We start from the raw sequence: 57,671 nt of genomic DNA, 5'->3' as shown, positions 1-57,671 counted from the left end.
GCATATCAGCAGGTCAGACCGCGATATCCCCAAGCCTTACTAGATCAGGTAATGGAGATTGCCCAGCTTTCATCGTCATCCAGGCTGTTAGAAATTGGTTGTGGACCTGCGATCGCAACCCCTGCCTTTGCCCAAATTGGCTGCTCCATTACGGGTATAGAGCCCAACCCAGACTTTTTTCGGTTAGCTCAACAGACTTGTCAGCCTTACACCAATGTGGCGCTACACCCTTGCTTATTTGAAGAATGGACGCCGGAACCAGAACCATTTGATGCGATACTGGCAGCCAGCTCGTTTCATTGGGTAACCCCCGACATCGGTTATCCCAAAGCGGCGGCAGCGTTACGGCCAAAGGGACATCTGATTTTGCTGTGGAATAAAGAACTTCAGCCCTCAGCCGACATCTTCTCCCAGCTTTCCCCCCTGTATAAACGATATGCTCCCACCCTCAACCGCGCCTACGAAAACCAGGCAACGCAAATCGCGATCCTGAAGGATTTAGGACAGATGGTCGTTGAGTCGGGTCACTTCAGGGCGCTTGAGGCTGGATGGCAAGTCGTTAACGTCAGCTATTCCATCGATCAGTACCTGCTGTTGCTCACTACCTATTCGCCCTATTTGAAACTAGAGGCTCAGCAACGACAGAACTTATTCCAGGGGTTGCGTCAGAGCTTAGAAAGCAGCGGTGATACGGTGGCGCTGTCCTACATTTCAGCCTTTCATATTGTCCAACCCTGTTAACACGTTATGGGACGACCGAAGAAAGAACATTCCCTGTCTCGCCAAGACGTGATTGCAGCAGCTATTGCCGGTATTGACCAAGACGGTGCAGCAGCCCTCGGGGTCAGTCGCGTGGCCCGTCGATTGGGCATTAAACCCCCGGCGATTTACAAGCATCTAGAGAATGGTGCCGCCTTACAGCGGGCTACCGCCATCACCCTCTGGGAACGATATCTGACCGAATGCCAACAGACGCTGGCTGATCGCCCCATAACAACGGATTTATTGAAGCAGCTCGGGCACTTTACCCGCAACTTTGCCAAAACCTACCCTGGTCGGTATCAAGTGATGATGCAAGTTCAACTGCAACCTCAGGATCCAGAACCCTCCGTGATCATCCACAAGCTTTTGGCCTTTCTGCGCCAAGCCCTTAGTGACTATACCCTTACGGACACTCAACTGATTGATGTGATGCGTATGGTGAATGCCGCAATTTATGGTTTTATTGCCATTGAACAAGCGGGATTGATGACGATAGAGCGCTCTCCAGACGAGAGTTATGAAGTGATGTTAGCGGGATTGCTAAGTGCGATCGCAACGATTTCTAAGAACAGTGAGTAAGCTCTCACCATTAGTCTTCACATAAAGGGGTACCATCACTCGATGCATCTGTGGCCGTTCCAATCCGCAAGCGATGTCCATCAGGATCTGCGATATTCATTTCTCTTATCCCCCAAGCAAAATTGGTGGGTACTTGTCGAATATTGATCGCCCTATCTTTATATATTTCGTACAGAGCATTGACATCATCAACAAAGATTGACATCCATACCCCAGGCGAACCCTGAGCCCCTTGACATAGAAAGAGACGAACACTGTCTCTCGATACTGAAACGATAAATATAAGGGGCCTCTACCGCAGTGGAATGACCGTAAGAAGGAATCAGGTGTAAGTCAATCGCTAATTAGTGACGATGGTTGAATACTTTGGATGGCAATTGGCAGTGCAGTACCGCGTATAGTTATGTTGCGGCAGGCCGTCGAGAGAGCAGCCCCCACCCTAAGCTTATCAATCCCAGACCGAAGATAACAGCTCCGGCTTTTGCAAAGAAGATCAAGCCAAAACCACTGAGTCCCACACCAAAAATAAGCGCTCCCACAATCGTCAATCTTCCAACCCAAGCTGGAATGCAACGAGTGCGATACAGTTCAAAGCTCAAAATTATGTAGCCGAGAATGGTCAATAGTCCAACAGCTGGCAACGCGAAGGCAGCCGAAGGCATAGTGTTGCCTGCACCATACTTTTCAAGCACAGCAGGAAAGTCTATCACCAGTGTTGGAAAAATAAACGTTTCTGCATAGTCCAGCCCACCAGTCAAAAATAAACCAACAACACCAAGGCAAGCACCAAAAACGCCAAGAGCACTGCTAGTGGGGTTGCCTAAATATCGAGCCAATGCTGAGAAAACACTAAATATCCCACAGAGCAGAGATAGTAAAAAGGCACCATGAATCATGACCCAGAAAGGACTCGACACGACCTCAAGGGTGAAGGGTTTTTCAGGATGTAGTCCATAAGAAAATATCAACAGGAGTCCCGCAGGTATGAATAGAAAATTACCCAGATTAATAAAAGCGGGTTCCTTCTTAACCTGATTAATGGGAGTGATAGGAGTTTGAGTGTCAAAGGTCATCGGAGGTATTCCTTTTGGAGAATTGAGGCATCATCATTAACTAGAAAAATTTAGCTAGCGTTCTCAGGGGAAAATAAATCAAATAGATAAAAATTTTTGCAAGCCAGGATTATACGTTGATGTGAGTTTATCCATCAAAGAACCTATTTTTAAATCAAAAAATATTCTATTTTTGCAGTTTAATTAACAGCACTATGCAAGTAAATAGTATTAGCCAGCAAATTACATTTTATAACTCTTCTCTTATAAAAAAACATTCTTAATATTAGCTTTTTAAACGTGCCAGCAAAAAAAATATCTCAACCTTTTGCAGAAAATAAAATCCTTAGCTATGTCCATAACACTAAGGAATTCAATAGTTTCATCAATTTATGCTCTTTAAGTTATAGCTCTTGCTATATAGAGATTTTAAGCTAGTTATATCTAAAATTTCCTGAGGTATGCTTAAGGTGACAGATATTTTTCTTTAATTCATTTCCTGAAGATATTTCAGGTAGATGATCTAAGCTAGGCTTCTTCAATATTTAGCTAGAGGATAATAGACCTATTTGGAGCATGATTAAAAACAGGTAAAAACGTTAATATACCGTCTTTTAAACAACACTCTTTAGGCAGAAATTTATATCAGTGTTTGGAAGGGGGGAAGTCCGATTCTACTGTTCGAGCCACTTTTGTTACCTTCGGAAAAAGTAGCTGTATTCAGCAGACATCCATAAACAAAAGTCAGCTTCATCCAGAAAATATAAGTCAATCCTTCCGGAAGTAGCAGCCCATCGCAACATTTCTAGATCGACTTGATGGATAGCGCCACTTTTTGCGAGCATTTCTCTGAGATACCCCGAACTTAAGGTGACTTGGCATTCATCGGCAAGCCTTTGAGCAATCACACATCGGGGTTCACTCAAGCGCAACTCACCGGATGATAAATCCATCCGGTGATAGAGGTAGCAATGCCTCGAACGATATAAATGGCTAAGCGGGTACGGCTAACAGTTGATCTGCTTGCTTAACGGTTTCGAAGAAAAAGGCGGCATTTTCCTCTGGCGTGGTGGGCAGAATGCCATGACCGAGGTTCATAATGTGACCTTTGTTGCCGGCCTTGCGAATCGTGTCTAGGATGCGATCGCGAATAAAATCCTTCGACCCAAACAGCACACCCGGATCCATATTCCCCTGCACGTTCATATTTGGCCCTAAACGCTTGCGGGCATCGGCCATATCGACCGTCCAATCCACACTGATAATATCGGCACCAGACTGGGCCATCCGCTCTAGCAAGCCAGCACTACCGCTCGCCAAAAGAATCAGTGGCGTATCTGGATGGCTTTCCTTTACCTGACGAAAGACTCGCTGCTGGTAAGGAAGGGCAAAGGCTTCAAAGTCGATGGGACTGAGTTGACCCGCCCAAGAGTCGAACATTTGCACCACCTGAGCACCGCAATCAATTTGGTAGCGCATATAGGTTGCGATCGCATCGGCGATCTTCTCCAAAAAGGCATGCAGAATAGACGGATCATCAAAGGCCATGCCCTTAATAATGGAGTAATGCTTAGAGCCTTTCCCCTCAATGGCGTAGGCGGCTAAGGTCCAGGGAGCACCCACAAACCCTAACACCGTCGATTGATTACCCACTTCTTGGCGCAGGGCCGTTAAAATTTGGCGAATAAACGGTAGGGACTCCTCCGGTTCCAAAGCATGGAGATCATTGACCTGTTCCAGAGTTCGAATCGGCTCTTCAATAATCGGTCCCTTACCTTCGGCAATATCCATCTTGATGCCAATGCCCGGTAATGGGGTGACGATATCTGAGAAGAGAATCACACCGTCCGGCTGAAAAGCACGCCAGGGCTGTAGGGAAATCTCAATTGCCACTTCAGGAATCTCGGAGCGCTCTCGAAAAGAAGGATACTTTTCCCGTAAATCTCGATAGGCCTTCATATATCGACCCGCCTGTCGCATCATCCATACCGGGGGGCGATCCAGCACTTCCCCACGGGCAGCCCGCAAAAGACGTGGGACATCTTGGGTAGATCCAGCCATCTGTACGTTTTACTCCTAACTTGGTCAAAGATAAGGGGGCGAATTACATCCACCACTCAATCCGAAAGCAGTGCATACCGTTTCAACCTGCTTGCTGGATCTAGTTTAGGATTAATTGGCTACATTTTTGGATTTGAGTGGCGGTAACCAAAAAAGTCAACCCGGTAATCCGAAATGGTTACACCCACCTGCGCTTCAATTTGAGCAATCAGTTCCGATGGTAATTCAACCTGAATGTCAATGATTTGATCGGTGTCTAAGCAATTCATGTGACTGTGGGAATGGCTTAAATTGCCGTATAAGCGCCCATCCGATCGCTCCACACATTCAATAATCCCCTGTTGAGAGAGCGCCTCCAAATTCTGGTAAACCGAGGTATGGCCAATGTCTTTCCCCGCCTGATTGAGCCGATCATAGATTTGTCGGGCCGATAGATGTTCTTCCACTTGCCAAAGCAGCTCCAAAATAGATCGCCGTTGCCGACTTAGACGCATGCCCAAGGATTGGCATTGGTCAATGGCATCTTCTAAGGAAGTGATTGGTTTGGCGGTGGTCTCAGGCTCAACATCAGACACGCGTTACACCCCAACACTAAACAACGATTTCGAGCTTTAATGGGTCAAGGAAAACCTAATTTGAATTCAAATCGTTAAGACAGAGTTGAATATCATCTACGTTTGACAACCCGTCATACTCAACCTCAGCTCAATAGCGCAAGCAGGACTGAGCTGCATTGCTATTCTCTACCTATCATACCTAAACCCGAACCGATTCCGCTTTATTGCCGTTCCCGCCCTTCCAAGTTGCTCCCGATTATGACTGAAACAATTGTCCTCAACGCCTCCCATATTGACCGCTTAGACTTATCCCCCATTCGTCCCCTCTTGGAGACTTGGCTTGCCGATGATATTTTGGCCCATGAGCAAGCACTCACCTTTCAAATCGACTATCCCCAACCCCCTGTTGCCCAACAAGAATGGTCTGAGATCCCAGAAGTGCGCTTGTGGTTTATTCGCCTAGACAGTCTCTATCCTTGGTTACCATTACTGCTGGATTGGCGATCGGGAGAACTGGTCCGCTATGTTGCCATGCTGGTGCCCCACCAATTCAGTGAACGAGAAGGCATTCTCTTCAATCCCCAAGCCTTGGATATTTTGATCATGCACAAGGTCTTTGTGATCACCCGCTGGCTGCGCGCCTTGGGGAATAACAGTAATGTCAAAGTGATCCAGATGGCGGAAATGTTTGGCTATGAGCTAGACAACAGTATTTTTGACCTGATTCAAGCACATCCTGACTAAAAGATAGTCCTATCTAGCACAAACTCATTTGCTATATTTTAGGCATCAATATCTATCGCGAGCACGCCTTCGGAACACATCGGTGGGGTATATAGTTGGTGGATGAGAAACAGAGTGACGAGACAGTCCTTGAACCCGTTGCAAAGGTAATAGAGTACGCAATCAATCATCTATCAGAAAAAGAGTTAATTGGGCTCAATCGAAGAATACGGCTCTTTCGAGTTTGTATGAGTATCCTTTTTGCCTCGACTGTGATGATTTACTCAACCCTCTATGGTGAATCTGACTCATCTATCACGGATAATATTATTTATATCAGCACATCTAGCGAGACAAGCTGGCATCTTTACCAAATATTCGTTCTTTTTGCTGTATTAATGCCTATATCTATCATTTACTTTTTATCACGGGCTATTTCTTCTATCAGTTTGTCAACAACAATCAGTCGCAAAGTTCAAGCTGAGGTTTATCCGTTTTGGGTGGAATTCTTAATCGTTTTACTACCGTTCACTCTTACTTGTGTTTTTTGGGCAACCTTTGGCTTCGACATCCGCTAGTGCTTCCATGTGCTGATACAGTTCACAGATATGAGGTTAAACGGTTATGAAAAGAACTTTGTTGGGGAAAAAATTACTTCCACAAAATCAATAAGGTAAAGATAGTTGGTAGATGAGAAAAAAAGTGACGATACAGCTCTTGAGCCAGTTGCCAATACGATAGAGTGCGCAATCAATTATCTATCAAAGAAAGAGTTAATTGAGCTGAATCGAAGAATACGGCTCTTTCGAGTTTGTATCAGTATCCTTTATGCCTCGATTTCTCTGCTTACAGCCCTTTACCATAAACCTGGCTCATACACTGAGTATGTTATTCATATCAGCGCATCTAGCGAAATTCCCTGGCATATCTTTCAAAAATTAGTGCTTTTTACAGTTTTAGTGCCTCTAGCTATAATTTACTGGTTATCGTTGGGCATTACCTTTGGCAATGTCGTAACAACAATCAGTCGCAAAGCTGAAACAAGGATCTATCCAGGTTGGGTGGAGATATTAGTCATTTTCTTACCTATGCTTCTCACGATTACGTTTTTGGGAGGCTTTGGCTTCGACATCCTCTAGCGATTCCATGACCCTAGGGAATTTAATTTACACTCACTGCTAGAGAACTTTGAGCCAATTACTGAATTAGCAGGATGGGGTTGAAGGACTTTATGATAAGAAGATCTAGACGGATCTCCAGGGGGCGATCTCAGATTGTATGGAGTCCGTTCGGTATAGATGAGTCCCTTTGGAAATACTATTAAAGTACTTACGCCCCTGCTTGAGTTTATATGTACGACGATATCCCAGAAGCCAATCGGCAGAGAGTTCCTGCCACTTCACCCGCTCGCTCCAACTCCACCCTTCTGATCGGCATCGGCGGTGGAATCGGACTTTTAGCGCTGGTCTCTGGCGCCTTGTTGGCCATGGGCGTTTTTAAGACCCAGCCGTCCCAAAGCAAAGCCGAAACTGAGGCATTGCCGAATAACACCTCTGCGGACGCGTCCAATACCGATACTCAAGCTTCACCGGATACCACCCTAGGACATTTTGCCTACAAAGTGGCTCCTGAGACTGAGTTGCAATCGATTACTGCAGATGGCCGAATTCGACTCCGAAATGCTGCGGCTCAAGCCTACCAAAAAATGTCTAAGGCAGCCGAGCAGGATGGCATCCAATTATTGCCACTGTCTGGATTCCGCACGGTAGATGATCAAAATCATTTGTTCTTTAAGGTGAAGGAAGAGCGGGCTCAAGGGGCACAGCAGCGGGCCAAAGTCAGTGCGCCTCCTGGACGGAGCGAACATCACACGGGCTATGCCATGGATATCGGCGATGCCACTCAATCAGCGACCCATTTGAGTGTGGACTTTGAGCAGACTCGGGCCTTCAAGTGGCTGCAAAAAAATGCACCCCGCTATAGCTTTGAGTTATCCTTCCCAAAAGGGAACGTCCAAGGGGTGAGTTATGAACCCTGGCATTGGCGCTATGTCGGTGACAGCGACAGCTTGGAGACGTTCTACAATGCCCGCAACTTGAAATCCTAATCCTGATGAATCAAACCCCTCTCAATGCGATCGCACTTTTCGTTGCCCTGCTTAGCGGTTCGATTCTGGTGGGTCCCATACTAAACATCGCCCCAGAAATTCCCTTTGCCTTAGCCGCTATGATTCTGGCGTTAGTGGTGGCTGACACCTTTGGGTTTCAAGGCAAAGGCATGACGCTGTTCTTAGATGGGTTTGCCCGGTTGTCTCCCCAATATCGCCAGCGGGTGATTCACCATGAAGCCGGACATTTTTTAACCGCTTATTTACTGGACCTGCCGATTACGGGCTATACCCTAACAGCCTGGGAAGCGCTGCAACAGGGGGGCGGACAAGGGGGCGTTTGTATTGAAACCCCGGTCGATTTTTCTGAGACGAGTGCTGCAGAACAGGTCGAACGCTATTGCACGGTTTGGATGGCGGGGGGCGTTGCTGAAACGTTTATCTACTCAGAAGCAGAAGGCGGCAAAGACGATCTGCGGCAACTTCGACGCACTCTAAACCGACTCCATATGAATGTAAAAATTCATGAGCGCCAAGCAGGGAACCGGGCTCGACTGATGATTCGCTCCAATTGGGATGCTTACGAAGCCCTAGTTCAGGCCATGACTGACCGCAAGTCGGTGGCGGAATGCTGCCAAATTCTGGAGCAGCACTCCGCGGTTGCAGCCTAATGTCTAGGCCATCGGCCCGTGTTGAAGCGGTTCAGGCTCCCATTATTCCCATTATTGGCGATCTGATTCGCCAGCATCCTGGCACCCTATCCCTCGGCCAGGGAGTGGTGTCCTATGGTCCTCCCCCAGAAGCCTTAGCGCAGGTGGCGACCTTCCACCAAAATCCAGGGGTACATCTCTATCAGTCAGTGCAGGGGATTCCGTCGTTGGTGGATGCGATCGCACAAAAGCTAGAAGCCGAAAATCAATTGCCCTTAGCCAGCCAGGACCAAATTATGGTGACGGCGGGGGGCAATATGGCGTTTATGAATGCCGTCCTCGCCATCCTTGATCCAGGGGATGAGGTCATTCTGCAAACTCCCTACTATTTCAACCATGAGATGGCAATTCGGCTGGCCAATGGTCGGCCTGTCTGTGTCCCCACCGATCAGCAGTATCAACTCCAGCTCGATCAAATAGAAGCGGCGATTACGGAGCGGACGCGAGCCATCGTCACGGTTTCTCCCAATAATCCATCGGGAGCGGTGTATTCGGCGGACGATTTGCAGGCGGTCAATCAATTATGTGTGGAACATGACCTGTATCACATTAGTGATGAAACCTATGAGTATTTCACCTATGACGGGGTAGAGCATATTTCCCCGGGGCATTTTGACACCCAACAAACCCATACGATTTCTATATTTACCCTCTCGAAGGCCTATGGATTTGCCAGTTGGCGAATCGGCTATATGGTGATTCCTTCACATCTGCAAGAGTCACTTCAGAAAATTCAGGATACGTTGCTGATTTGCCCACCAGTGGTGTCTCAGTATGCAGCAGTTGGTGCATTGCAAGTGGGGAGAAGGTATTGTCATCAGCATTTGGCGACCCTGACAGACAAACGAAATCTGGTACAGGAGGCACTTCTGCCGCTTGAGAAGGTGTTTGCACCTACCAGTTCGGGAGCGTTTTATGTATTGATCAAGGTGGATTCTGACTTACCCGATCGAGTTTTGGTAGAGCAGTTGATTCGGGAATATGGGGTGGCGGTTATTCCAGGTAGCGCCTTTGGGATGGAGTCGGGTTGTTATCTGCGGATTGCTTATGGCGCTTTGGATAAAGCGACCCTGACTGAAGGATTGAACCGATTGGTCAAGGGGTTGAGTGGAATCGGCGCCAATTAAAACCTAATGCTCTGAAACGTTGCAATAGCCACTGTCAAACGGATGGGTTAGAAGGCAATACTCGCTAAGATAGAAACACCTTCAGCAGCTTGCAAATCATCCTATGAATTCCACTCACCTACTCACTCGCATTACCCAAGTATCGGGTCAGTGTGGGGGGCGTCCTTGCATCAGAGGAATGCGGATTAGAGTCTCCGACATATTGGAAATGTTGGCAGAGAATGTCACAACTGCTGAAATTTTGGAAGACTTTCCTGATTTGGAGATGGCAGATATCCAAGCCTGTTTACTGTTTGCAGCACGACGGACTGACGTTCCCCAACTAACCGCATGAAGATTTGGGTAGATGCTCAACTTCCACCCTCTTTAGCTGAGTGGTTGTCAGCGACCTTTGACGATGTAGAAGCTGCAGCTCTGCGAGATTTATCCCTAAGAGATGCTCAAGATATTGAAATTTTTGAAGCAGCACGGGCTAAAAATGCAGTAATTATGACGAAGGATAGCGATTTTATTGATTTAGTCGATCGCTTGGGAACACCTCCTCAAGTCATATGGTTAACCTGTGGAAATGTCACAAATCGAAGTTTACGACAATTGCTAACGGCTGCTTTACCAAATGCTTTAGAACAGCTACAAAAAGGGGAAAATATCGTAGAAATCAGTAAAATATCCGAGGTTACTTGGGACGGCTGAATTTCAAGGTAATTCCGCCCGTATTCCCCAGCTTACCGCCATTACCCACTAGACTCAGCTGTCCTTCCGCATTGATTTCAACTTTCAGCTCCACTTCCTCCAGCTGCATCTGCGTTTGAATTTCTGATTGGATAAATTGCTCATCCACCACCTGCATCATGTTATTCATCTGTTTCCTGAGCAAGGCCACATCTACTGGTACTCGCTTACGGGTAATCGACAATAGTTTTTCTGTTGCCCTGTCTACCCCATCACGAAAGGTCGGTCCGGTATAACCAGAATCACGACTGCCAGGTTCCACAGCCGCTTCAGCTTCTGCGACCACCCAGAGTTCAATTGTGTCAGACATATTCTTGACCACTCGCTTAACCGTCAGAGACGACATTTCTTCCAGTTTGAACCCATAACCAAACGCACAACCACCGGAGAATTTTGGGGCATTTTTTAGGATAACCCCTCCCACACTGCCAATCATCGACCACCCTTCAACATCAGCACCTGGCACTCCCATCCTTTGCAGGAATTCCAGAACCAATTCGCTGATATGAATTTTATTTCTTAGTAAGAGTCAATGCTCCCTTCGCTAATCTGACCTTCGTTAAATTGTTTATTCAGAACCATAGGGCCAACATCATCCCCAGTGAAGCTTTTGGCAAGGCAGCCAATCCACATAGCCTACGACATTTTAGTAGAAAAGCGCTATATCAGCTCATTTAGGGGATTGAAGGAGAATTAGGCCAGAACTATACCCAATAAATCTGTTCTTCAGGGAATATAGCTATCTCTTACTTAGAAAATATTCGTCAAAGCTTAAAGCTAGACCAATATAAAAAATAGCAGAAGAATTTAGCTATTTTATTCCAGAAAATATTATAAAAGAGCGCATTTTTCTCATCTCACACACAGAATTTTGCAAATATTTTCAATAAGGGAATAATATCCTATCCCAATATTTGTATTTAAAGCTACAACGCGGCTATCTCCCTAAACTCTACAGTTACTGGCATCTTTAAGATGTCTGTTCCCCAATCATGCCTGATGAAACAATCCTTTGCTGGGCAAGAAAATTCTCCTTCATAGCTTCAATCATCAACACGAGCCTCCTCCACACTAAAAATCTTATATATTTTAGTTTTTTGCCACAAAAAACATCTATTTCGTGTTTTTGTGGTAGAAGATCATGTCATAAATCGAGTTGTCAGCAACCGTGCTCAGCGCTGTTGAGTCCCTTCAGAAATCGATTTTCCTATCCCGCTCGCACTAGGAACAGCACGCTTTTCCTCCCCCGTAGATGCTTTTCAAAGGGAATTCTCAGTGCCGCAGTCATTACTGGACTATCGTTAGGAAGCGGATTCAATCTGACTCAACCCGGTGCTCACATCCCTACACCGCTCCCCGTAGGAGGTGTTTTGCCCAAATCGACAACTACATTGCTCGATATATTGCTGAACCAGATCGGGCGTAAGCAATGGTTCGATAATCGAGGTGGCTCTCATCCGCTTTCTAATTTCCCCAGTTCTGCCTTGCAGGGGTTTTGCCATCCGCTCAAAGGGAAGGGCTTCTTAAGTCAAGGACCCCGAGGTATCACTCACAGAGGGCGCATGGAATATGCCTATGACTTTGGTGTGCCCATCGGTATGCCCGTCTATGCCATGCAGAGTGGCAAAGTCATTGGTCTTCGCGATGCTTACCCTGACAAAGGGGGTAAAAAGCAGAATGCCGATAAGTTCAACTTTATTTGGCTAGAACACGACAATGGGGTTCGATCGGCTTATATCCATTTGCAGCAGAATTTTAGGCGGAGAATCCCGCTGAGGGTAAATGATCGAGTGAAAGCAGGACAGCTGATTGGTTATAGCGGTAATTCTGGCTGGAGTACAGCCCCACACTTACATGTCGAAGTTCATAGCAGTAGTGGTTCTGCCTTCGGTCAAACTCTACCCTTTGTGATCGCCGCTAAATGTGATTCAAAATCGATTGCTAAGGCTGATTAATTTTAAGAGTCTGATTGATAAACCGTTGGCCTGATTTGAGGTTTAGGCTGAGGCTGTAAGCTGCGCAAGTATAAACGACCAACGGTCAACACAAAGATGCCATAGGACAGAGCTTGAACCAGATAAATATGATCGCGATAGCCAAAGAGCGCTTTAAGGATCAGGCCTGGAAATTGATGATCAGATAAGAAGTGGCTAGTGTCCCACAGTTGTGGCCCCAAGAGACAAGAGTCTTGGGCAAAACACAAACGAGTAGGAGTTGTTGCGATGTGCTCCCAGGCCAAAACTGCAGCATCCATATTTTTGCAAACGGATACCACCAATCCAGAGACAATCAGCAGCAAGAAAATCCCCATCACCTGAAAGAAGCGGCGGATATTGATTTTGACGCCAAACTTAAAGAGACCAAACCCGATACCTGTGGCTGCGAGTAAGCCTGCGATCGCACCCACACTCCCGGCAGCGCCCTGCTGGAGATTCGTGAAAATAAACAGAACCGTCTCAAACCCTTCTCGTAAGACCGCAATCAACACCAACGTAAACACTCCCCACCCCACAGAACGTCCCTCTTTTTGTAAGGTGGCGATTAAAGACCCTTCTATTTCAGTCTTCAGAGAACGGGCCTGTTGGGTCATCCAGATCAGCATCCAGCTCAACATACCAATGGCCGTCAAGCACAGTCCACTCTTAAGTAGGGGTTCAAGGACAGGGGCAAAGTCGGCATGAGTGAGAGTCAGCCGATTGAGCGTCCAATTGAGGGAAACACCAATTAAGGCACTGCCCAACAAGCCAGCCAGAATCCCCAGATAAACCCAAGGATTGAGATAACTTCGCTGAGATTTCTGTAAACAGGCAAGGACAATGCCAACGACAAGGGCTGCTTCTACCCCTTCTCGTAGAGTGATCACAAAGGTGGGCAAGGCTGCTGAAAAATCCATAACCATCAGTAGATAAGCAAGAACTTTATTGAGAAATAATCTTAATAAACTTTAGTGTATCAAACAGTTCAACGAACTGTTCATTCAATCATCGGCAGGACACGCTATCAGTCCCTGGAACAGGCACATCCCAACCATTGCGGGAATAGCCCCACAACTGGCCTGCAAGTCGTCCAGGGTTCAACGAAGTGGGTTAGAGAATCCTTCCATTGCATCTTAGACTGATAGGTCGCCGTGTCGATAGAATCAATTGTGCTTAGATCATCAATGGTTATGTCCTAGTTTTTCCCTAATGCCAACCCTTCATCCCTTTGGAATTCGCCATCATGGACCTGGTTCAGCCCGGAGCTTGCGCCAGAACTTAGAACGTCTGAAACCCGATCTGATCTTAGTGGAGGGGCCGCCGGATGCGGCTGGCGTGATTGAGCAGATCGTTAACCCGAAGATGAATCCCCCTGTCGCCATCTTGATCTATGCGCCAGAGCAACCTCAACAGGCCGTTTATTATCCCTTTGCAGTCTTTTCTCCCGAATGGCAGGCCCTAGACTATGGCCTCCAACACCAAATTCCGGTGCAGTGGATGGATTTGCCCCAGACCCATCAGTTAGCCCTGCGTCAGCAACAGAACGAATCGCCACCTGAAGCAGACAGCGATGCAAGTGTTGATGTGTCTCCAGCTTCTCTGCCAGAGATCCGACATGACCCACTGTTTTGGCTCGCCCAAGCGGCTGGCTATAACGATAGCGAACGCTGGTGGGAGCGAATGGTGGAGCAGCGATCGGAAACGACGGATTTGTTTCCCGCCATTGTTGAAGCAATGACGGCGCTGCGATTGGAGATGGAACAGGACCACCCACCCGATTTAAAGACTGATCGGGACTACCGAGAAGCCCTGCGAGAAGCCTATATGCGGCAAACGATCCGCAAGGCCAAAAAAGCGGGGTATGAAAAAATTGCGATTGTCTGTGGCGCTTGGCATACTCCTGCTTTAGCAGAACCCTTCCCACCAGCTAAGCAGGATACGGCCTTGCTCAAGGGCTTACCCAAACTGAAGGTGACTGCAACCTGGATTCCTTGGACTTACGAGCGGCTAGCCAATCGCAGCGGCTATGGGGCGGGGATTGCCTCACCGGGTTGGTATCACCATTTATGGACAGCATCGGATCAGCCCACCGTCCGCTGGCTGACCCATGTGGCCCGACTGCTGCGGCAGGCGGATATTGATGCATCCTCTGCCAGCGTGATTGAAGCAGTGCGACTGGCCACTTCCTTAGCGGCGCTGCGGGACTGCCCAACACCGGGATTGCCGGAACTGAATGAAGCCGCCCAGACGGTGCTCTGCTTTGGCGAGGAACTGCTGTTGCAGTTGATCCATGAGCGATTGATTATTAGCGATCGCATGGGTCAAGTCCCGGACGATACGCCGATGGTGCCCTTGCAAGTGGATTTACAGCGTTGGCAGAAGAAGCTGCGCCTTAAACCGCAGGTGACATCCAAAGAGCTGGCGCTGGATTTGCGGAAGCCGAATGATTTGTTGCGATCGCATCTCTTACATCGTCTCAATTTATTAGGGATTCCCTGGGGCCGCTCTACCTACAGTCGGGGGAAGGGGACCTTTAAAGAGGCTTGGACCTTGGAGTGGCAGCCTGAGTTTGAAATTGCCCTGATTGAAGCGGGCCAATGGGGCAATACGATTGAAGCAGCTACCACTGCCTATACCTGTGATCTGGCCGAAAATGCAGCCCATCTGCCTGAGCTAACAGAGCTGTTGGACAAAGTGCTGCTGGCTGATCTTCCCGAGGCCATTGCCAAACTGATGACTCGCTTGCAGGCGGAAGCGGCGGTCGCTAGTGATGTGGTGCATCTGATGTCGGCCTTACCGCCCTTAGCCCAAATCCTCCGGTATCGGGATGTGCGCCAAACGGATACCGCAGTGGTCACCCATGTGGTCGATGGCTTAGTTACGCGCATCTGTATTGGCTTACCGGGGGCTTGCGCGTCTTTAGATGATGAAGCGGCGGCCATGATCGACAAGCAAATTATGGCAACCCATAGTGCCATTAATTTGCTCCAAAATCAGGAGCATCAACAGATGTGGTGGATGGTGCTGAAACAGCTGGTGAATCGCGAGAGCCTGCATGGATTGCTGGGCGGTCGCTGCTGTCGGCTACTGCTAGATGGAGGTCAGTTTGAGCCGTCAAGAGCGGCACAACAGTTAGGCTTAGCTTTATCCTTAGCAACAGAACCCACCCAAGCGGCGGCTTGGATTGAAGGTTTCCTCAAGGGCAGTGGCCTGTTGCTGCTCCACGATCAGGATATTTGGCAGGTCCTCAATCAGTGGGTGTGTGAACTGGCACCGGATACCTTTGTGACGCTATTACCGTTGTTGCGGCGAACCTTCTCGACGTTTCCGGCAGCTGAACGACGGCAGATGGGCGAACGAGTGACGCAAGGGACGGTGGGCACTGGATTACAGGGCTGGGAATCGGAGGTATTGGATTGCGATCGCGCCGAAAAAGTCTTACCCCTCGTAGCCCAACTGCTTGGCATGTCGGTGTAATGAATGCTCAGAACTTGAGTCCAGTCAGAAAATCCCTTTTTGATGGCAACTATCACGATGAGAATTCTGTATCCTTGCAACCCCCTTGAACCCAAAGAACCCGATCAGCCGTTTACGGATGAATTTGTGGCCGTTCAAAAATTGGGAATCCCTGCTTCTCTGTTTGCCTATGATGATTTGAGTTTTGGCGACTTTAAACCTCGACCCCATATTCAGTCAGGTGAAACAGTTTTATATCGCGGCTGGATGTTTAATATCATCGCTTATCAGGAATTTACCGACTTTATCCGCAAGAAAGGAGGGATTCCCGTCACTTCACCCGCAGACTATACCCTTTGCCACCATCTCAATCAGTGGTATTCAGCCTGTGCCGAACTCACTCCTGAAACCGTGTTTCTGGAAAAAGGCTCCAACTATCTGGAACAAATCTCAAATTTGAACTGGGATGCTTACTTTATCAAAGACTTTGTGAAGTCCAATACCGATGCTCAAGGGTCCATTGCCAATACTCCAGAACAAGCGGTAAAAATTATCAACCTGATTGAACAGTATCGGGGCGAACTGGAAGGAGGGGTTGCTGTCCGCAGAGTAGAGCAATTTCAACCTCAATCAGAACTGAGGTATTTTGTGATAAACGGCAATGCCTATTCCCCTAATGCTGAGATTCCTACCATCGTTAAAACAGTCACTCAACGCATTGAAGCTCCCTTTTACTCCATTGATATTGCCAAAACTACAGAAGGGATAGAGCGAATTGTTGAATTAGGCGATGGTCAGGTATCAGAGCGAAAAACTTGGTCCCTGGATCGTTTTGTGAGTATGTTGGTGCAGCAATAACCTTCTAAAGGCGATCACATCAACCAACTAGTAAATAGGTAGGCTGCGGCACAGTCTGCTTAGCATCACACTCTAACTCTTGATGTTGCAGCCAGTTGGTTTGTAGTTTAGCAGTGGCCTCAAGCGTGGGTAGCGGCGGACTAATCAAGAAACCTTGAACCATTTCACACTTTAGCGATTTCAATAGATCTAACTGCTCAGGTGTATCTACTCCTTCGGCAATTACGCTCAGATTCAATCCTCTACCCAGAGCCAAAACGGCATTAATGACCTCTAGCTCTCTGGCATCTGCAGTTAAGCGTTTAATAAATGACTGATCGATTTTGAGAATATCTAAGGGAAGTTGAGTGAGATAGTTGAGGGATGAGAAACCAGTCCCAAAATCATCCATCGCAATCCGAATTCCCATACCTTGAAGCTGTCGCAGAACCGATTGAGCCAGGGAAATATTTTTAATCGTAATGCTCTCCGTAATCTCTAGTTCTAAATATTTAGGATCCAGTTGGGTTTGTTGCAAAACTTGGGCAATCGTTTCCACCAGAGTCGGGTCATAAAATTGACGCGCTGATAAATTTACGGAGATAGACAGCGGCATCCCCGTAATCTGCTGCCATTCCACCACTTGTTTGCAGGCAACTTCGAGTACCCACTTGCCAATATGAATGATGAGATCAGACTCTTCAGCCAAAGGAATAAACGTGGCCGGAGACACCAATCCTTGTTCAGGGTGTTGCCAGCGAATCAGGGCTTCTAAGCCTGTGATTTCACCTGTTTGTAAATTGATTTGAGGCTGATAGTACAGTAATAGCTCATTTCGCTCTAGCGCATGGCGGAGACTATTTTGCAGGGCAAACAGTTCTGTTGCCTTGGAGTTCATGCCTGCATCATAGACTCTAAAAATACCTCGGCCTTGTTCCTTGCACTGATAAAGCGCAACATCGGCATTTTGCAATAACCCCTCTGAGTTTTGACCATCGTCCGGGAAGCAGGCAATCCCAATACTGGCATTGACATAGATTTCGTGGTGATCGATTTCGACCACTTCCTTAAAGGCATTCAAAATGCGCTGGGCAGTACCCGTAGCATCTTCAATATTTCTGACCGTAGAGAGCAGCAACGTAAACTCATCTCCTCCCCATCGAGCAACGGTATCTCCTCCACGAAGGCAACTTTGCAACCGATTCGCCACTTCCTTGAGTAATTCATCTCCAACCGAATGGCCCAAGGTATCGTTTATGGTTTTGAACCGATCCAAATCCATAAACATCACGGCCAAGTGGGTGTGATTGCGGTGGGCTTCTGCCAAGGCTTGATCTAAGCGTTCTGCAAATAGGACGCGGTTAGGTAATCCCGTCAGTGCATCATGAAAGGCTTGTTGATGAATAATCTCGTCTTTATCTTGACGTTCTAAAGCGGCACTGACACTGGCAGCCATCGTCCGTAAGATCGCTTCTTCTTGATCGGACCATTGGTAATGGTCACTGCAATCATGGAGTTCAATAAACCCCCAAAAATTATTATTAACAATGATGGGAACGGCCAGAACGGATTGCACACCCTCTTGTTCCAGTACCGTCTGTTCAGCAGTCGGAAAATCACGGGTCAAGCCGCTGATGGCAGTGCCACCCGCTAAGGTGGTATACCACCGTTGAAGATGGGGATTGCTATAGAGTTGACTCTGCCGATGTTCAAAGTGGCGAACGGAATCAATGGCTGTTCCCGTCCACTCGTACCGAAGGGTCGTTGCTAAGCGGTGAGTTGCTGCATGAACATGATTCTCGCTAATGCAAATTCGATCCACACCTGCGGTGGTGCCAAATCGATCCAAGGCGGCATCAATGGCTTCTTCGTAACTAATGTTGGCGAGCAGGTGGGTAGTGGCTTCTGCCACACTTTGGAGCAAGCGATCGCGTTTAAATAACTCAGCTTCTACTTTTTTGCGTTCAGTGATATCAGATAGGCAGCAGCGAATCAGATCATTCTCAGAGATAAAATGAATGGACTGCTCATAGACCTGATAGGCGACAGTCACTTCCCGGCTCAGAACTTTCTGATTGGAGGATTGGGTTAAGCTGATCAGTCCCTGTATCGTAGGATGCTGAACACCCAAAAGGGGTAAATCAGGGAAGGCGCTATAGGCCGCTGGATTAATATAGGTCAGATCCCCTTTAAGATTGATCTCAAACATGGGGCTGGGCAGAATTTCTGGGAATGACGCCAACCTGACGAGGGACGTTGCCCCAAAACTGGGGGCATCCCCTTTCTCATGGACAACGGTTTCCCGAGGATTAATATCGTGGGTAACCGCCTCTTCAAAATTAAAGTTCTGACAGAAATTCTCAAATTCAGAATCAGAAAGCGCGCCTAAGATTAAATACTTGGCCGTCATTTGACGACCAAATACGATTTGGTCTCCATGCTTGAGCTTGGTTGACATGCATTTCTCACCATTGACAGCTGTGCCATTGGTGCTGGGTTCTCCCTGCAAATTACCGTCAATCAGCATAAACCCATAGCTATTGGGATCCGCATCGGTGACTCGCAAGAACAGCGCGTGCTGACGAGAGATCCCTTTGGAGCGGACCACAATGGAGTTGGTCACATCTCGACCCAAGAAATAGGAGGACTCTTCCAAAGGAACCAAACGGAAGCCGTCCAAATCTTCAAGGATCAGCAGATGTCTAATTTTTCTTTGCGGGTCAATGATGTCTGAAGACACGGAACATGCAGTCGCGACGTTACAATGTTCGTCCAAGTTCAGGTCGATCGACATCAGTAAAACTATTGATTTTCTGGGGTGATCAGCTTTTTATAGCAAGATATCTAGATATTTCCACGGCGATCCAAAAGAAAAAGGATCTTTATTAATAAATATTCTTACCATTATTTTTCACAGATGCAATACAACTGGTAAGCATCATCAAAGGGATGCTCATGTGATAAATGATACGTTTCGCATCAGTAGCTGACCAATGAGCTTATTTACGGGTAGTCCGTTGGGTCCGCTCCTTAGCAATGGTCGTTGCGAATTTTTCCGCTGGGAAAAATAGTTTGGCAATAGCGGCTATTACTGACATCGACACCACTCATATCAGCCCTCCGTAAGTTGGCCCCCTGCAGATTGGCTGCGCTCAGATCCACCCCGCTTAGATCAGCATTCTGAAGGTCTGCATCTGTCAGATTGGCTTCACTTAAATCCACTCCACTCAAATCGGCATCCTGGAGATTGGCCTTTGTGAGATTAGCAGCGCTTAAATCCACCCCGCTCAAATCCGCCTTGTGTAGATCGATTTGGCTCAGGTTGGCCTCACTCAGATCCGCCCCACTTAAATCGGCTTGGCTGAGGTTGGCCTCACTCAGATCACAACTACAAAGTTCGGCTCCACTGAAATCGGCTTGGCTCAGATCAAGCTGATGGAGGTCCGTGGCCGTTAAGTCTGCACCAGCAAATCGACGTTCTCCGGCTGCATAGCGACGACTTAATTCTTCACGACTGAGCTTCATAGATCTTCTGGCGTTGCTGATGATTCAACCATAGCTCAATTGCCTAGACTAGGAACCAGCTATCCCCGTCAGGCAGGTATAAAGATTGTGCGGTTAAACTTCTGGAATATCTTATTTGGGTCTTTTAGCTGGCCCAGACTGATTCTGTCCCCCTTATTGATATATGTGGGCTTTGCGCTGTATATCTTTTTTAGGGCAGACAGCATGATTTTTCTACCTCAACCCACAAGTTATCAAGATACAGATGAGATTCTCAAGCTCCCTATCACCCATAAGGAGAAGATCTCAGCCCTGTATTTACCCAATCCTCAAGCCACCTTGACGCTGCTCTATATCCACGGCAATGCCGAAGATTTAGGGGATATTCGGCCTCGGTTAGAGCAGCTACAGCAATCAGGGCTCAATGTGTTTGCTTATGATTACAGAGGGTATGGCACCAGTGATGGTCATCCCAGCGAACAAAATGCCTATCAGGATGCTCAGCAAGCCTACTCCTACCTAACCCAAACGTTGGGGGTGCGACCCAATCGGTTGCTTGTGCATGGTCGTTCTCTAGGGGGTGGATCGGCAGTATATTTGGCAGCACGGTATCCAGTAGCAGGGATAATTTTGGAAAGCACATTTACCTCAACGTTTCGGGTGGTGGTTCCTTTTCCCCTTTTACCCTTTGATAAGTTCACAAATTTGGACAGACTAAAGCAGGTAAAAGTGCCTGTGTTAGTGATGCATGGCGAACAGGATCAGGTAATTCCGATTGAGCATGGTCGTCGGCTATTTGAGGCGGTTTCTGGCCCTAAGCGATCCTTGTGGGTGGCAGGGGCGGGTCACAATAACTTTCCTCAGGTCGCAGGTGAACCGTATTTTCAAGCATTAAAGGAGTTTCAAAGGCTCGTTCTGGAATGAATAACAGCGCAGCATAACGAAAACTTAGGTTTCTCCATCACTTTGGCGTCAATGCTCGGGGGCTGATCGGTTGGTTTCAGGGGAAAAAAATGAGGCCGACTGACGGGGTATCTCGGGGACTCCAAATAGGAAAAAAGCCTGAGAAAGCGTCTGTTTGATGATACGGTGGGGAATCTCTAATCAGATAAGAAGATTGGTTTCAAATCCCTTTACCCCATAGAGAGAAGGAAATACGAATTGTGCAACAGCAAAGAATTCTGTGGGTACAAGTCTTTGCCCTAGCCCTAGTTCAAGGGGCGATTGTATTGATGTGGGTAATCTACAACCTTTACCTAGGAAAACTGTTGGGTGAGTTTGGATATACCCCTGTATTTGTCACGGGTATCTTACTGCTGGAAAACGGTCTGGCGATACTGATGGAACCTCTGATGGGAAACTATTCTGATCGCGCCCAACGCTGGTTAGGAAGCCGATTTCCGTTTATTGCAGCAGGGGTAATTTTGGCATCGGGATTACTAATGGCGACGGCGATGCTGGTCACCTTTGGTCAGCCGGAGGGAATTTTTCGCTGGCTCTTACCGATATTACTGGTGGCTTGGGCCATTTCCATGACGCTGTTTCGCAGTCCAGCTCTGTCCTTGCTCAGTCGATATGCCTTTGGCAGTGGCCTACCGCAGGCCGCAAGTATATTAACCGTGATGGGGGCGATTGCGGGGGCGATGGGGCCTTTGGCCAATAAATATATTCTGGATTTGGGACCAGGGATTGCCTTTGGCCTAGCGTCACTTATTTTGCTAGGGGCTGCGGCCATTCTCAGGTCTGTCAATAGAGAGGTGCAGATGCCCCATCAACCCTCTGGCGTTGGGGCTCGTCCATCCATCAGAAATTTAGCCCTGGTATTTACGGTAGGATGGGGCACCTCGTTGGGGTTTCGGTTATTGATGACGACGTTTCCCAAAATCCTCAAAACCGTCCCCGGTCTGAATGTAGGCCTGACCATGGGCATGATCTTTATTGCCTTGGGGATAACCGCCATTCCAGCAGGAACGGTGGCTCGTAAACTGGGGAATCGCCAAGCCATTCTGTTGGGGTTAGTGGGATTAGCCATCACGTTAGTCGTTATGAATGGGGTAGGCCAGACTTGGGCAGCAGTGGGCGTAGCGATAGCCATTGGGACCTGTTTGAGTTTGGTGAATAATGGCACTTTGCCCTTTGCTCTATCGATGGTGCCTGCCCAGAAAGCGGGTTTGGGAACCGGGATGTTTTTTAGTGGTGGAGCATTGTCTGCCAGTTTATTTGGGGCTTTTTTCAAACAGCCGGATGCGTTGTCCCCCTTGGTGATGACGACTGTCGCGATTGTTAGTTTTGTAGTAGCGATGGTTGCGATCGCATCTAGCAAGAACCCCTCTCTACCATCGACATAAATTGGGGCCTGAATTTTCAGGTTCAATCACCCGAAAATCCAGCAAATACATTTCCCAGTTGCGGCTGGGTGTTTGCCATTCCGAATCCTGAACAATGTTAGGGCTATCGTAGGTTTGCCCTTGATATTCAAAGACCACAGGCACGGTCTGTCCCGCTTGCGTCCAGTCGTAAATCATTTTCTTAAACTCAACAACGGGAAGGGCGTTCCCCTCCAACTCGGCATTTTTAGGATCGATGTCAATCACTTCATCGGGCAAGTCCAGCACCCAAACCACATCTTCCTGATAGCCCCAGCGTTTAAGAGGGTTATTGCTCAGTAGTAAATGATTGGAGCGAGCCCCTTCGGTACGGAGATTGCTAAACATGGAGAAGGTCCCGGCGGTGCGAAGACCGAAATAGGGCATCAGGCCAAAACAGCACAGACCGATTAAAAATACCCCCATAAATTTAGGCATAGATGAGGTTAATATAGGAAGTCCCTGCCAATCGGGTCTATTTTTAGGTAGAAAGAGCTGGGTGAGAATCGGCCAGAGGAAGATGACTGAAGCAAGATTGAAGATGGCCCCGGCGGTGACTTTGATATCGAAATCTAAATAGGCGAGGTAATACAGAGCGGAGAATAGACCTACCATCACATTAATACCAAAGTACAGGTGTGCCCGGTGAATCTGCCGTCCCCCTAGCGAGATCTCGGCTTGTTGTTGCCAGTGCTGTAGGGTGCGATCGGGAATAAAGGTAAAGAGTAAGCTTCCTGCCAGGGCACTAAAATCAACAAAGCCAATCATAGCGATAAAAGCATGCATCAGCCAGGATAGCAGCAAGATGGGAGCCTGCAATCTGGGCACAAACAGCCAGATACTGCCCAATAATTCCCAAGCTAGGACAAAGTAAATATTGACTTGCAAAATGATTTCGGGGAGCAGGACATAATCTCGATCCGCAAATCCGAAATAATAGAGCAGGATGCCGCCACAGGTGAGTAAGGCGAGCAGCAGAATTTTGGGGAATTTCGAGAATTTGAGTCTGGGACGGATTAGTCCTTGCCAGAGTCCCAAGAGGGCCAGGGCAATCACAATTAGCATGACTGGAATGCCCAGGAGATTGGATTGAACCATATCCAGAATCCGATACAGCATCATGCTGGAGCAGGAGACTTGGGGATTGAGAAAGTCGGTATTGAGTTTATGAAATCCAGCCCAGAAGTAGACGCCGAGTAGGGAGGCTCTAAGGACGGGGCGGATCATGGCGTAGTAGCGATCAGCGTTGACCTGTTTGAACCAGGCATAGACCATTCCCGCCATCAGCACAAGGTTGAGGTAAATCAGGAAGTTGACGTGGTTGGCAACGTCGGGAAAGCGAAAAATCAGGAAGTAGGCGGTGGAGAGGACCAGGAAGATAAAAAATTTGAGCCGGGTTATTCGGGTAAAGACGAAGACGGTGATTAATGCCAAAAAGGCGAGGGCAAAGCCGGGGGCTTTCCACTTTTCCTGCATTTCTAGCAGGAAGGCAGTCATGTAGAGGAGGGTGAAGATGGAGAACGGACTCATCGGTTGATTTGTTGACGACTGTGTTCCCCCTTGATAGCGCTACCAGCTATTGCGGCTGAGCGGATGCCATCTTTCCAAAATAAACTGGATTGTCCTGAGTAAGTTGTAGTGTTGGGTTGCTTGAGTGTTCCAGGACTAAGTTCTGAGATGGTTACAATATCAGTGATTGCAGTATTGGAATGATTGTTTCAAAAAGAACGCAATTTTTTTTTAATCTAGTTAATCAACAGCTATTCAAAGTTCAATTGTTTGAAGCATCGTCACACGACCACTCATCGCCAACACAACGCTGATTACGACGTTCAGCTGTTTCTGGGTTGTTTGGCTGATGTAGAGTTGCAGGCAATCTAAAAGCGGTAGGATCTCAAACATGGGCTTTAGCAATACTGCATTAGGAGTAATTCCAAGTGTCCTACTAAAGCCCTCTTGACTAACTACCTAGGAGTCATATCCTTGGTTGGCGAAGGTATTGATCATATAGGCAGTTAAGTGTTTTCGCCTGACGGTGAGTGGCGGTTAATGTTCTCCTCAAAAGGGCAATTCATCGGGACTCTAGCGAAGGGTTAGTTAGCTTATCCCCACAATAACAATGGAAGATTTAATTTTAGGTATAAAGTGTAGAGTTCAAGATTAGTATTGGATGTCCACGTTGAGCGTGTGACTATTTACCTAACGCCGCTAGCCGCTTATCTAGCCGCATCAGAAAAGGTTCAATTTGGTCTTGATTAGGGGTGTAGTAGAGGTTGGCATTCCCCCGATCTGTATCTTCCCAAAATTTAGGTTGGGAAGATCTTAGACGATCGCACGTTTTCTCAATCCGCTGCCGAAACATCTTTTCCCCCAGGACTGCCATATCATCAAGAATATCGGTAATAATACAGTCCACAAACTTATCGTTTTGCTCCTGTAGATAAAACAACGCCAAACAAATTTGCAATGTACGGACCCCACTATTGAGATGAGGTTGATGCAAACTATCGGTTTCGATTTCTGGGGGCCGATCCACCAATAACATCTCGTTTAATAACTGCCGCTGAATCTGGATAGACCAGTCATGTTGATGCACCAGGATCAAAATCTTTTTCATCTCAGCGGCAATCACATCCACAATGAAATACATGGCTGGACTGGTCCGACCATAGCCATAGGCTTCGTTGCCATACATGCGCAGATAATAGAAGCTTTGCCAGGAGTGATGCACTCGACTATGTGTGACAAGACTTTCAATAAAGGCGCGATAGTGAAAAGCCAGATTGTACAAATTACGGGCTTCGTTATGTTTAACCCCATGCTTCAGGGCAAACCGAAACATCGTATTAAACCGAACAATAATCACTTCTAGCAATTGATCATCGGCAATCTCAATGGCAGTCAAGCCAATATTGCTCATTTCTGAGGCACAAAGAGACGCTAAGTCGAACTCCAAATCACCCAGTAAGTGAACATAGATATTGCCCAGTAAGCGAAAACACTTTTGCTCATAAAAGGTCTTGCTTTGTTCAAGATCTTGAAATTGATCGATTAGGGTTTTAAAGGAAATATCAGAGCAAACTGTTTGCCCCACTTTAAAAAACTGAGGGTTAATCTCTGGCTTCGTGGTGATATAGGTTTGAATTAAGAGGCTAATATTCTGAATTGCCTGGGCTTTGGGTTCCCGAAAGGTCAGATACTCAAGTAGATTCCCTAACTGATTCAGTGATTCCAGCAAGCGCCGCTGGCATTCTTCCCGATAGGCATCGTTTTGCAGCAGCCTACCGAAGGAATATCGACGCAATTTATGGATATTTGCCAGATGAGTCTCCACAATTTTGTGAATCACCGTCACGGGCTGAATACTTTTTAGGACATAGAAAATATAGGGAAACGCAATGATGATCGACCCTGGCAAAAAAACATAGAGATTCAGTACAACGCTGGCGGGTCGGATACTAGCGGTGTCTTGGTAATACTTGATCAGCAACGCATGACTGCCGCCAATCATCAGAAACCAAATGTAGACCAAACTGACCCAATCTCGCATGTAGAGTTCTGCAATCTTGGGAATGGTTTGTGCCGCCACTGAGATGGCAATCACTAAGGTTCCTAAGGTTAGGGCAATCAGAGACAGCCAAACCTCAGGCGCAAAGCCAATATCAAGACTATCTATAAAGTGAGGCTGAAGCAGTCCGGTCTGTTTTAGAGAGAGTTGAGAGGTTGCAAATAGCCGCGTGCAGGCAACATCAAGCGAGATAACCCCTGCCAACACCGCCAGAAAAGACAATAGAGAACGGTGCCGAGACCCGAACGCAATGATTCGATGCAGAAGATAAAGGATTTTTAGATCCAAAAGTTGGCGGAATCTCCTTTAAACAACTATCCGCTCCCAATCGGAACAAACTGATTAGCAGAGCTAGGGCAGTCTGTTAAATTGGGAGCGGTCTAGCGGATCGATCAAGTTAAAGTCTGACTGCCGGAAGAACTCCGACATAAACTACGAAGTAGTTGATCAGAGAACAGTCCCGGCGCACAGCCGACCTAGCTCAACTTGATGACCCAGCGTTATACTACTATCTTGCATGGGCATCACCTCCTTAATCCCTGGACGGTTTATTCTCAAACACATCAAAGAGTTGGAATGGTTTTAAGATAGCACATCTGGCCGTGAGCGCAACGATGAAAGCTTAAATAAATGCTTTAAGACGAAAACTGCAGCCAAGCTAAGCGGGTCCCGGGATAAAAGTGAGCCAGAATTTGCTGAAAGTTATACTGGCGTCGAGCGAGTTGATTGGCACCATTTTGGCTCATCCCAAAGCCCTTATGGACATCCCGAACAATTTGATCGGATGCTGCATAAAGCGACTCCACCACTGCGCCATTGTGGGACAAGACAATGCCAGCCGTTTCTTCCACCGCAGTCAAGGTAGAGTTTGTTTCTGTTTCGACTCCTTTATAGGCCTGCCATCTTTGAGTATCGCCCAAATCAAACAGTGGATTAGCTGGACGAGCAATATGGGCTAGCGCATAGGAGCGGGCGGCAATGGCTTGAGACTTGAGAGCCTCAATCGGCCATGACGCAGGCATCTCTGAACCCACAACACTATACAGATAGGACTCCATATCCGTATGGTTGACGCCTAAGAGTTTGCCATTGTTGGCAATCACTTGAACAGCGCCTCGGTACCATCGACCCGACACATAAACGAGACCTGAGTCGGACTCCGGTTGAATCCACACTACATTGGGTGCATTTTGCTTGCCAATCCGAAGTTGTCCGCCTTGGACCACAAAGTTCTCAGCAGAGGATGCAACCAGTTTTTTAACGGCTTGACCTTGCTGATCCATGACCGCAGCTGGAGTAGACGAGCCAATCACTAAATAGGGAGATTGTTGTGCGATCGCAACTCGAATGGGAACCCGAGGTGAGGCTTCAGCGGGTTTAGGGGGTAAGGCTAACGTCGCCGTTGGATGGGACTGAGGGGCTGAAGAGGGTGTCGTAGCCTTAGCGGCTTTTGATGGAGCCTTCGGGTTGGCAGACGAATTGGACTGAGGTGGCTTAGACTCCGGCTTAATAGAAGAGGAGGGGGAGGATGAAGAGGAGGGGGAGGATGAAGAGGCTAACGTCGTTAATTCAGGCGCAGGAATCACAGGTTTGTGAGGCTGTATTTGCGGCTGAAGATTCGTTTTCGTTGCCGAAGGGGGAGGAGGCGCTGGATGGGTACAAGCGCTGGCAACAATCCCGCCCATCCCTGTGAAGAAGAATAGTACGGCTAAACGTTGTGGAGCCTGAGGGAAGACAGGGTAATATCGGCGACAATTCATACAAATAAAGGGTTGAATGGGCTAAATTAGCCGTCTTTTCTTTAATATTCTATATCTCAAGGCCTTAAGCCTATTTTTATTCGGCCCAAGATATAGGGGCCACCTGCTTCTAGAATGACCTGCTTTGGTCTGCAACCAAGCTGCTGCGGATCAGCCTCTCTCTCGACTCAAGAGCGTGCAAGAGGTGTTTCTTCCAGAATACCACTGTAAACAATTATTAATTTCTTGAAAGAGAATTCCCATTAAATCAGGGGGAAGGGGATTTTAGGCCCATTTATCTGCAAAGCTTTATATCGAGATCTCATCAATTGTAAAGAACTACACTATAAATGAGACTCAGAGGGAGACAATGAAAGACAGGAACAGAATTTTAGATAAATTCCTTTATTTTTTGTTCAGAAAAAACTGAACGTTGTGTGTTTCCCGATTTAGCCCCATGAATCAGCTCACGTTTAATATTCTCACCCTTCCGATTGAGGGACGCCAATGGTATAGAAGACGACTTCTGTACCTACTGAGCTTACTGGTGGCTTTAAATGGATGGATGGCTCATACTCTTCGTGCTAGTGCTCAACCTTCGCCTCAGCGCCAATCTATAGAAATAAAAGCGCAATCGGCAGTAGCGGTCTCTTTGCCCAATTATCCCCTCAAGGAAGGTGTCCATCTCTTTGGCCGGGCGCGGGTGCCAGCACAATTGCAGACAGAATACCTCGTTTTCCGAATGACCCGAAATCGGGTAGTGGGGGCATTTTTTATGCCATCCTCTTCCTTTGACTGCTTTTCAGGAACGATGGACGCGAGCAAGCTAACACTCACTGTGGTCGAGAGCTATGAACAGCAAACCTACGACCACAGTATCAACTTAAATCAGTACTATCCCATCCCCTCGATCAGTGATAACGATCTGCGGATCTTGGATGTCTGTGCCACTCCCTCCAGTCATACGGCCCAAGAGCCCTAGCGGTTATCGAATATTAAGGGTTGAATCTAAGGTCAAATCCAGATCCTGTTTAGCGTCAACAACGACAACATCAACCTTCTCGCGGCGCCCCAGTAGCCATCCGCCTAGGGCACCCGCACCAGCGCCCCCCAAGACTTCAATCACACCGACATCACCAAAGATTTCCGACAGAACTGCAGCCGCAGCTCCCCCCACCAGCGCCCCTTGCCAAATCCGATCATTATTGCCCTTGCGAATTTCTTCTGTTCGAGTGATCACCTCTGAGGTGGCGTCGATATCTTGGCGATCGCGATTGGTCAAAACTAGCGTATTGGCAACAAACTGAGTGCCTCTACCAGACGGTTCGAGTTGACCTGCAATTCTGCTCCCTCTGGGGACTAGAACCGTCCCTCGGGAATTGCGGACATCTTCAATCACGGTGAGGGTTACGGGTAACGTTTCATCGGGTTTGAGGATAATTCGCTCCGCCCCCTGATAGGCTGCGGGAATTCGGGTTCCCGCGCTGAGGGAAGCCCGACTGGAACGAGGAAAGACTTGGGCCTGAGCGGGCAAAATCTGCAACAAAGGAGCAACGCCAGCACTACTCATCCCTAGCGCCAATAACGTTGCTAGTCCAGATCGAGAAACGGATCGGTGAGTTTTCATGGCATTGTCCTCATGTAACATGTTGTCCTTGCAGATTTGAAGACAAGGGGATAACAAAGAAAGTTCCTGACTGTAGTCGGGGGTTACATGGCCTGGGACTGTGCATGCTGAGTTTCGGCTACTTGCTTGAGTCGTTGCAGTTGACTTTGCATATCTCGACGGGTGAGTTTGGCGGCAAAGGCTTGAAACCCCAAGGCGACAAGGGGATTCTCAATGCGAAATTCGAAGCGGTTAATCAAGCGGGTCCCACTAATTTCGGGTTGGCATTGCCAGCGATCGCATCCTTGAAAAAACCCCTCAAAGGCCCAAACCACTAATCCTTCCTGTCGTTCAATAACTCGACTGTATAAGGTGGGATTGAGAAAAGGGATCCGAATCATAAATTGAGTTTGACTCCCGACCTGCGAACTCCACTCACCCACTGGCTCACATTTTAATAAGGGGTTCAGCCAGAGATGCATCAACGTTTGATCGGTGATAGTTCGATCCACCATGGCGATGGGCGCTTCGATATAGACAGATTGTTCAAAGGTAGTGGTGTCTGCCATATGGGCTCGTAAACAGAATCAACGGCCAAGGCTGACAAAGCATAACCCTATAACATCAAGGTCAAATCCTTATGATTCCTAATGCCTTGGCAATCTCACTTTAGAATATGAAGAGCCAAATTGGTCCTAAATGCCATGTATTGCAAAAGTAGAGTGGACAAGCGGGCACAGTGAGTTGGTAGCTGTGATGGTCTGTGACTAGCTTTTGGTCATCGCCAAACACTTTTGAATAGAGTGTTATCTGCACCGTTTATGATCCACTATCCATCGTTATCTGGGAGAAGACTTTGAACTATTCACGCCGTCACTTCCTTTCCATTGCCGGAGCAGGTTGTGCAGGGACGCTGATCGGGGCTCAGCTTCATCATCTGTTTACCCGAGCCGCAAACGGAGCCTCTATTGAGGCAGAAGGCTACGGTCCCCTGATTCCCGATCCACATCGGTTGTTGGATTTACCCCGTGGGTTTCAGTATCGGGCCTTCTCCCACACCGGCGAGCGGATGAGCGATGGCTTTCCTGTTCCGGCGCTGCATGATGGAATGGCGGCGTTCCCAGGTCCCCGCAACACCACGGTTCTGATTCGCAATCATGAGCTGAGTCCGAACCAAATGCCTGGTGTTCAAGGCGATCATCCCTACGACCCTCAATGCACAGGGGGAACCACAACGCTGATCCTTGATTCGAATCGGCGCTTACTCAAGCATTATGCATCGCTGACAGGAACCTATCGCAATTGTGCAGGGGGACCCACGCCTTGGGAGTCTTGGATCAGTTGCGAAGAAAATACCTCTACACCAGAGAGTGATCCGGCTGTGAGCAAACGGCATGGCTATAACTTTGAAGTGCCGCTGCAAGCCACAAGGCCCATCCAGCCTCAGCCCTTAGTGGCAATGGGACGCTTTCATCATGAGGCAGTTGCTGTGGATCCAGAGAGTCATGTGATCTATCAAACTGAGGATCGTGAAGATGGGCTGTTCTACCGTTTTATTCCCAAGCAACCCCAGGCACTACAGGCAGGCGGCGTTTTGGAAGCGCTCAGGATTAAAGGCTTCCCCCAACTGAATACCAAACAGGGCATTCCCATTGGTCAGCCCTTGCCAGTGGAGTGGGTTCGTATTCAAGATCCAGATCCAGCGACTGATTCAGTACGAGTAGAGGGATTTGCCAAAGGCGCAGCCCAATTCTGTCGTGGAGAGGGGATCTGTTTAGGCCAGCAGGAGGTCTGGTTTTGTTGCACCAGTGGAGGAACAGCAAGGCTCGGACAAATTTGGCGCTATATTCCTGGGCGAACCCTTAAGGAGGGCGGAACCTTGACCTTATTTGCTGAACCCAACGATCCAGGGATTTTGGACTATCCCGACAACTTAGTGATGGCTCCCTTTGGCGATCTTTTTCTGTGTGAAGATGGGCGGGGGGAACAGTTTATTCGAGGGATTAATGCCCAGGGACAACTCTATCGATTTGCGCGCAATGCCCTCAATGATAAGGAATTGGCCGGGGTGTGTTTTGCCCGCAATCCCTTAATCTTATTTGTAAATTTACAAACGCCCGGCATCACCTTTGCCATCTGGGGACCCTTCGTTTAGATCGGGGGCTATGCATCGTTGAACCGGGCGGTCTGTTGAGCATGAAGTGCCTTCAGAAGTCCGGCAAGGGATTTATTTGCAAATCATCATAATCAACCTATGATGGCACCAAATAGATTGGGGGTAGGGTTCTGTCGGGGGAGAGTTTGGGACCAGGCTCTAGGGAAACCTGTCTTTAGGGGCGCTATCGTTTGCCATAGTCATTGACTATATGGATTTAGACACTAACCTTTCTTTATTGCAGTTGACGTGCCCTATTTGCGATCGCAGCAGCGTGCGTTTATTTCGTAAGAATGACTATTGGATACGAGAGTGCGATCGCTGTCATCACCAGTTTACCGAGCAACAGCCAACGACCAAAGACGTCAGTGACATTTATGACGGTCAATATTTTCAGGGTGATGGTGCGGGATATGTCGATTACTTAGCCGAAGCTGATTTATTGCAACAGCTCGGTCAATATTATGCCGAGCAGCTGGGCTTTTATGTTCTCCCTGGCTCCGTCTTAGATGTGGGGGCCGCCGCTGGATTTATCCTCAAGGAACTACTGCAATCAGGGTGGCAAGGCGAGGGATTAGAGCCTAACCTGCGAATTGCTGAATTTGGCCAGCAACAGTTGGACTTAAAGATGACCGTAGGAACGCTGGAAAATTATCAAACGCTAGAGCGATTTGATTTGGTCATGATGATCCAAGCGATTCAACATTTCTACAATCTGAAACTGGCATTACACACAGCCAGTAGGGTGACTAAACCGGGAGGATATTGGCTGATTGAAACCTGGGATCGCTCGAGTCTATGGGCACGGATGCGAGGACGGAATTGGCATGCCTATACGCCACCCAGCCGCTGCCATTGGTTTTCGCCTCCTGGCTTAGAACGCCTGGTTGCCGAATATGGTTTTCAGGAAATTGCGCGGGGTAGTCCCAGTAAATGGATGAATGGTCAATATCGAAAATCGGTTTTGCGGTATCAACTGATGGATAAAGGGTGGGGCAAACCGCTCGTTCAAGGACTCAATTTAATTCCCGATCCAGTCAAAACACCCTATTTAGGCGGCGATATCTTTTGGGGACTGTATCAAAAGACCGTTTAGAAGGCTTGACAAATAGAGATTTTGGCAATCTTGTAAATATCTACAATGGAAAATCAGCTCCTTGGTATGGTGGACCATAATAATGGTGCCTGCCAAATTTAATTTCGTTTGAGGTGTTCATGGCTACTGATAGTCCCACTAACTCTGAGAAAGAAAAAGCGCTAGGAGTGGTGCTGAATCAAATTGAACGCACCTTTGGTAAAGGATCCATTATGCGTTTGGGGGATGCCACCCAGATGAAAGTGGAGACGATTTCCAGTGGTGCCTTAACACTTGATTTGGCCTTAGGAGGAGGATTACCCAAGGGCCGTGTGATTGAAATTTATGGTCCTGAAAGTTCCGGCAAAACGACCTTGGCCTTGCATGCGATCGCAGAAGTGCAGCGATCCGGTGGCATTGCTGCCTTTGTAGATGCGGAGCATGCCCTCGACCCCACCTATGCCTCAGCCGTGGGTGTGGATACCGAAAACCTGCTGGTCGCTCAGCCCGATACTGGGGAATCCGCCTTAGAAATCGTCGATCAGCTGGTTCGCTCCACCGCCGTTGATATTGTCGTCATTGACTCTGTGGCCGCCTTAGTTCCTCGCGCTGAAATTGAGGGCGATATGGGCGATTCCCACATGGGACTGCAAGCTCGCCTGATGAGTCAGGCCCTGCGAAAAATTACCGGCAATATTGGTCGGACAGGCTGTACCGTGGTATTTCTTAACCAGCTTCGCCAAAAAATTGGCGTCACCTACGGTAATCCAGAGGTGACCACGGGGGGGAATGCGCTCAAGTTCTATGCCTCGGTGCGCTTAGATATTCGCCGGATTCAAACGCTGAAAAAAGGGACAGAGGAGTTTGGGATTCGGGCCAAGGTTAAAGTTGTCAAAAATAAAGTGGCACCTCCATTTCGGATTGGCGAATTTGACATTATTTTTGGCCAAGGCATCTCTACCCTGGGCTGTCTCTTAGATATGGCGGAAGAGACCGACATCCTGGTGCGCAAAGGGGCCTGGTATAGCTATAACGGCGAGAATATTGGTCAAGGGCGTGACAATACGGTTCGCTATATGCAAGACAACCCAGAGTTTACAGAATCCCTGACCCAGCAGGTAAGAGCAAAGCTGGATACAGGGGCAGAAGTTTCAGCGAATACCGTTGCCTCTACTAAAAAAGGGAAAAAAGCGAAAGGGGAATCCGATTAAGCGCCGGGTTGTTGGTTGAGCGGCGGATGGCACCGTCGTTTGTAGTCAGGGAATATTAGCTGGCCAGGCGCTGAGCACCGGGTTGACCGTTCTGGATCTGAAACGAGGCCAATGTCCGTATAGATGCCCCTGGTTTCTCAACCTGATCCACTACTCGGAAATGCGCTGTCCACTGATCGGGAGTGATCACACAAACCACATATCCTCGGTACCGACTCTCGAAAAACTGAATATGGGGATTAATTTTAAGAGCTGAGGTAAATAAATTTGGATTAGGGCCACCAGAGCTAATTGAGGTGCCCACAAACTCAGTGGCCAGAATCGGCGATGTCGGATCTTGAAAGTCAGATTTCAAATCCGTGACCCAAAAGGAGTGGATATCTCCACCAATCACCACCGGGTTGGCGGGTTGATATTGAGCAATACCGTTCAATATGCGATCGCGAGTGGCCGCATACCCATCCCAACCATCTGACCAATGGGCCACCAACGGCGGCACCCCCTGCTGCAGCTCTGCCATCAACATCTGCTGGGCAATAACCGTCCAGGTCGTATAAGCTTTTTCTAAGCCCTGCAAAAGCCACTGTTCTTGCTCAAATCCTAATAGAGATCGCTTAGGATCAAGGCGTTCTTCGCAGTTAAGGACCACTTGGCCACCCCCTTTGCCGTTCTGATCGCAGGCTTGATCATCCCGATATTGACGCGTATCTAAGCAGTAGAATTCAGCCAAATCCCCATATTTAAACTGCCGATAGAGCTGTAATTGCGCCTCTTGGGGTTGGGACGTAGGTCTTAAGGGTAAATGCTCATAATAGGCTTGATAGGCGGCTTGCCGACGCCGCCGAAAAACGGCTGGATCGGCAAAGTCCTGGGACTCGTCCTTGGCATAATCATTTTCGACTTCATGGTCATCCCAAATACAGATGAAGGGGAACGCGGCATGGGCGGCCTGTAACTGTGGATCACTTTTGTAAAGGGCATAGCGCCATCGATAGGTCTCCAGATCCACGGGATTAGGACCCACATGTTGTCGGGGACGATTCGATTTCGGATCGCCTTCGTAGATATAGTCCCCCAAATGCAGCACTAGATCTAAGTCCTCTGCAGCCAAGTGCTGATAAGCCGTGTAGTAGCCACTTTCGTAGTGCTGGCAAGAAACGTAGGCCAATTTGAGGGAGTCTGCCCGAGCGTCAGGTGCAGGTAGGGTTCGGGTCCGGCCTATGGGACTGGTTTCTTTTCCCACCTGAAATTGATACCAATACCACTGATTGGGGGACAAGTTATCAGCAACCACATGAACCGAATGTCCCGACTGTGGAACAGCTTGAACGGTTCCTTGTTGGGCAATCTGCTGCATCTGTTGATCAGCTGCAATTTTCCACTGCACAGGGATGGAGACGGCAGGCATGGGCTTCCCGGTCAACGGCGCAGGAACAATCCGAGTCCATAACACAACACTGTTCGCGTCTGGGTCACCGGAAGCAACCCCCAAACCAAAGGGATCCGCCGAAAACTGGGGCTGAGCGAGCAAGGGAAGCTGATGCTCGACCCAAATCACCCATCCCATGGCGCTACCAGCGGTTAACAAGAACTGCCTACGATTGAACATGCTTGTCTCTCCCGTTCAAGGTTGGGCTATTAAAGGTTTGGCTATGAATAGTTTGAGCCAGAAATTAGCCCAATGTCTATAGCGAATGACACCGAACAGGCCGATTGAGTTGCAATGGCCAAAGGCCGCTCTTCGAGCATCGCAACTCAATAGATGCGGCTCAGCACAACGGCACTAGATGAGAGGCAAACAGTCTTGCAAGACTTGTTTGAGGGCTTGGGCACCTTCAAATCGGTGATCTGGACGGGGATGGGTGACTCGCTCAATCACTGGCTTGACCTGAGTTGGAACACTAAGAATGTCGGCTAATTCAATTCGATAGCCATGTCCTAGATTTTTATAAAAATCCATTGGACTTTGCCCAGTCAGCAAAAATAACAGCGTTGCCCCCAGCCCATATAGATCGGATTGAATCGTTGGCCGTCCCAATCCTTGTTCAGGGGCACTATACCCCTCCACCGCAATGCGAGTCCCTGGCACTAGACTGGCTTCTTTAACCGCACCAAAGTCGATAATAAAAACTTGGTTGTCTCGGTTGCGCACTAAAATATTGCCGGGCTTAAGATCCCGATGAATAATCGGTGGATCGTGGCGATGGATATAGTCCAGAATGTCACAAGCTTGGATCATCCAGCGCAAAGCTTGAGCAGCTGGCAGTGGGCCTCGTTGATTAACCCAGCGTTGGAGATCTTGGCCATGAATCAGCTCCATCACCAGGTACTGTTTGGCATTCTCTGTAAAGAAATCGTATAGATCAGGAATACCGGGATGACTCAGCGATCGCAACATGCGTGCTTCCCGCTTAAATAATTCTTGGGCCTTAGGAATGCTCTCCATATCAGCATTCATTTCCTTCAGAACCTGAAGCTGAGGTTGAAGCCCCGTATTTTCCTTAGGTTTGACTAAAAAGGTGGTCCCCATCCCCCCAATTCCTAGTACTCGCAAAACCTGGTAAGAGCCAATTGTTTGCAGCACTTGCAGGGGTTGGCCACAATGAACACAAAAAAGGTTGCCGGCGGGATTTCCCACATGTTGACAAGCTTGGCTCTGAGATGGCGTTGAAGTGGGTTGGGGTTGAACCTGATAGGGGAGTTGGAGCTGAAAACGGAGGATAGGCCCCGTCAATCCCAGCTGAATAATCGTGTCATGCTTCAATTCGGCTTGATTGGTTAGCCGACCGTCGACGAACGTGCCATTACTCCCCAAACTATTGAGTTGCCATATCAAAGCAGTCTCTGAGGAATTGAGTAGATGCAGCTCAAGATGATATCGCGATACCAAGATATCGCTTAAAACAACATGATTATCGGAAGAGCGCCCAACATTGATCTGCTGGGTTGTGGTGAACAACCATTGGCGAATAGGGGCCTTATTTTGAGGATCAAGAAGGGTTAGCGTAACCACATTGCAACTTTAGTGAATCGAAATAACCTGGATCGTTCTAGGGGATGAATTAGGAAGATGACAGCTTCTGGGGTTGTACTCGCATCAACATCGCGATTACCGTAATGTTGTCATGACCATTATGTTCATTGGCTAGCATCACAAGTTCATTGACGCCTTGCTGTAAGGTAATTTGAGAGCTCAACATCGGCAGCAAATGTTGATCGCAGTAGTGTTCCAGAAGATGATTATCGGTTAAACCATCTGAGCAAATCAACCACAGTGTATCTTCTGTAGCCGTCAATAATTGAATATCGGGTTCTAGAACTGAACTCTCTCTGGGGCCTAAAGCCTGAGTCAGTTGGTAGGCATCTGGTCGAGCATAGGCAAGCTCTGGAGCCATCCCTCTTTTGATTTCCCGTTGACCCACCTCATGGTCCACTGTTATTTGTTCTAAACCGTCCTGATGAGTCAAACGATATAGACGGCTATCGCCCACATGGGCAATATGAATATGGGTATCTTGCACCAACGCCATCACCAAAGTCGTCCCCATCCGATTACTGCCAGCTTTCTCCTCATTCACGCGCAATAAAGCTTGATTCGCCACATCAATTGCCCCCCTCAATGTCTCTTCATCAGGAAGATCGGCTTGCCAATGGGTCTTAAAGTATTGAGTGAGGGTTTCTGCGGCCAACGAACTGGCAATTTCTCCCCCTGCATGTCCTCCCATGCCATCACAAAGAATATATAGTCCGCGCCCTGAGATGTATTGCTGATGAGGACTCATGCACTGTTGCAACTGCTGTTCGATGACAAAAAAGTCTTCATTATGATGCCGATCTCGACCCTCATCTGTTTGGCCCGCTGCTGCCAAATCAATGAGTTGATTGGGCAAGATTAGGGTAGGTGCAGCTTCTCCATCCTCTGGGACGATGGCTGGTGACGGTAGATGACTTGGGAGATGAGTAGGGGCTGCTGACCATTGTTGGCTCAGATCACTCAAGTACCATTGCAGTTTGGTCTGGGTCACCGCTTCGGCGGACTGTAAGTTGGCGAGTAAGGGATAAAAAGGGTCTCCAAGGTTAGCATCCAGGCTGTGGAGTAAATCTAACCACACTTGGCGGAGACCGTCCCAAACGGCTGATCGGACGAAAGTATTCTCTTTGGCGGTCCCCCAAGAAAGGGGTTGATCCGGCTCAAACACAAGTTGTTGTAAGCAAAGAACATGTCTTTGATCGACCTTGAGATTATCTAGATGCAACACGCTAGACGCACACCCCCAAGGCGAACAAGCCACCGCAAAGTCAAGGGTTTGTTGCAGCCAGTGCATGATTTGGTCAGTGCTAAGGGTTCCCTGGGCTAGCACTTCTTTCACCGTTAGCAACTCTGTTCGATTTTCTAAGAGAATAATGAACTGTTGTTCGGACTCCCAGGCATCATGAATGTAGGGGAGAAGTAGCGGGAACTGTTGCCGTAAGGCTAAATAAGGTTCGAGAAGGATGGGAAAGGGCAGGGGTTGAGTGTTTAAAAACGTGGTGATGGCACCAGGCTGACTCATTTCGATCGGGTCAGTGGCGCTCTGCATCTGTCTCAACATCACGGCCAGCGGGGAGACCTGAAAGGGGTCTGTATCTAGAATATTAAATTCATAGCCACCCGTCTGGAGGGAAGGGGAGTGTTGTGCTGTTTCTGTTTCTAGTAGTTGGTATCGGGGATTTTGGGCTAAAAAACGCTGGATGACAGGATTAATGTAAGGAGAGGTTAAGTCTCTATCCTGATCAGAACCCATTCTGGGCTGAGGTTCAGGATCTCGTTGCTCATCCAGGGGGAAGGTGGGATCCTGTTGCTTACTGACCAATTGTTCGATGGTGTTCAGCAGCTCTTCTGTAGAAGGATCCTCTGTCAGTTCTAGATCAACAGCATCCAACGTTGGCAGCAAGGGAGGGGTTGCAGATGAAGTGGCTGCAGATGGAGCGGCTGGGAGGGTGTCTGTAAACGGCTCTTGTTCCAACTTCACTGGCATAAGCAGGGTTCGCCAGATCGTTGCCGTCGGATGTTGGCATTGAGGACAGTGCATCGCCTCAAAATCAACGAAATGTCCACAATTTGCACATTGCTTTTGCGTAAGAGACGTTCCACATTGTTGGCAAAAACGGTGATCGTCAACGTTGTGGTAGCTACACTGGGGACATTTAATCATCCTGAAGGGTCCGTTTTCCTATGGTGGCGGACAAGAGCTATGGCAATAGTAACGAGTTTTGGGGGGTTTGAACTCCGCTAAAATACGTAAGTTATTGTTGCATCCGCTATAACAAAATTGACAAAAATAGACTGTAAATCGCTGATTTTCTTATTCAACTACAAACCCCCCTCACTGTATGCGGAATCTTTAGGAGCTTGATCCGACCTAACTGTAGCGTTCACTCGCCAAATCTTACAAACGGGGCAGTTGGGTCAGGGATTGTAGACCCTTGATTTCTGAAGGCGTGAGGTGACGCCATTGACCGGGTTGAAGCCCTTTGAGTTGTAGATGTGCGATCGCAACTCTAACCAAGCGCAAAGTCGGGAACCCCACGGCAGCTGTCATTCGACGAACCTGGCGATTGCGGCCTTCCTGCAATTTCATTTCAATCCAGGCCGTCGGGACTTGTTTGCGAAAGCGGATGGGAGGGGTGCGAGGGGGGAGACTCGGAGGCGGAGATAATAACATAACCTGTGTGGGGCGTGTTCGATAATTGCGGATCGTGACACCCTGTTCCAGGGTCTGCAAGGCCTCTTTATGGGGAATACGCTCGACTTGAACCCAATAGGTGCGGGGATGACCAAATTTTGGATCACACAATCGATGCTGCAAGCCACCGTGATTGGTCAGTAACAATAAGCCTTCACTATCCCTATCGAGTCGTCCTGCCGGATACACGTCTGGTATCGAGATAAACTCCTTTAAGGTGGGATGAGCAGTGGCTTGCCGATCGCTGAACTGGCTCAGCACGCCAAAGGGTTTGTAGAACAAGATATATTGCCACGACATGAGGGTCTAACCCGGTTCAATATCATAACGTCACTGATCCAGCGCTTGTCCCAGCCCGCTAGCCCCAGCGTACAAGGACAACAACACTGTGGGTTAATCCAGAGCCAACCCTTCTCTTTCACGCCCAGAGATCATCTTCAGCAATCCAAAACAACATTCCGTCAACCCTTCACTATTTGTATAGTGTAGAGGTGCATCCGCCAACCAATGTCTAGGTGGGTGACTGATCTTTCCCATAGGCCATCAATGGATCTGCTCCGCTCCCTACCGATTGGGTCTTACTTAGAACAACCTCGGACTTGGTTACATCGGTTGGACCCCCGAGTAAAGCTGGCATGGTTAATGATGTTTTTGTTGACCCCCATGCTGGCAGATTTACCATGGCGGATCGCGATGGTGCTGGGGCTGATTCTGCTGACATTATTCGCTGGTATTCCTTTCCGGGTATGGCGAAAACAAATGGTGTGGCTATTGCTGTTAGGCGTGTTGGTGGGTGGAATTACAGCATTGATGCCGGATGGACTTGCGATCTCCTATCAGCCTAGATTGCCTGCCCGGGAACTCACCTTTACGCAACAATCGGCACCTCCTACCTTTAAAAAACAACCTTGGTATCGGCCCTTGCTGTTTTGGCAGTCTAACCAAACGCCTCATCCCACCTCAGAGCCCCTGCCGCCGTCCCCACCGACCGTCTATCGGTATGTGCTGTTTCACAAAGGCCCCGTGAGAATTACCCGTCGATCGCTAGAGTTGGGGCTGCGATTTGGAACTTGGCTCTTTACACTGATTTACAGCACCAACTTATATCTGCTCACCACAGCCCCAGAAGAAATTACCGTCGCCATTGATAGACTGCTACAGCCTCTTAAACGATGGCGGATCCCGATTACAGAAGTGACTTTAACGCTAACCCTCTCACTCCGCTTTATCCCGCTGGTCTTAGAAGAAATTCAGAATCTGATTCGGGCGATTCGGACCCGCGCCATTAACTGGAAAAAATTGGGGGTACGGGGAGCCATCCAATTATGGCTATTACTCGCGGATCGACTGATTGAAAATCTGTTCCTTCGGGCTGAACAAGTCGCTAGTGCCATGATGGTACGAGGATTTACTAGTCCTAATCACCACCAAGTCAAATGGCATCAACTCCATATCCATGCATTGGATCGGTTCGCTCTCGTGTTAGTGGTCCTCCTGTGTGGTGTGCGGATTTGGGTGGGCACTTTTCCTTAAGTCCGTTGCATTGAATCTCTACATGGACGTGTTACATCCTTGGTATTGGCGATCGCAACCCTTATGCGATCGCAGCGGTTCCACCCTCTTCACTGCCCTTTTTTCAGAACAGACCATTGCCACCCTATTAGAAAGTCCTCACCCTCATCCGCTAGGGCGATACTCGATTTGTGCAGGGGGGCCACGACAGATTGCCGGCAAGCAGCGTCTATGGACCCCTCAAGTGGGCCATATCCTCCCCTTTCTAGAGCAGCTTTTGCAGTGTGGCCCCTCTCTAAGAGAAAACGCTGCCCCAGAGGATCTGCCCTTTCAAGGGGGGTGGCTGGGATGGCTGGGTTATGATCTGGCCTGGGAAATAGAACGCTTACCCCGCTTACAACCCGATCCCCTACCGTTTCCGGTCGCCTATTGGTATGAACCTGAGAACTTTGCCGTTTTAGATCACCAACAGCAGCGCCTCTGGTTGGCCGCCACTGATCCCCAGCAGCTGGACCGTTTAGAGCAACGGTTGCACCAAGTCTTGCCGACACCGACTCATTCCCCTTACTGTGATCCGACAGACTTTCAATTTCTAACCAATAACGTTGAATATGAAAGAATGGTCCAGCAAGCCCTCCAGCATATTCAGGCTGGAGATATCTTTCAGGCCAACCTATCTACTCGCTTTTGTGTCACCGCCTCTGTTGATGCTTGGCAGCTTTATACCAATCTGCAGACCATCAACCCTTCCCCCTTTGCGAGCTACTGGCGGACCCCGTGGGGATCAGTCGTTAGCTGTTCGCCTGAGCGGTTGGTCAAACTGTATGGCCATCAAGCAGAGACCCGACCGATTGCGGGGACTCGACCTCGGGGGACCACACCCGAGCAAGATCATGCGTTAGCCCAAGCACTCCTCAATAATGTCAAAGAACGGGCTGAGCATACGATGCTAGTTGATCTTGAACGCAACGATTTAGGCCGGGTCTGCACCTGGGGATCGGTAGCCGTCGATGAATTTTTGGTCCTCGAATACTATAGCCATGTCACTCACTTGGTGAGTAATATTGTGGGCCTCTTAAAACCCAGTTGCTCTCCTATTGACTTGATTCGTTCTATGTTCCCCGGTGGAACCATTACAGGCTGCCCTAAAGTACGCTGTATGGAAATTATTGCAACCCTAGAACCCTATCGACGCAGCTTGTTTTATGGGTCCTGTGGCTATCTAGACCATCGGGGACGGTTAGATCTCAATATTTTAATTCGAACGCTGTTGGTTACACCGACTGAGCAATCATTGCACCCTCGTAGCGGCTTACTGCAACCTGCCATCATTTGGGGGCAGGTGGGCGCCGGGATCGTTGCGGACAGCAACCCTGAACAAGAATGGTTAGAATCCTTACAAAAAGCTAAAGCTCAAGTTCGAGCGATCCAGAAAATGGGAGATTAAACCACTGTTCATGAATCGTTGATATCTGCCGCAGCCCAGCCCTTCAAAACGCCTCACGCCTCTTCTTCACGCTAAGCATCCCAATGGATGGTTTAAAACAGATACAATCTTGTCCAGTATAATAAACGACAATTTCTACTTTTCTGATGCCGAAAAGATAACGGAATAAGCAGTCCATTCCAGCGACCTTGGCCGTTATTTCTCAGCACTCTCCTCTCCGTAAAACCCTTCATGGGCAAGGTATCAGTGGGCAAGGTATCAGTCAATGTGAAGAGTCGGGCAAGTATGGTATTGGTGATTGCTAACTATTCTGTCCTTAACCTGAAACCTGCTTGAGCAAAAACAATGGACTTTCTTTTATTGCTGAGTTCACTGCTGTTCCTTCGCTCACACTGACGCTTAGGCATTTCAAGTAAACGCGAATGATCACTGAAACATACTTGAATCATCCAACATTTGGTCTGCTCTTCAGTCTTTGTCTGATTGACTCAGAGAGTGCCTTGTACACCACACTCTATGCGCAGCGATTATTTTTTGTCGTGACAATCTCAGAACGAGGACTGGAATTTTCCGCTATTTCTCGGCAAGAAGCGCGGGTCACTGTCGAAAGCCGTTTGCGAATTCTTAGACGCTCAGGTTCGCGTCAGGACTATGACCAACTTCAGCTTGTTCATCAACAAACTTTTCCTTAATGCCATCCTCGCCTCCCTTGACCATTCAAGAGCGTGTCATTGCAATTCGAGACACTCTCCCTCCGTCTGTTCGTCTGATTGCAGTCTCTAAGTATATGCCTGCAGATCTGATCAGACAGGCTTACACTGCAGGCGTTCGGGACTTCGGTGAAAGTAGGGTGCAAGAGGCTGTCCATAAAATGACTGAGTTAAAAGACTTACAGGACATTACCTGGCATCTTATTGGTCATTTGCAAAGTAACAAAGCTAAACTTGCGATTCAGCACTTTGACTGGATTCATTCAGTTGATAGTTTGCCCTTAGCTCAACGCCTTGAGCGCCTGGTTCTGTCTAGCTCACACCAGTCCTCTCCCCAACTCTGTCTACAGGTAAAAATTCTCCCTGACCCTACTAAATTTGGTTGGTCCATCGCAGATCTAAAAACCGATCTATCCGCCTTACAGGCCTGCTCTAGTCTCCAATGGCGGGGGTTGATGACCATATTACCCAGAGGGTTAACAGAAAAAAAGGCTTTAGACACATTTCAAAAAACTCGACAGCTGGCATCAGACCTAACTCAAGAAGCTCAAGGTTTAGGGACTTTGTCGGAGCTATCAATGGGAATGTCTAATGATTATCCTTTAGCCGTTCAATCTGGAGCAACGATGATTCGATTAGGGCAATGTATATTTGGGGATCGACCTAAATGAAAAGATCTGTCTTCTACGTAAAAGATGCATTTCAAGGCTCTGTTTACCAACGAGAGATCAAGAGGTGTAGATGACTGACTAACTTTTCTAAAAAGTCTCTTAAGGTTTAGGAGCGTAGCATCTGACTTAATATTTCTGCAGAATATATCCCAGACTCTTGTCAATTTCGGCATAGTGCCATCCAGACTATTGAGAGCAAGTTTTTTTACCTTCCGAGAACGGTATTTATAGCAAGAAAATATTAAGAAAATAGCTCGCTAGCTAACGATGTAAAGGAAATGGTTCCTTAATATAAACTTTAGTTTCAATCTCTGACCCTGTGTACTGTGATTCGAACAGTGATGTATAATTCAATCTAAATTTTCCACGCTATGTAATTTGTCGTAAATACCTGATTACTTTTATTAGCGATCAGCCTTAAGAAATTAAGGCGGTAATAGCATTGACAAATCAAACAAATACGCGTTTGATGTAAGGATCTAAATTTAATAGAGATCTTTATCCTAAAAATTGCCTTGATGACTCTAGATTGAACCATTGTTCAGTCTTCTTGAATCAGGTTATTTATAACCTCAAACCCTCAATAGATGGAGCCCAACTCGTGAGTAGTTTATTTGGCAAACTAAAGGATTTCGTCGGCATCCCAGAATCAGATGATGATTATGACTATGTTGATGAGTATGATGAAATTCAAAATGACGGGTATTCAGATCATCAATATTCATACTCTGAAGATTCTGTTGACCTAAAGGAAACGCTGAACAATCAATCTGAGAAAGAACAGGGGTCTCAAGTGTCCAATACAAGCAATGTTGTCGGTATGCCTGGCGCTAGTCGTTTGTGGGGATCTACCACAGAAGTATTGGTGATGGAACCTCGTGCTTTTGAAGAAATGCCTCAAGTGATTCAAGCATTACGTGAGCGCAAATCTGTGGTCTTAAACCTGACGATGATGGAGCCAGGGCAAGCTCAGCGAGCCGTCGATTTTGTTGCGGGTGCCACTTACACCATTGATGGTCACCAAGAGCGCGTCGGAGACAGTATCTTCCTGTTTACCCCTAACTGTGTTCAAGTGAGTACTCATATGGGTGTTGTACATGAAGCACCTGCGCCTCACTTCTCTCGTCCCCCCAGTACAGCCGCTTGGAAAGGTGATATGCAGATGAATCGAGCGATGGCTCAGTAAGTTCTTTTGCCCTTAGTGCATAAGATTTAGTGCGGAGTTTGAGCTTTGGTAGACTGGAACATTGTTCTGCTGCCTGAGGCTTTGAGGTTTTCCTGTGAGTTATTTTAAGGATCGGCTTGGCATCATCGGTGGTGGAGTGATGGCCGAAGCCATTTTGTCGCGCCTAATCTCGCAAAAATTTTGTGTACCTGAGCAAATCCAGGTCAGTGATATTGCCAGCGACCGTCTGCATGATCTGGCCGATAAATATCAAGTCCAAGTTAGCACTGACAATCTAGCCGTTGCATCTTCTTCGCAGGTGCTGCTCTTAGCGGTTAAGCCCCAGGCTTTCCAAAGTGTGGCGCTTCAGCTCCAAGCAGCGATTCCTCCTGGCTGCCTCGTTCTCTCTATTTTGGCGGGAATCCCCTTAGCCACACTAGAGTCGGCATTTAAGGGATGTCCAGTGGTACGAGTCATGCCCAATACACCGGCGACTGTGGGGGCGGGAATGGCAGCACTTGCTGCGGGTTGTCAGGCCAACGCGACTCATTTGGCGTTGGCCCGCCAGCTATTTAGTGCAGTTGGAAAAGTTGTGACGGTCCCTGAAACGTTAATGGATGCTGTCACGGGTCTTTCAGGATCGGGGCCAGCCTTTGTCGCTTTGGTTCTGGAAGCGCTTACGGATGGCGGGGTTTCGGTAGGGTTACCCCGGTCCATTGCCGCTCAATTGGCGCTGCAAACATTGTTAGGGACGGCAACCTTAGTCCAAGAGACTGGATTGCACCCTGCGCAACTGAAAGATCAAGTGACCAGTCCAGGCGGCACAACCATTGCTGGGGTGGCTGCTTTGGAACAGGCAGGACTGCGGTCTGCTTTGATTGGGGCAGTTCAGGCGGCTTATCAGCGATCGCAAGAGTTAGGCCAAGACTAGTATCGCTGTACCCCTGAAACGAGCAACCGATGATTGATTCAAACATGATCTGTTCCGAATCAAGCGGTGCTCTGGTCAGATTGTAAAAAGTCAGCGAGCCAGTTTTTGATGTGATGGGTGGCTTGGCAGTCATCTTCGTTGTAGTGAACAATAGTATCTAAGAAATGACGGTTGCCTGTGGCTAGCCACTCGCTATACCAATAGATGGATTGGGCACCATTGGCTTCGCTGTTTCGCCATTGAAAGCCTAACCACCGGGCAATCAACTTTAGGGTGTAGCTCTCAACGGGTAAAACTACCGTCTGGGTCACCAGGGCGTGCAAATCAACAAACCGCTCAATCAGGGGTTGAACGATGCTGTCGGGGGTGCCATACAGCTTTGCTAGCCGTTCAACGGTTTGAACTTCATAGGCACAGAAATGATAGATCGGAGCTTGGGGATACCTTAAGACTAAGTCGAGAAATTGGAACCACACTTGTTCTTCCTGTTCAGGACAATCAGCGAGGCAGGAATGAAAGGTTTGCGTCTGATCGTCCCGATCAACCACTAAAACACCGTGAAGATACGCCAGATTAAGACTAGGTTCTGCCTCAATATCAAAGTAAAGCTCGATGGGCGCAGCGACAACGAGCGGTGTCGTCGTTTCAATGGCCTTGGGGGCAAATAAGACGGGAGATTGCTGGGCAAACGCCTGAGCTTGACACACGAGCTTAACGGCTACTTCTTTGCCAAAACCAGTGACTTGAGCCAGATGGACGGGATCCACAAGGGCTAAATCTTCCACACTGGCCAAGTTATGGGATTGAAGAATCGGGTAACGGCTAGGGGTAACCCCCGGTAAGAGGGATAAATGTTGGTCTTGCTGGGCAATCTGATAGCAGTGGGACAACCATCCACATAGACTACATCGATGGCTGACAATAAAGACTTCGGGCTCTTGTTGATTCAGCAGAACATCGAGGAGTTCGGATAGCAACTGATCGAGTTTGGGTTGGTTGAGGGTGAGGTTGACCTCATAAGACCCTCGCTCGCGCAGGTAGAGATAGGCCGTTTCTGGCCAACTTCCTTGTAAGCAGGCGAGAAGATAAGCGTGGAAGGTAGCCAGAATTTGATATTCCAATTTGGGGCGCTTACTGAGGCGAATATCTGTGGGCACATAGAGCCAATCGCCAAATACCGATGTTCCCGGTACTTTGGTTAAGAGATCGGGGAGACTCTGGTACAGAACGCTATAGTCTTGTTCAACTAAGAGCACGCCTCGTCGAATTTGTGGGGCTCCCGCCTGCATCAGTGCTACGGTCGCCTGGGCACCTGCATGCCAATCATATTTTGGATATTCCGGTGTTACCCAAGTTTGTGAGGTAAAGAAATGATGTTGCTGTTCAATTCGATCCTGACGCAGCTTGTTGAGAAAATCGCTGGGGGCCGTTTTCTTTGTTTTGTCTTCATAAACCTCTAAGAACGCTTGTCGGTGACAACGCTGGTAACTGAGTAATAATTGGGCGGTCAGCAGCATGCAGACACAATACCTGGATTTCCCTGTGGGAATCTTAACAAATCCTTCTCTTTATCTGGAAAATTCTCTTGACTGAAATCGGACAGCACAATAGGCTGAGAGCGATGTGACGGATTCCGATTTTGCTGTGGCTCAGGTTGTCTTTGAGGATGTCTATAAAAGTTTTCCTACACGAAAAGGCGATCGCACCTCGGCGCTTGCACCCGTAGAGTCGATCCAGGTTGACCCAACGCCCACTGACACAACGCCACAACCGAAAACCCAGCCGGATATGATGACGGTGCTGCGCCGAATTAACCTCACGGTAGAGGAGGGAGAATTTATGGTGCTGGTGGGGCCTTCGGGCTGCGGCAAAAGTACACTGCTGCGCTTAATTGCAGGATTAGAAGATTTAACAGGTGGGAATATCTGGATTGGCGATCGCAAAATCAATCATCTTCCCCCCAAGGCTCGGGATATTGCCATGGTGTTTCAAAGCTATGCCCTGTATCCTCATATGAGCGTTTATAACAACCTGGCCTTTGGGTTACGCCGAACCCAGTCCCAGCGGATACCGAAGCGACGTTCACCGCTGGTTGTTATGCGCAATGGTTGTGAGTCAGGACTTGTCGCGGCAACACGACTTCTACCGAAACCCTTACGGTATCGTTCAAAACGGGAAAAGTGGATTGAGCAGCAGGTTCAGCAGGTGGCTGAAGTTCTCCAAATTGAAAGCTTGCTGGATCGACTTCCTAAACAGCTGTCGGGCGGACAAAAACAAAGAGTGGCCTTAGGACGGGCCATGGCCCGTGATCCTCAAGTCTTTTTAATGGACGAACCCCTCTCTAATTTAGATGCCAAACTGCGAACTCAGACCCGAGCCCAAATCGTTAAGTTACAGCGGCAACTGGGCACAACCACCGTTTATGTGACCCACGACCAAACAGAGGCGATGACCATGGGCGATCGCATTGCCGTTATGAATGCTGGGCAGATTCAGCAAATTTCGAGCCCCTTAGAACTCTATAACCGCCCCGCCAATCGGTTTGTGGCTCAGTTTATTGGTTCACCACCGATGAACTTTATTCCGGTACAAGTCAAAACATCGCGCCGTTTGTATCATCCCCAATTCAGCCTTAACTTGCCTGAGGTATGGTCAACCCTTCTCCAACCCTATCAAGGCCAAACATTGACCCTAGGGATTCGCCCCGAACACCTCGATTTAGCCTCCCAGGACCCTTGTCATATCCCTGCTGAAGTTGAATTGGTAGAGGCATTAGGTCATGAAACCTATCTTTCCTTGCATCTCAACCATGGCTCAGATGAGCGTGAGCCATTGATTGTCCGCATCAATCCATACCAGCAAGTCACTGTTGGTGAACAGCTATGGTTCTCCGTTCAGCTGGATAAAATCCATTTGTTTGATAACCGTACTGAAGTTGCCCTGCGTCCAAATGCTTAAGTTATAGGGAATTTAGCCTCTCGCCCATTCGTGATTGGTGAGAGGCTAAACTCTCTAATTCTGTGGCGAGCAATACAGCTCTCAAACGTTGTGCTCTATTAGGCTAAGTCCAATTTGGAGACTGCATGCCATTCAAAATTGAGGATGCCTATGTTGAAGCAGATAGATGCACCATGTCAGAAATTCGATCCTGAAGGTGATCGATCTGGGAACAATATTTAAGAGGAGAGTCATTTAAGATAAGCCTCACTTCTGTCAAGTCTATGCAATCAAGCTAGAATGTGAACTCACTCAAAAGGGTAGTCCTGTGTTTGTACGGTTAGCCAATCAACACCGTGAATTTGTCCGAGACTTAGTGATGAATCTCCAAGCGCTGGCGATCGTGCTAGAGCGTCGGGGACACTTAGCGTCTTGTTATACCTGTGGTGGCCAAATGAACAGTGCTTCCTTCATGGTGAGTCTAGGCGAGAATCATCTCATTCGCTTCCTCGTTTCTGACTACGGCATTACGTGGACAGAAATGCGGGATGATCGTGAATTGATGAAATTAGAAGGGGCAGAAGCCATTAGCCAACTGCAAGAATTAGCCAACTTAATTAAAGATGAGCTACAGACGGAAAGGACCTCATCTGCATTAGCTGAATAACCTTGCACGAAACCTGGCTGAATTCATCAGATTGGGCTGTACATAGAGCCACAATTTGACCCAAATGAGTTCGACAAGTGTTACGCTGTATACCGAGTTGGCAGAGGGTAGGTTATATATCCGTTCTGGGCAGGCTTTGGTCTGGGAATGGGCGAGACATTGCTCCTTGCTGTTCACCTGTTGAGGATGCACGTTAATCTATGACCACCGCAAGTTCTGGCTGGCAACATCAGTTTGTTCAAACCAATAAAATTCGGCTCCACTACGTCACTCAAGGTGAAGGCGATTTAGTCATTCTTCTCCACGGATTTCCGGAGTTTTGGTATTCTTGGCGTTACCAACTCCCGGCCTTAGCTCGCCACTTTAAGGTGGTGGTGCCTGATTTACGGGGATATAATGATTCGGACAAACCCGATAGCGGTTATGACATCGATACCCTAAGCGAAGACATCATTGGCCTGATTCAAAATTTGGGCTATCGCTGCGCCCATATTGTGGGCCATGATACGGGGGGCATGATTGCTTGGAACCTAGCCCAGAAATTCCCTCAATATTTGCAAAATTTGGTTTTACTGAATGCGCCCCATCCCCAGCGTCTGTTTCGGGAGTTTTCTAGTAATTTAGATCAGCTGCGTCGGAGTTGGTATCTGCTGGCGTTTCAGATCCCTGGCTTACCCGAATGGTTGATTCAGTTGAATCTGCGCCAGTTTCTCCAGGATTGGTTCCAAAAGCAAGCCATCCGTAAAGCCGCGTTTTCGACCGAAACTCTGGGTATTTATCAAGCCGCCCTTGAGAAACGGGGGGTCCTATCGGCTGCGCTCAATTATTATCGGCAGCTACTGTCACCGCAAGATTGGTTTGCCAGCTCAGACCGCAAGTTACTGCCCATTCAAGTACCAACGTTGGTCCTGTGGGGGGAAGATGACACCGTACTGAGTCCAAATTTAGCCTTGGGCTTAGAGCGGTTTGTGCAAGCGCCGTTTCGCTTAAAGTTTGTGCCCGAATGCGGTCATTGGATTCAACAGGAAGTCCCCAAGATTGTGAATCGGGAGTTGCTGGATTTCCTTCGGCAGAGCCAGCCAGCCTTTAGCTAGCTTGCATTCCTTTTAGGCTGTTTACAATCACTTCACCCGGCACCTGGTCGGTGATTTTGACCTCACCCAGTTGAGTGGGCAAGATAAATCGAACTTTGCCATCTTTCACTTTTTTATCGGTGAGCAGCACATCAGCCACGGCATCGATGGCAAAATCAGCCGGCAACGCTGTCGGTAATTTTGTTTTCTGAATCAGTTGATGCTGACGCTGAGCGTCCTCAGCGGTCCATAACTTGAGTTGGACGGCAATGTCAGCGGCGGCAACCATACCTAGGGCGACGGCTTCACCATGATTGAACAAGCGATACCCGGTCAGACTTTCAATCGCATGGCCAATCGTATGACCATAATTGAGGATGGCTCGTAGCCCTGCTTCTTTTTCGTCTTGGGTAACCACATCGGCCTTGGCCTGAGCCGAGCGGGTAATGATTTCAGTCAGGATTTCCGCAGGCATATAGCGATATTGATCGGTGTGCTTGCAATTCTCCAGCCGCTCAAATAACTCTAAATCCCAAATGACGCCATACTTAATCACCTCAGCCATCCCTGCCCTAAATTCTCGGCCAGCCAGAGTCTTTAAAGTATCGGGATCGATCAAAACAAAGCGAGGCTGATAGAATGCACCGATCAGATTTTTCCCTTTAGGGTGATTGACCCCTGTTTTGCCGCCAATAGCGGCATCCACCATCGCCAGTAGACTGGTGGGAACTTGGACAAAATTGATGCCTCGTAACCAGGTCGCTGCGGCAAACCCGGTCATATCACCGATCACCCCACCCCCCAGCGCCACTAGGGTAGAGGAGCGTTCTAGTTTAAGGGCCAGGGCATAATCATAGATTTTTTGAATGGAACGGGGCGTTTTGTAGCGTTCACCCGCTGGCAAGAGAAAATGATCGACCTGAAATCCAGCTTTAGCTAGGGAGACTTGGACAGTATCCCCGTAGTGTTTCCAAATTTGGGGGTTGGAAACGATCAAGATCTTTTGGCCCAGCTTGACCGATTGCAGGGATCGATCCTGGAGCCAAGGACCCAATTGGGTAAGGCCACCGGGTGCGATCGCAATCTGATATGTCTGTTGGGGTAAGGGAACGGGAATAAATGTTTGCTGCATGCCATTTCTGGAACTCCTTTGCCAGTGTGCCTTACAGTATCCCCATCTGTCACTAAGAAAACTCCTTGTTGCTGAAAGACATCAACCAAGATGGTGCTGCTGTAAAGTATTGAGCCCCACCGTGATGCAAATTCTGCTCAACAGCCCTTTGATAAGTCTGTATTGTGGTTGCTATCAGGCATTACAAACTTTGATCTCATAGAAATCCTTTAACATAGACTTATTACAATATTTAATTTATTTAGCATTGATTAAAGTCAACTAAGAATTCTAAGCCATGCAGATAACGAACCGAATCCATTTCCGCAACTTTAGCGGTGACCTCTTTGGGGGGATCACCGCTGCTGTTATTGCTTTGCCGATGGCCTTGACCTTTGGGGTTGCATCTGGTGCAGGTCCTGCGGCGGGCCTTTACGGTGCCATCCTGGTGGGCTTCTTTGCGGCTTTGTTTGGGGGCACACCGACCCTCATCTCTGAACCTACGGGTCCGATGACTGTCATCATGACAGCGGTTATTGCCAATCTCACAGCAGCAAATCCAGAAAAAGGCTTAGCAATGGCCTTTACGGTGGTGATGATGGCAGGGGTATTCCAGATTCTGTTTGGTATTCTGCGCTTAGGCAAATACGTCACCCTGATGCCCTACACCGTGGTGTCGGGCTTTATGTCAGGGATCGGTATCATTTTGGTGATCCTGCAGCTGGGACCCTTTTTAGGAGAGAAAGCACCGAAAGGTGGCGTTCTTGGCACTCTTGGAGCGTTACCGGATCTTTTGTCGGGAATTAATGGCGCCGCGTTGTTTTTAAGTCTGTTAACGGTAGCCATTATTGTCCTGATCCCGATCATTGTGCCGACTCAACTCAAGAAGTGGTTCCCACCTCAATTGGTTGCCCTATTAGTGGGTACCTTTGTTGCGCTGTGGTTGTTCCCAGGTACCAGCATTGATCGGATTGCACCGTTTGAAGCCGGGTTGCCGACCCTACGCATGCCTGTTTTTACCCAGAGCGAACTGCAGCTCATGGTTGTGGATGCGATTATTTTGGCCGTTTTAGGGTGTATTGATGCCCTGTTAACCTCTGTGGTGGCTGATAGTTTAACCCGCACAGAGCATAACTCTAATAAGGAACTGATCGGCCAAGGGATTGGCAACCTCGTGTCTGGTTTATGTGGTGGTATTGCAGGTGCTGGAGCGACGATGGGCACCGTGGTCAATATTCAAGCAGGTGGGCGAACGGCCCTCTCTGGTTTGACTCGCGCTTTTATATTGCTGATTGTTGTGCTCTGGGCAGCCCCTTTAACCCAGAATATTCCTTTAGCCGTACTGGCGGGAATTGCCCTCAAGGTGGGGATTGACATTATTGACTGGGATTTCTTAAAGCGGGCTCATCAAGTGTCTTGGAAAGGGACCGCCATTATGTATGGGGTGATTGCCCTCACCGTTTTTGTGGATCTGATGGTGGCTGTGGGGATTGGGGTGTTTATTGCCAATATCGTCACGATTGATCGCCTGAGTACCCTGCAATCCAAATCAGTGAAGGCCATTACTGATGCAGACGATGAAATTCAACTAACGGAGGAAGAGAAAAAACTCCTCGATCAGGGCCAAGGACGCATGTTGCTCTTTCATTTAAGTGGCCCCATGATTTTCGGTGTGGCGAAAGCAATTTCACGGGAACAAAAAGCACTGAAATATTGTGAGGCTTTGGTTCTAGACTTGAGTGATGTGCCTCATATGGGGGTTACCTCGTCCTTGACCATTGAGAATGCGATTGAAGAAGCTCTCGACAAAGGTTGTTCTGTTTTTGTGGTTGGGGCTGCTGGCCAAACGAAACGCCGTCTAGGCAAATTAGGGATTTGGGACCGTCTTCCCCCAGAAAATTTATTGGCAACTCGAGTAGAAGCGTTGCGCAAAAGTGTAGCGGGTTTGGATCACTATGCGACCTCCAGTTGAGGATAGCTCATCCTTCCTCTTTGGATACTTAATCAAGGATGTTTTTCGGATTTGACAGATTATTGTTCACTCAATGTGGGATATGAATACATTCATCGATACCTTATCAATGTCACCGCTTCTCCAAGGCGGCATTTCTCAGCCTTGGTTAATCGCGGCGGCTAATGCAGATGAAGCGCCCCTCATCCTCTCCGGGGTACTCCTCAGCCTAGTGGTCATTTATCTGGCTAGTAAGCTTGGCGGTGAGTTATCACAGCTCTTAAATTTACCGCCTGTATTAGGAGAACTAGTGGGGGGTGTGGCCATTGGGGCCTCAGCCCTGCACCTGCTGGTCTTTGCGGAAGGGGGCACGGTTGCCGCTGATTCGGCCTTGATGCCGATCCTGCAGTTTATTGGTGGTAATCTCAGTGCCGAATCCATCACCTCGATTTTTGAAAGCCAGAGCGAAATCATTGAGATTTTGTCTGAGCTAGGAGTCATTATTCTGTTATTTGAGATTGGCTTAGAGTCGGATCTTAGAGAACTAACAGAGGTGGGCTATCAGGCGGTGTTAGTGGCGGTCGTCGGTGTAGTCGCGCCCTTTGCAGCGGGTACTGCGGGCTTAGTGCTGCTATTTAATATGCCCACGATTCCATCGATCTTTGCTGGGGCTGCATTGACGGCCACTAGTATTGGTATTACCTCCAAAGTGCTGTCTGAATTGGGCTTTCTCAAATCAAAAGAAGGGCAAATCATTGTTGGTGCGGCCATTATTGATGACGTCTTAGGGATTATCGTTTTGGCGGTAGTGGCCAGCTTAGCTAAAACTGGCGAAGTGGATATCGTTAATGTTCTGTATTTGATTGGCAGTGCCACAGCGTTTTTGGTGGGCTCCATTCTGTTGGGTCGATTTTTCAATCAGGCCTTTGTGACCATTGCCGATCAGCTCCAAACTCGTGGCAAGCTGGTGATTCCGGCCTTGAGCTTCGCGTTTATTATGGCGTTCCTTGCCAATGCGATTCACCTAGAAGCGATTTTGGGTGCCTTTGCAGCAGGTTTGGTGCTCGATGAAACCGATAAGCGCAAAGAGCTAGATCAGCAGGTGATTCCCATTGCCGATATTCTCGTGCCGGTTTTCTTTGTGACTGTAGGGGCGAAAGCCGACTTAAGCGTTTTGAATCCTGCTATTCCTGAAAATCGTGAGGGTCTGGTGATTGCTGCCTTTTTGATTGTGGTCGCCATGATTGGCAAGCTGATCACGGGTTGGACCGTGGTGGGTCAGCCTGGGATTAATCGATTTGCGATTGGCGTCGGTATGATTCCTCGGGGAGAAGTAGGTCTAGTGTTTGCTGGTATCGGCTCAGCCAGTGGCGTTCTGGATAAACCCTTGGAAGCCGCGATTATTACGATGGTGATTTTGACGACCTTTGTGGCGCCGCCATTATTGCGGGTTGCCTTTAAAGGCGGTGCGATCGCAATTGAGTCTCCGGCTACAAACGGCTAATAGCAAGGGATGACTGCGATGCTGGGGTGCGATGGTCTCCGACCGGCCTTTAGCCATCGCAGTTCCCTTACCCACTCTTGAACTCCTTTTTTTAATTAACCCTTTTTAAAATCACCATGTTAGAAGCGTTTATCTTTGCAACGATTCTCTGTGGCTTTTTTGGTATCATCCTCAAGCAAAATCTGATGATGAAGATTATTGCCATGGATGTGATGAGTACTGGCGTCATTGCTTATTACGTCAAAATCTCAGCCCGACAAGGATTATTTACTCCAATCTTCTCGAAGACAAATCATGGAGCCTATGCGGATCCGGTTCCCCAAGCTGTGATTTTGACGGCGATTGTGATTGGTTTTTCGATTCAAGCGTTGATGCTGGTGGGCGTCATGAAGCTCTCCCGCGACAATCCCACCTTAGAAAGCCGCGAGATTGAAAAGACCTACACACCATGAATACCCTGACAATTATTTGGATAGCCCTGCCGTTTTTTGTGGGGTTTGTGGGGTATCTGGTCCCTAAAGTTGATCGATACTTAGCCTTGGCCATGACCTTGGTGTCTGCCAGCTATGCTGCTCGGGTGTTGATGGAGTCCACTCCGCTGATAGTGGAGCTGATGGATAACTTTGGCGTTACCCTCCAGATTGATAGTCTGAGTGGCTACTTTATCCTGACCAATGCCCTAGTCACGGCAGCCGTGATTTGCTACTGCTGGGGGACGGGGAAATCCGCGTTTTTTTATACCCAGACTATTATTCTCCATGGCAGCGTCAATGCCGTCTTTATTTGCGCTGACTTTATTAGCTTATATGTGGCCCTAGAGGTGATTGGCATTGCCGCCTTTTTGCTGGTGTCTTATCCCCGTACGAATCGGGCGATTTGGGTGGCCCTGCGCTACCTGTTTATCAGCAATACGGCCATGCTGTTTTATTTGGTGGGTGCGGTGTTGGTGTATCAAGCCAACAACTCCTTTGCCTTTACGGGCTTGGCAAAGGCACCCCCAGAAGCCCTAGCCTTGATTTTTCTGGGACTGTTGACCAAGGGCGGCATCTTTGTCTCAGGATTGTGGTTACCCTTAACCCACTCCGAGTCCGAAACCCCTGTCTCTGCAATACTTTCCGGTGTTGTGGTCAAAACAGGTGTGTTTCCTCTGGCTCGGATGGCCTTGATGGTGGAGGAAGTCGCTCCGGTAATCACCCTATTAGGGATTGGAACCGCCTTTTTGGGGATTAGCTTGGCCCTCTTCGAGCAAGACACTAAGCGTCTGTTGGCCCAAAGCACTATTTCCCAATTGGGGTTTATCCTGGCTGCCCCGGCTGTGGGTGGGTTCTATGCCTTGACCCACGGATTGGTGAAAGCCACCCTCTTTTTAACTGCAGGCGCCTTGCCCAGCCGAGATTTTCAGGAGCTACACAAGCAGCCAATTCCGCGATCTCTATGGCTGGTCTTGGTGATGGCCAGCTGCTCTATCTCCGGTATTCCCCTCTGGGCGGGGTTTGCCTCTAAGGCCTTAACCCTAAAAAGTCTACTGCCCTGGCAAATGCTCGCCCTTAATATCGCCACCGTAGGCACCGTGGCTACCTTTGCCAAATTTATCTTTTTGCCCCATCAAAGTGACTCCCAGTCGATTCGACCAGGGTACTGGGTAGCGGTGCTGTTGCTGTTGGGGGGCTTACTGGCGGCAAATGGTGCGTATTACCAGGCCTATACCGTGGCCAATATCGGTAAAGCCTTAGCAAAAGTGGCGATTGGCTGGCTGGTCTATTGGTTAGTGATTCGACGGGTAGTGCTGAAACTGCCACGGGTGCAGGAGCAGCTCGAACATTTAATTGGGGGGATGAGCTTAATGTTGGTTCTATTGTTCTGGATGGTGTTGGCATGACTGGCTATCTAAATATTCTGCTGCGTTTAGCCATTTGGTTTTTGCTCACCGCTGATTTTGGCATTGCCAATACCATCATTGGCGTCTGTGTGGCTTTACTGTTGCCCCGTCGTGCCAATCCGGGGGCCTTAAAAGATTGGCTGCATGCAATTGGAGAAATTATCATAGCCATTCCCCAAGCCTTTATTGAGGCAATTGAAATTATGGTTCGTCCCCATCGTTATGAAGCGATGACCATGGAACATGTCAAGCCACAACGCACGCCAGGCCTGATTTTTCTCGATATTTTCGTGATTACCTTTACCCCGAAAACCATTGTCTTGAAGTACCACGAGGAAGGGTTGTACGAAGTCCACCGGATCCAGCGGAGGAAACAGTCATGAACATCATCCTGATTGCGATGATTCTGGCCCTGGCCATTCCCATTTATGAAGCCTGTCAGGACGAGGATGTGTGGCAGAAAATGCTGGCCTTTGCCAGTATC

Annotated in this window: 52 protein-coding genes (1 of these 52 running past the window's edge); 32 read left to right on the top strand and 20 right to left on the bottom strand. The window is 48.3% G+C overall.

Annotated features, from left to right (window positions below):
• Together Q0986_RS10975 and Q0986_RS10970 are read left to right on the top strand one after the other, a co-directional pair.
• Nucleotides 1-741 carry the 3' portion of a class I SAM-dependent methyltransferase gene (locus Q0986_RS10975; RefSeq protein WP_299409813.1) on the top strand. It extends 87 nt beyond the left edge of the window, so the window shows 741 of its 828 coding nt (coding positions 88-828); its start codon lies off the left edge, out of view; its stop codon occupies nucleotides 739-741.
• Nucleotides 742-747: 6 nt separating this feature from the next.
• Nucleotides 748-1,341: a TetR/AcrR family transcriptional regulator gene (locus tag Q0986_RS10970; protein WP_299409809.1), complete on the top strand. Its 594-nt coding sequence runs from the start codon at nucleotides 748-750 to the stop codon at nucleotides 1,339-1,341.
• 10 nt (nucleotides 1,342-1,351) lie between these two features.
• Here the strand turns inward: Q0986_RS10970 and Q0986_RS10965 are convergent, their stop codons facing one another.
• From Q0986_RS10965 to Q0986_RS10945, 5 genes are all read right to left on the bottom strand, one after another.
• On the bottom strand, nucleotides 1,352-1,546 hold the full coding sequence (locus Q0986_RS10965) for a VOC family protein (RefSeq protein ID WP_299409805.1): 195 nt from the start codon (nucleotides 1,544-1,546) through the stop codon (nucleotides 1,352-1,354).
• 196 nt (nucleotides 1,547-1,742) lie between these two features.
• Complete coding sequence (locus Q0986_RS10960) at nucleotides 1,743-2,414, bottom strand: hypothetical protein (RefSeq protein ID WP_299409800.1); 672 nt, start codon at nucleotides 2,412-2,414, stop codon at nucleotides 1,743-1,745.
• Nucleotides 2,415-3,088: 674 nt separating this feature from the next.
• On the bottom strand, nucleotides 3,089-3,346 hold the full coding sequence (locus Q0986_RS10955) for a hypothetical protein (RefSeq protein ID WP_299409795.1): 258 nt from the start codon (nucleotides 3,344-3,346) through the stop codon (nucleotides 3,089-3,091).
• A gap of 40 nt (nucleotides 3,347-3,386) precedes the next feature.
• Nucleotides 3,387-4,454 (bottom strand): uroporphyrinogen decarboxylase, encoded by a 1,068-nt coding sequence (hemE, locus tag Q0986_RS10950; protein ID WP_299409790.1) that lies wholly within the window; start codon nucleotides 4,452-4,454, stop codon nucleotides 3,387-3,389.
• 119 nt (nucleotides 4,455-4,573) lie between these two features.
• Nucleotides 4,574-5,029, bottom strand: coding sequence for a Fur family transcriptional regulator (locus tag Q0986_RS10945; protein WP_299409786.1), 456 nt, complete (start codon nucleotides 5,027-5,029; stop codon nucleotides 4,574-4,576).
• 240 nt (nucleotides 5,030-5,269) lie between these two features.
• Here Q0986_RS10945 and Q0986_RS10940 point away from each other — a divergent pair, with 240 nt between their 5' ends.
• From Q0986_RS10940 to Q0986_RS10910, 7 genes are all read left to right on the top strand, one after another.
• Nucleotides 5,270-5,755 carry a CRR6 family NdhI maturation factor gene (locus Q0986_RS10940; RefSeq protein WP_299409781.1) on the top strand — a complete coding sequence of 162 codons (486 nt, stop codon included), beginning with the start codon at nucleotides 5,270-5,272 and terminating at the stop codon, nucleotides 5,753-5,755.
• A gap of 98 nt (nucleotides 5,756-5,853) precedes the next feature.
• Nucleotides 5,854-6,312 carry a hypothetical protein gene (locus Q0986_RS10935; RefSeq protein ID WP_299409776.1) on the top strand — a complete coding sequence of 153 codons (459 nt, stop codon included), beginning with the start codon at nucleotides 5,854-5,856 and terminating at the stop codon, nucleotides 6,310-6,312.
• A gap of 773 nt (nucleotides 6,313-7,085) precedes the next feature.
• Complete coding sequence (locus Q0986_RS10930) at nucleotides 7,086-7,841, top strand: M15 family metallopeptidase (protein ID WP_299409771.1); 756 nt, start codon at nucleotides 7,086-7,088, stop codon at nucleotides 7,839-7,841.
• 5 nt (nucleotides 7,842-7,846) lie between these two features.
• Nucleotides 7,847-8,512, top strand: coding sequence for a hypothetical protein (locus tag Q0986_RS10925; RefSeq protein WP_299409766.1), 666 nt, complete (start codon nucleotides 7,847-7,849; stop codon nucleotides 8,510-8,512).
• Nucleotides 8,512-9,678: a pyridoxal phosphate-dependent aminotransferase gene (locus Q0986_RS10920; protein WP_299409761.1), complete on the top strand. Its 1,167-nt coding sequence runs from the start codon at nucleotides 8,512-8,514 to the stop codon at nucleotides 9,676-9,678. The genes Q0986_RS10925 and Q0986_RS10920 overlap by 1 nt, the downstream gene beginning before the upstream one ends.
• A gap of 103 nt (nucleotides 9,679-9,781) precedes the next feature.
• Nucleotides 9,782-10,012 carry a DUF433 domain-containing protein gene (locus Q0986_RS10915; protein WP_299409757.1) on the top strand — a complete coding sequence of 77 codons (231 nt, stop codon included), beginning with the start codon at nucleotides 9,782-9,784 and terminating at the stop codon, nucleotides 10,010-10,012.
• On the top strand, nucleotides 10,009-10,371 hold the full coding sequence (locus Q0986_RS10910; RefSeq protein WP_299409753.1) for a DUF5615 family PIN-like protein: 363 nt from the start codon (nucleotides 10,009-10,011) through the stop codon (nucleotides 10,369-10,371). The genes Q0986_RS10915 and Q0986_RS10910 overlap by 4 nt, the downstream gene beginning before the upstream one ends.
• Here Q0986_RS10910 and Q0986_RS10905 read toward each other — a convergent pair.
• Nucleotides 10,355-10,876, bottom strand: a complete 522-nt coding sequence (locus tag Q0986_RS10905; protein ID WP_299409748.1) for a hypothetical protein — start codon at nucleotides 10,874-10,876, stop codon at nucleotides 10,355-10,357. The genes Q0986_RS10910 and Q0986_RS10905 overlap by 17 nt on opposite strands.
• 904 nt (nucleotides 10,877-11,780) lie before the next feature.
• On the opposite strand from Q0986_RS10905, the gene Q0986_RS10900 reads away from it, so the two are divergent.
• Nucleotides 11,781-12,365 (top strand): M23 family metallopeptidase, encoded by a 585-nt coding sequence (locus Q0986_RS10900; protein ID WP_366918564.1) that lies wholly within the window; start codon nucleotides 11,781-11,783, stop codon nucleotides 12,363-12,365.
• 2 nt (nucleotides 12,366-12,367) lie between these two features.
• On the opposite strand, the gene Q0986_RS10895 is transcribed toward Q0986_RS10900, so the two are convergent.
• A complete protein-coding gene (locus tag Q0986_RS10895; protein ID WP_299409744.1) occupies nucleotides 12,368-13,303 on the bottom strand; it encodes an FTR1 family protein in 936 nt (311 codons plus the stop codon).
• Nucleotides 13,304-13,595: 292 nt separating this feature from the next.
• On the opposite strand from Q0986_RS10895, the gene Q0986_RS10890 reads away from it, so the two are divergent.
• Nucleotides 13,596-15,863 carry a DUF5682 family protein gene (locus tag Q0986_RS10890; protein WP_299409739.1) on the top strand — a complete coding sequence of 756 codons (2,268 nt, stop codon included), beginning with the start codon at nucleotides 13,596-13,598 and terminating at the stop codon, nucleotides 15,861-15,863.
• Between the two features lie 42 nt (nucleotides 15,864-15,905).
• Complete coding sequence (locus tag Q0986_RS10885) at nucleotides 15,906-16,700, top strand: ATP-grasp domain-containing protein (RefSeq protein WP_299409735.1); 795 nt, start codon at nucleotides 15,906-15,908, stop codon at nucleotides 16,698-16,700.
• 19 nt (nucleotides 16,701-16,719) lie between these two features.
• On the opposite strand, the gene Q0986_RS10880 is transcribed toward Q0986_RS10885, so the two are convergent.
• Entirely contained in the window at nucleotides 16,720-19,419 is a 2,700-nt protein-coding gene (locus tag Q0986_RS10880) for an EAL domain-containing protein (RefSeq protein ID WP_299409730.1), read from the bottom strand.
• A 290-nt stretch (nucleotides 19,420-19,709) separates the two neighbouring features.
• Nucleotides 19,710-20,204: a pentapeptide repeat-containing protein gene (locus Q0986_RS10875; RefSeq protein ID WP_299409726.1), complete on the bottom strand. Its 495-nt coding sequence runs from the start codon at nucleotides 20,202-20,204 to the stop codon at nucleotides 19,710-19,712.
• A gap of 204 nt (nucleotides 20,205-20,408) precedes the next feature.
• Between Q0986_RS10875 and Q0986_RS10870 the strand changes: the two genes are divergently transcribed.
• Both Q0986_RS10870 and Q0986_RS10865 read left to right on the top strand, forming a co-directional pair.
• Nucleotides 20,409-21,107 carry an alpha/beta hydrolase gene (locus tag Q0986_RS10870; protein WP_299409722.1) on the top strand — a complete coding sequence of 233 codons (699 nt, stop codon included), beginning with the start codon at nucleotides 20,409-20,411 and terminating at the stop codon, nucleotides 21,105-21,107.
• A gap of 239 nt (nucleotides 21,108-21,346) precedes the next feature.
• Nucleotides 21,347-22,531 carry an MFS transporter gene (locus Q0986_RS10865; protein WP_299409717.1) on the top strand — a complete coding sequence of 395 codons (1,185 nt, stop codon included), beginning with the start codon at nucleotides 21,347-21,349 and terminating at the stop codon, nucleotides 22,529-22,531.
• Here Q0986_RS10865 and Q0986_RS10860 read toward each other — a convergent pair.
• The 3 genes from Q0986_RS10860 to Q0986_RS10850 all read right to left on the bottom strand — a co-directional run bounded on the left by Q0986_RS10860 (nucleotide 22,517) and on the right by Q0986_RS10850 (nucleotide 27,877).
• Complete coding sequence (locus Q0986_RS10860; protein WP_299409713.1) at nucleotides 22,517-24,079, bottom strand: hypothetical protein; 1,563 nt, start codon at nucleotides 24,077-24,079, stop codon at nucleotides 22,517-22,519. The genes Q0986_RS10865 and Q0986_RS10860 overlap by 15 nt on opposite strands.
• A 661-nt stretch (nucleotides 24,080-24,740) precedes the next feature.
• Nucleotides 24,741-26,405, bottom strand: coding sequence for a hypothetical protein (locus tag Q0986_RS10855; RefSeq protein ID WP_299409709.1), 1,665 nt, complete (start codon nucleotides 26,403-26,405; stop codon nucleotides 24,741-24,743).
• A gap of 347 nt (nucleotides 26,406-26,752) precedes the next feature.
• Nucleotides 26,753-27,877 carry a SpoIID/LytB domain-containing protein gene (locus tag Q0986_RS10850; protein WP_299409706.1) on the bottom strand — a complete coding sequence of 375 codons (1,125 nt, stop codon included), beginning with the start codon at nucleotides 27,875-27,877 and terminating at the stop codon, nucleotides 26,753-26,755.
• A gap of 436 nt (nucleotides 27,878-28,313) precedes the next feature.
• Here Q0986_RS10850 and Q0986_RS10845 point away from each other — a divergent pair, with 436 nt between their 5' ends.
• Complete coding sequence (locus Q0986_RS10845; protein WP_299409701.1) at nucleotides 28,314-28,838, top strand: hypothetical protein; 525 nt, start codon at nucleotides 28,314-28,316, stop codon at nucleotides 28,836-28,838.
• 3 nt (nucleotides 28,839-28,841) lie between these two features.
• Here Q0986_RS10845 and Q0986_RS10840 read toward each other — a convergent pair whose 3' ends face one another.
• Nucleotides 28,842-29,483 carry a hypothetical protein gene (locus Q0986_RS10840; protein WP_299409698.1) on the bottom strand — a complete coding sequence of 214 codons (642 nt, stop codon included), beginning with the start codon at nucleotides 29,481-29,483 and terminating at the stop codon, nucleotides 28,842-28,844.
• Nucleotides 29,484-29,566: 83 nt separating this feature from the next.
• Entirely contained in the window at nucleotides 29,567-30,031 is a 465-nt protein-coding gene (locus Q0986_RS10835; protein ID WP_299409693.1) for an SRPBCC family protein, read from the bottom strand.
• Between the two features lie 287 nt (nucleotides 30,032-30,318).
• On the opposite strand from Q0986_RS10835, the gene Q0986_RS10830 reads away from it, so the two are divergent.
• From Q0986_RS10830 to recA, 3 genes are all read left to right on the top strand, one after another.
• Nucleotides 30,319-31,617 (top strand): alkaline phosphatase PhoX, encoded by a 1,299-nt coding sequence (locus tag Q0986_RS10830; protein WP_299409689.1) that lies wholly within the window; start codon nucleotides 30,319-30,321, stop codon nucleotides 31,615-31,617.
• Nucleotides 31,618-31,828: 211 nt separating this feature from the next.
• Nucleotides 31,829-32,713 (top strand): class I SAM-dependent methyltransferase, encoded by an 885-nt coding sequence (locus Q0986_RS10825; RefSeq protein ID WP_299409686.1) that lies wholly within the window; start codon nucleotides 31,829-31,831, stop codon nucleotides 32,711-32,713.
• 119 nt (nucleotides 32,714-32,832) lie between these two features.
• Nucleotides 32,833-33,903: a recombinase RecA gene (gene recA / locus Q0986_RS10820; protein ID WP_299409682.1), complete on the top strand. Its 1,071-nt coding sequence runs from the start codon at nucleotides 32,833-32,835 to the stop codon at nucleotides 33,901-33,903.
• Nucleotides 33,904-33,958: 55 nt separating this feature from the next.
• Here recA and Q0986_RS10815 read toward each other — a convergent pair whose 3' ends face one another.
• From Q0986_RS10815 to Q0986_RS10800, 4 genes are all read right to left on the bottom strand, one after another.
• Nucleotides 33,959-35,512 carry an alkaline phosphatase D family protein gene (locus Q0986_RS10815; RefSeq protein WP_299409678.1) on the bottom strand — a complete coding sequence of 518 codons (1,554 nt, stop codon included), beginning with the start codon at nucleotides 35,510-35,512 and terminating at the stop codon, nucleotides 33,959-33,961.
• Between the two features lie 174 nt (nucleotides 35,513-35,686).
• Nucleotides 35,687-36,916 (bottom strand): FHA domain-containing serine/threonine-protein kinase, encoded by a 1,230-nt coding sequence (locus Q0986_RS10810; RefSeq protein ID WP_299409674.1) that lies wholly within the window; start codon nucleotides 36,914-36,916, stop codon nucleotides 35,687-35,689.
• A gap of 49 nt (nucleotides 36,917-36,965) precedes the next feature.
• Nucleotides 36,966-39,098, bottom strand: a complete 2,133-nt coding sequence (locus tag Q0986_RS10805) for a serine/threonine phosphatase (protein WP_299409670.1) — start codon at nucleotides 39,096-39,098, stop codon at nucleotides 36,966-36,968.
• A gap of 234 nt (nucleotides 39,099-39,332) precedes the next feature.
• Nucleotides 39,333-39,929 (bottom strand): pseudouridine synthase, encoded by a 597-nt coding sequence (locus Q0986_RS10800; RefSeq protein ID WP_299409666.1) that lies wholly within the window; start codon nucleotides 39,927-39,929, stop codon nucleotides 39,333-39,335.
• Between the two features lie 246 nt (nucleotides 39,930-40,175).
• On the opposite strand from Q0986_RS10800, the gene Q0986_RS10795 reads away from it, so the two are divergent.
• The 6 genes from Q0986_RS10795 (at nucleotide 40,176) to proC (ending at nucleotide 46,065) form a co-directional block, all read left to right on the top strand.
• A complete protein-coding gene (locus Q0986_RS10795) occupies nucleotides 40,176-41,162 on the top strand; it encodes a CbiQ family ECF transporter T component (RefSeq protein WP_299409662.1) in 987 nt (328 codons plus the stop codon).
• A gap of 22 nt (nucleotides 41,163-41,184) precedes the next feature.
• Nucleotides 41,185-42,588 carry an anthranilate synthase component I gene (locus Q0986_RS10790; protein ID WP_299409658.1) on the top strand — a complete coding sequence of 468 codons (1,404 nt, stop codon included), beginning with the start codon at nucleotides 41,185-41,187 and terminating at the stop codon, nucleotides 42,586-42,588.
• Between the two features lie 422 nt (nucleotides 42,589-43,010).
• Nucleotides 43,011-43,280, top strand: coding sequence for a transcriptional coactivator PipX (gene pipX / locus Q0986_RS10785; protein WP_299409655.1), 270 nt, complete (start codon nucleotides 43,011-43,013; stop codon nucleotides 43,278-43,280).
• Nucleotides 43,280-43,969 (top strand): YggS family pyridoxal phosphate-dependent enzyme, encoded by a 690-nt coding sequence (locus tag Q0986_RS10780; protein WP_299409651.1) that lies wholly within the window; start codon nucleotides 43,280-43,282, stop codon nucleotides 43,967-43,969. Before pipX ends, Q0986_RS10780 begins: the two co-directional genes overlap by 1 nt.
• A gap of 601 nt (nucleotides 43,970-44,570) precedes the next feature.
• On the top strand, nucleotides 44,571-45,155 hold the full coding sequence (locus Q0986_RS10775) for a cell division protein SepF (RefSeq protein WP_299409648.1): 585 nt from the start codon (nucleotides 44,571-44,573) through the stop codon (nucleotides 45,153-45,155).
• A 94-nt stretch (nucleotides 45,156-45,249) separates the two neighbouring features.
• Complete coding sequence (gene proC, locus Q0986_RS10770) at nucleotides 45,250-46,065, top strand: pyrroline-5-carboxylate reductase (RefSeq protein WP_299409645.1); 816 nt, start codon at nucleotides 45,250-45,252, stop codon at nucleotides 46,063-46,065.
• A gap of 59 nt (nucleotides 46,066-46,124) precedes the next feature.
• Here the strand turns inward: proC and Q0986_RS10765 are convergent, their stop codons facing one another.
• Nucleotides 46,125-47,582: a TM0106 family RecB-like putative nuclease gene (locus Q0986_RS10765; RefSeq protein WP_299409642.1), complete on the bottom strand. Its 1,458-nt coding sequence runs from the start codon at nucleotides 47,580-47,582 to the stop codon at nucleotides 46,125-46,127.
• A gap of 127 nt (nucleotides 47,583-47,709) precedes the next feature.
• On the opposite strand from Q0986_RS10765, the gene Q0986_RS10760 reads away from it, so the two are divergent.
• The 3 genes from Q0986_RS10760 to Q0986_RS10750 all read left to right on the top strand — a co-directional run bounded on the left by Q0986_RS10760 (nucleotide 47,710) and on the right by Q0986_RS10750 (nucleotide 50,763).
• The gene (locus Q0986_RS10760) at nucleotides 47,710-49,023 is read left to right on the top strand and encodes an ATP-binding cassette domain-containing protein (protein WP_366918566.1); all 1,314 of its coding nucleotides are present in this window, start codon (nucleotides 47,710-47,712) and stop codon (nucleotides 49,021-49,023) included.
• Between the two features lie 307 nt (nucleotides 49,024-49,330).
• Complete coding sequence (locus Q0986_RS10755) at nucleotides 49,331-49,669, top strand: DUF1815 family protein (protein ID WP_299409639.1); 339 nt, start codon at nucleotides 49,331-49,333, stop codon at nucleotides 49,667-49,669.
• 200 nt (nucleotides 49,670-49,869) lie between these two features.
• Nucleotides 49,870-50,763, top strand: coding sequence for an alpha/beta hydrolase (locus tag Q0986_RS10750; RefSeq protein ID WP_299409636.1), 894 nt, complete (start codon nucleotides 49,870-49,872; stop codon nucleotides 50,761-50,763).
• Here Q0986_RS10750 and aroB read toward each other — a convergent pair.
• Entirely contained in the window at nucleotides 50,756-51,874 is a 1,119-nt protein-coding gene (gene aroB / locus Q0986_RS10745) for a 3-dehydroquinate synthase (protein WP_299409633.1), read from the bottom strand. The genes Q0986_RS10750 and aroB overlap by 8 nt on opposite strands.
• Nucleotides 51,875-52,151: 277 nt before the next feature.
• On the opposite strand from aroB, the gene Q0986_RS10740 reads away from it, so the two are divergent.
• The 5 genes from Q0986_RS10740 to Q0986_RS10720 all read left to right on the top strand — a co-directional run bounded on the left by Q0986_RS10740 (nucleotide 52,152) and on the right by Q0986_RS10720 (nucleotide 57,570).
• A complete protein-coding gene (locus Q0986_RS10740) occupies nucleotides 52,152-53,825 on the top strand; it encodes a SulP family inorganic anion transporter (protein WP_299409629.1) in 1,674 nt (557 codons plus the stop codon).
• Between the two features lie 109 nt (nucleotides 53,826-53,934).
• Nucleotides 53,935-55,308: a cation:proton antiporter gene (locus tag Q0986_RS10735; RefSeq protein ID WP_299409838.1), complete on the top strand. Its 1,374-nt coding sequence runs from the start codon at nucleotides 53,935-53,937 to the stop codon at nucleotides 55,306-55,308.
• A gap of 116 nt (nucleotides 55,309-55,424) precedes the next feature.
• Nucleotides 55,425-55,760, top strand: coding sequence for a cation:proton antiporter subunit C (locus tag Q0986_RS10730; protein ID WP_299409626.1), 336 nt, complete (start codon nucleotides 55,425-55,427; stop codon nucleotides 55,758-55,760).
• Nucleotides 55,757-57,187: a cation:proton antiporter gene (locus tag Q0986_RS10725; protein WP_299409623.1), complete on the top strand. Its 1,431-nt coding sequence runs from the start codon at nucleotides 55,757-55,759 to the stop codon at nucleotides 57,185-57,187. Before Q0986_RS10730 ends, Q0986_RS10725 begins: the two co-directional genes overlap by 4 nt.
• A complete protein-coding gene (locus Q0986_RS10720; RefSeq protein ID WP_012163613.1) occupies nucleotides 57,184-57,570 on the top strand; it encodes a Na+/H+ antiporter subunit E in 387 nt (128 codons plus the stop codon). The genes Q0986_RS10725 and Q0986_RS10720 overlap by 4 nt, the downstream gene beginning before the upstream one ends.
• Nucleotides 57,571-57,671: the final 101 nt, after the last annotated feature.

The organism is Acaryochloris sp. IP29b_bin.148, from assembly GCF_028285565.1.
Taxonomy (GTDB): Bacteria; Cyanobacteriota; Cyanobacteriia; order Thermosynechococcales; family Thermosynechococcaceae; genus Acaryochloris.
Note: the sequence above shows the minus strand (reverse complement) of the source record. Positions and strands in the feature narration are given on the sequence as shown.

Excerpts from the sequence above, each read along its gene's own strand:
- Q0986_RS10970 (WP_299409809.1), top strand. The coding sequence starts at position 748 with ATGGGACGACCGAAGAAAGAACATTCCCTGTCTCGCCAAGACGTGATT.
- Q0986_RS10965 (WP_299409805.1), bottom strand. The coding sequence starts at position 1,546 with ATGTCAATCTTTGTTGATGATGTCAATGCTCTGTACGAAATATATAAA.
- Q0986_RS10960 (WP_299409800.1), bottom strand. The coding sequence starts at position 2,414 with ATGACCTTTGACACTCAAACTCCTATCACTCCCATTAATCAGGTTAAG.
- Q0986_RS10955 (WP_299409795.1), bottom strand. The coding sequence starts at position 3,346 with ATGGATTTATCATCCGGTGAGTTGCGCTTGAGTGAACCCCGATGTGTG.
- hemE (WP_299409790.1), bottom strand. The coding sequence starts at position 4,454 with ATGGCTGGATCTACCCAAGATGTCCCACGTCTTTTGCGGGCTGCCCGT.
- Q0986_RS10940 (WP_299409781.1), top strand. The coding sequence starts at position 5,270 with ATGACTGAAACAATTGTCCTCAACGCCTCCCATATTGACCGCTTAGAC.
- Q0986_RS10930 (WP_299409771.1), top strand. The coding sequence starts at position 7,086 with ATGTACGACGATATCCCAGAAGCCAATCGGCAGAGAGTTCCTGCCACT.
- Q0986_RS10925 (WP_299409766.1), top strand. The coding sequence starts at position 7,847 with ATGAATCAAACCCCTCTCAATGCGATCGCACTTTTCGTTGCCCTGCTT.
- Q0986_RS10920 (WP_299409761.1), top strand. The coding sequence starts at position 8,512 with ATGTCTAGGCCATCGGCCCGTGTTGAAGCGGTTCAGGCTCCCATTATT.
- Q0986_RS10915 (WP_299409757.1), top strand. The coding sequence starts at position 9,782 with ATGAATTCCACTCACCTACTCACTCGCATTACCCAAGTATCGGGTCAG.
- Q0986_RS10910 (WP_299409753.1), top strand. The coding sequence starts at position 10,009 with ATGAAGATTTGGGTAGATGCTCAACTTCCACCCTCTTTAGCTGAGTGG.
- Q0986_RS10895 (WP_299409744.1), bottom strand. The coding sequence starts at position 13,303 with ATGGATTTTTCAGCAGCCTTGCCCACCTTTGTGATCACTCTACGAGAA.
- Q0986_RS10890 (WP_299409739.1), top strand. The coding sequence starts at position 13,596 with ATGCCAACCCTTCATCCCTTTGGAATTCGCCATCATGGACCTGGTTCA.
- Q0986_RS10885 (WP_299409735.1), top strand. The coding sequence starts at position 15,906 with ATGGCAACTATCACGATGAGAATTCTGTATCCTTGCAACCCCCTTGAA.
- Q0986_RS10875 (WP_299409726.1), bottom strand. The coding sequence starts at position 20,204 with ATGAAGCTCAGTCGTGAAGAATTAAGTCGTCGCTATGCAGCCGGAGAA.
- Q0986_RS10870 (WP_299409722.1), top strand. The coding sequence starts at position 20,409 with ATGATTTTTCTACCTCAACCCACAAGTTATCAAGATACAGATGAGATT.
- Q0986_RS10860 (WP_299409713.1), bottom strand. The coding sequence starts at position 24,079 with ATGAGTCCGTTCTCCATCTTCACCCTCCTCTACATGACTGCCTTCCTG.
- Q0986_RS10850 (WP_299409706.1), bottom strand. The coding sequence starts at position 27,877 with ATGAATTGTCGCCGATATTACCCTGTCTTCCCTCAGGCTCCACAACGT.
- Q0986_RS10845 (WP_299409701.1), top strand. The coding sequence starts at position 28,314 with ATGAATCAGCTCACGTTTAATATTCTCACCCTTCCGATTGAGGGACGC.
- Q0986_RS10840 (WP_299409698.1), bottom strand. The coding sequence starts at position 29,483 with ATGAAAACTCACCGATCCGTTTCTCGATCTGGACTAGCAACGTTATTG.
- Q0986_RS10835 (WP_299409693.1), bottom strand. The coding sequence starts at position 30,031 with ATGGCAGACACCACTACCTTTGAACAATCTGTCTATATCGAAGCGCCC.
- Q0986_RS10825 (WP_299409686.1), top strand. The coding sequence starts at position 31,829 with ATGGATTTAGACACTAACCTTTCTTTATTGCAGTTGACGTGCCCTATT.
- recA (WP_299409682.1), top strand. The coding sequence starts at position 32,833 with ATGGCTACTGATAGTCCCACTAACTCTGAGAAAGAAAAAGCGCTAGGA.
- Q0986_RS10815 (WP_299409678.1), bottom strand. The coding sequence starts at position 35,512 with ATGTTCAATCGTAGGCAGTTCTTGTTAACCGCTGGTAGCGCCATGGGA.
- Q0986_RS10805 (WP_299409670.1), bottom strand. The coding sequence starts at position 39,098 with ATGATTAAATGTCCCCAGTGTAGCTACCACAACGTTGACGATCACCGT.
- Q0986_RS10800 (WP_299409666.1), bottom strand. The coding sequence starts at position 39,929 with ATGTCGTGGCAATATATCTTGTTCTACAAACCCTTTGGCGTGCTGAGC.
- Q0986_RS10795 (WP_299409662.1), top strand. The coding sequence starts at position 40,176 with ATGGATCTGCTCCGCTCCCTACCGATTGGGTCTTACTTAGAACAACCT.
- Q0986_RS10790 (WP_299409658.1), top strand. The coding sequence starts at position 41,185 with ATGGACGTGTTACATCCTTGGTATTGGCGATCGCAACCCTTATGCGAT.
- pipX (WP_299409655.1), top strand. The coding sequence starts at position 43,011 with ATGATCACTGAAACATACTTGAATCATCCAACATTTGGTCTGCTCTTC.
- Q0986_RS10780 (WP_299409651.1), top strand. The coding sequence starts at position 43,280 with ATGCCATCCTCGCCTCCCTTGACCATTCAAGAGCGTGTCATTGCAATT.
- Q0986_RS10765 (WP_299409642.1), bottom strand. The coding sequence starts at position 47,582 with ATGCTGCTGACCGCCCAATTATTACTCAGTTACCAGCGTTGTCACCGA.
- Q0986_RS10750 (WP_299409636.1), top strand. The coding sequence starts at position 49,870 with ATGACCACCGCAAGTTCTGGCTGGCAACATCAGTTTGTTCAAACCAAT.
- aroB (WP_299409633.1), bottom strand. The coding sequence starts at position 51,874 with ATGCAGCAAACATTTATTCCCGTTCCCTTACCCCAACAGACATATCAG.
- Q0986_RS10740 (WP_299409629.1), top strand. The coding sequence starts at position 52,152 with ATGCAGATAACGAACCGAATCCATTTCCGCAACTTTAGCGGTGACCTC.
- Q0986_RS10735 (WP_299409838.1), top strand. The coding sequence starts at position 53,935 with ATGTCACCGCTTCTCCAAGGCGGCATTTCTCAGCCTTGGTTAATCGCG.
- Q0986_RS10730 (WP_299409626.1), top strand. The coding sequence starts at position 55,425 with ATGTTAGAAGCGTTTATCTTTGCAACGATTCTCTGTGGCTTTTTTGGT.
- Q0986_RS10725 (WP_299409623.1), top strand. The coding sequence starts at position 55,757 with ATGAATACCCTGACAATTATTTGGATAGCCCTGCCGTTTTTTGTGGGG.
- Q0986_RS10720 (WP_012163613.1), top strand. The coding sequence starts at position 57,184 with ATGACTGGCTATCTAAATATTCTGCTGCGTTTAGCCATTTGGTTTTTG.